Source organism: Kushneria indalinina DSM 14324, assembly GCF_003385845.1.
In the GTDB taxonomy this organism is placed as follows: domain Bacteria; phylum Pseudomonadota; class Gammaproteobacteria; order Pseudomonadales; family Halomonadaceae; genus Kushneria; species Kushneria indalinina.
This window is the reverse complement of record NZ_QRDJ01000007.1, coordinates 386,685-439,310: the sequence shown is the minus strand read 5'-3', so window position 1 is coordinate 439,310 and position 52,626 is coordinate 386,685. Positions and strand designations below refer to the sequence as shown.

The window sequence follows — 52,626 nt, the reverse complement described above, 5'->3', positions numbered from 1 at the left end:
GGGCCGAAGGCACAATCAGTTATAGCGAGGAAACGACCATGCATTTACGGCCTGCGCTGGAATCGGATTTCGAGTTTGCCTTCGCTGTCAAAAAGGAGGCATTGGGGCCCCACATCGCGGTGCGCTGGGGATGGGATGAAAAGTTTCAGATGGCCCTTCATCAGCAGAGATGGAGAGAAAAGCCATGGTTCATCGTCATGAGAGACGATGAGCGAATAGGCACTCTTTCACTGCTTGATGAAGGCGATACGGTACGTCTTGGCGAGTTTTATATAGAAGGGGCTCACAGAGGGCATGGGCTTGGCACCAGATTATTAAACGATGTCGTCAGGGATTGTGATGCATCGAATCAGAACATCCGACTTGAGTATTTGAAGTGGAACCCGGTGGCATCCCTGTATAAAAGACATGGTTTTGAAGTGGTCTCGGAAAACGAGATTCACTTTTTCATGCTCAGAACGGCTGAAAACAGGTAGGCCGTAGCTGCTCGCTGCATCACTCGTACCCCCTCGCACCAATACAATATGGAGCCCCCATGGACATCGAACGACTCGGCAACGGGCTGGCGTTTTTAAAGGAAGCCGAGCGGCTCAAGAGCGTGCTGCGCACGGCCTACACCACCACCGGGCGGCAGGAGGATACGGCGGCGCATACGTGGCGGCTGTGTCTGATGGCGATGACCTTCGAGCGCGAACTGGCGCCGCTGGACATGACGCGCGTTCTGAAACTCTGCGTGCTGCATGATCTGGGCGAGGCGATCCATGGCGATCAGCCGGCCATTGCGCAGGATGCCGACAAGAACACCCAGGAGCGGCTGGATCTGCTCACCGTTATGGCGCCGCTGGATGAGGCGTTAAAGCTGGAGTTTCTCACGCTGTGGGAGGACTACGAGCAGGGCACCTCGCGCGAGGCGCGGCTGGTGAAGGGGCTGGATAAGCTCGAGACCATCCTGCAGCACAGCCAGGGCGATAACCCGTCGGACTTCGATTACGCCTTTAATCTTACTTACGGTACGCGCCAGACGGATGCCGAGCCGGTGCTGACCATGCTGCGCACGCTGGTCGATGGCGAGACCCAGCGGCGCATCGATCACGCCGAGTAGCGCGTCCGCTGTCCCTTCATGCCTGACCCACCAACCCCCGGCAGCGGTGCGCTGTCGGGGGTTTGCGTATGCGGCCAGGGCAGGCCGGCCTGCGCTCAAGTTTTCCTGCCAGACCCCGATATTATGACGATAGCGGCCACCAGGGCATGTTGCCTGACGAGTCAGGAGTACGGATCGATGGCCATACGGCATTCTGGTTCAGGATTTCGCAGGGGCGCGACAGCTCATGGGGTGAACGTGCCACGCCAGCAAGGGTTTACGTTAATTGAAATGCTGATTGCGCTGTCGGTGCTGGCAGTTTTTAGCATGATTACCATCCCCGCTTATCAAAAAATGATGGCGCGTCAGGTGCTGGATGATCTTTCCAATACCCTGCTGACTTCCCTTCTTTACGCCCGAAATCAGGCTTCAACGCATAACCTTTCAGTAAAGGTCTGCCCGCGCGGGAGCGATCATGCATGCGGCCAGCACTGGAAGGAGGGCTGGCAGATCATGATGGCCGACGGCGACAAGGGGGTTCGCATTATCGATACCAGCGATATCGATGCCGGGCTGATTTCCGAGGATTACGGCTCCGGTAACAAGTCTGAAGCCATCATGTTCAATTCGATGGGATACCTTTCCTCGTCCGTCAGCGGGTTCCAGCTCAGCCATCAAGGCGATGTCCGCTATGTGTGCATCAGCATGAGCGGGCAGGCGTCTGTCAGGTCGCACGCATGCGGCCTGTAATCCGGCATGATCAGGCGGGTTTTGGCCTGCTCGAGCCGCTGATTGCCATGCTGATCATCGGTATCGCGGCCATGGGGCTTCTGGCGCTGACCACCAGAAATATGCAGCAGTCGACCCTGAGCCATGAGCGTTCCATGGCGCTTGGCCAGGCATCCAATCTGATGGAGCAGCTCTGGACCGGGCTTTGTACGCTCCCCGATCAGGGCTTTGTGACGATCGAGTCGCAGTGGCGCGAACAGATGCGCTCACCCGCAGCCAACCCCTTGTTGCAGCCCCACTGGGCGGCGGCAATCAAGCATTCGCCAGTTGATGGCGAACTGTTTTATCGGGTAGAGGCCACGATTTTCTGGGGAGGCCGCGAACAGTCCCGCCATCAGGTTGACCTGATCACGATACTGCCCCGGGTGGAATGCTCGTGACGATTAAAAGCCGTTTATCAGCGGGTAATCACGCTGCCTCAGGCAGGAACGAACGCGGCGTGACGCTGCTTGAAATGATGATCGCCCTTGCCATTGGCAGCTGGGTCATCATCGCCGTGATTGGGCTTTATCTCGCGATTGCGCGCGCCTCGCTTTTTCAGCAGGACATCAATGCTGACCAGCAGGGGCTGCAGTATGTTCAGCAGTTCTTTTCCACTCGTGTGCATCAGGCCAGTGCGGTCAATGCCGCCAGCACCCCAAGAAGCCTTGTGCTGGAACAAAGGGGCGACCCGGGCGGTAATGAGCCGGTCACCGACTGCGCCGGTCAGCTCCATGACGAGTCCGCCGAGTGGCTGGAAACCATCGTCTTTGATGATGCCCAAAGGCTTACCTGTGGTGGTGCCGTGCTGCTGGAGAACGTCGCGGATCTGTCGCTGCGCTACGGCATTGATCATGACCGGGATCACTACATAAAGGAACGTGAGTACCTGAGCGCTGATGACATCAGTGCGGCAGACTGGCCCAGAGTCGCGGCAGTGCGTATCGAGTTCAGTGTCGCCAATCACCGCGATAAAAACCCGCAACACACCCACCTGCTTTATTTCGCACTGCATCAAAAGATCCTGGCCGGAAGTGAGCGTGACCATGAATAAGGCAGGGCATCAGGGCGGGTTTTCCCTGCTGATCGCGCTGATCATCCTGTCACTGTCCCTGATGGTCGCGATGCAGGCGTTCCGGTCCGGCTTTTATCACACGCGCATGTCGGTGGATCATGCCGGCAAGACCCAGGCGATGCTGGCCGCCGAAGCGGGCGCCCTGCGGGCCTATACCCTGCTGGCGCTGGCGCCGCAGGAGACGTTGTTGAAAGCCGGGCAGCGCTGGGAAGGCGACGCCATGGCGGGTCATGTCGACGGGCTCGATCATCACGTCGTCTCTCTGGTGGAGGCTGACGGGCGAAACGGTGAAACCGCCCGTGGCATGACCGCCGAATACTGGCTCAATAGTGTGGCGCGCGAGACCAGCCCGGGGGGAGATCTTGTCACCATCAAAAGTACCGGGCGCGGCATCGATAATACCATGGCCAACATGACACTGGTGGCGCGGCTGGCGGAACAAGAGAAGGGTGTTTTTGATGTATTGATCCAGTCGCGCGGCAATATCAGCCTTGTCGGTAGCGGGAAGATAGACAGTTACGATTCCACCCAGGGGGCCTACGGTGGCAGTAACGTTAAAAGCGGTGCCCGGGTGGTGATCAAGGGTAAAAAGTCGGTACTGACGCTGGACGGTGGCTCGCCCATTGATGGTGATGTCACGGCTGAGGGGAATGTCGTACTAAACGGCTCGGCAAGGGTGACCGGCGATATCAATGCCGGGGGCAATGTCGATGTCACCGGTGGCGGCAGCAGCGTTGGCGGCAGTATCTACAGTGAAGGCGATGTCGCTTTTGCAAGCAGTGGCCGGGTAAAGGGGAGTGTCCGGGCCAACGGCGATATTACGGTCAGGAGTTATGGCGCCAGAGTCGATGGCGATGTGCAGGCCGGCGGGACCTATCACAATGTGTCCGGCGACAGTAATGTTGCCGGGGGCACGGTCACGCAAGAGCAGGGGAAAACGGTAGCGGTGAATGCTGCCGCGCCACCCGATATCGCGCTGGCGTCAGCCATGTCGGCACTTGATGGGCTGACCGGTTCCGGCAACATGAATGTCGGGCCGTGGCGTTACAACCAGGTGAATATTACCCCCACGCAAGTGTCCTATTTTGATCCGCAATATGACGTTCAGCGCTGGGTAACGGACAGCGCGTCGACACTGAACCAGGACGTCAGTGTGTTGGGCACACAATCCTCGGTGTTGAACCTGAAAAGGTTGTCAGTGTTCAGTGATGGGCATCTTTTTATCAAGGGCGGCGATGTCGTGCTTTACGTGAATGGCAATGTCGATATCAGTGACAGTGCCAGAATCACGATTGAAAAGGGCGCCACGCTGACCCTGCTGGTCACCGGTCGTTACTCCCTGGGAGGGGCGGGAGCCATAGAGACCGAATCGGAAAGGGTCATTGATGATCGAGGCAAACCGATTTTCTCCATCTACTCAAGCTACGGTAAAACCAGCGGTCAGGCAGGGGTTGCCATCAACGGTGCCGCCAGCACTTATGCCGTTATCTATGCCCCCGATACCCGGGTGGACGTGTCGGGAAGTGGCGAATTGTATGGGGCGCTGGTGGCCGGGGAGCTTACCGTGTCAGGCGCCGGCGGCGTACATTATGACGAGGCGCTCAAGGGAGCTGGCGCTGCGATCAATCATGGTGAAAACGCCGTGACAGGCTGGCACATTGAGCAAATGAGGTATTCAGGCGATCAGAAATAGGCAGCATGACGCTTCAATCACTTGATGCCCGACATTAAAAACCCCCGATCAGCCTGGCTGGTCGGGGGTTTGCGTAGGTGACCCGGGGCAGGCCGCGTGTCTATGTCATGCAGCTCAGGCGGGTTTTGCCGGTTCTACCGTGGAGCTGTCTTCATATTCAAAGTCGTCATCCAGGCTGTGCTCGGGGTCGTTGAGTTCACCGCGCATGAAGGCGAGCAGACGCTCGTCGGCTTCACTGTCCTCGGCGGTGGCGTCAAAGCGGTGGCGGATGACGATATTGGCGCGCTGATGGTTAAAGAGCCCGCCCACCATGAAAAAGACGCTGCCCACCAGAAAGAGCGAGGCCAGCAGGTTATGCAGCTGGTCGTGGTCGGCCACGCTGTCAAATCCCCACAGATAGGGGATGGAGGCGACCACGAACAGCACCGAGCCCACCACGAAGGTCACCGCGGTCAGGTTCATCAGCTGAAGGGTGAGCAGGGCGGAGGCGCGAATCACCATCATGACGTTGAGACAGGCGCCGATGAGAAAGAGCACCGAGCCGATAATGAACAGCCACGCTCCGGGCACGATCCAGTGCCACCACGATAGAAAAAACAGACTGCCCACGGCATACAGCACGGTGCCGATGATATAAACCGCCAGCGAGATGACCTCCAGAAGCTGCGAGGGCGAGACCTTCTTGCTGTCGCTCCAGAAGCGGCGCACCTCGATGACGTCGTGGGCCTGCACGACCAGATAGACCAGCGAGCCGACAAAGAACAGCCAGGCGCCGATATCCCTGATGTGTTCAAGGCGTGGGTAAAACATGACGCTGCCGACGATGAACATCACGCCGCCCAGCTCGTAGAGCACCGCGTTGATGCCTTCCCAGCGGTAATCCTTTTCGAGATTACTCTTGCCCCGGCCGGGACGGGCGCTGCGGGGGCGGTCGGTAAATAGATGCGGCATGGAAGTGGTCCTGCGGGAAAACGCAAAGTGTGGTTCGTACACTCTCGCTTGTATAGAGCTTAACGCTTCTTTTTGGGACCGGGGCGCTGACCTCGCGGGGCGCTTCTATTATCGCCGGGCTTGCCCTTGCCGGTGGGTTTGCCGTTCGCCTTGCTCGGCGCACCGGGTTTGCCGCCCGGCTTGCCACTGCTGCCGGCCTTTTTGCCGCCACCGGTGGGCTGTGGTTTGCCGGCGGGTGTGGGCTTGCCCTTGCCCTTTGAATACATCTTGTCCAGCGCAGGCTTGCCGATGCCCAGCGGGTCGGGCTTGTTCTGTCCGCTCTTTTGACCGTCCTTGCCGCGCGGCGGGCCCTTCGATCCGGCCGCTTTGGGGGCGGTCTCGGAGGTTTCGGTCAGCTCGATGAGGGTGTCGACTTCCTTTGTCGTCAGATCGCGCCAGTCGCCGATGGCCAGTCCCTTGAGCGAGACGTTCATGATCCGGGTGCGGATCAGCTGGGTGACCTCATAGCCGAAAAATTCGCACATACGGCGGATCTGGCGGTTGAGGCCCTGCACCAGCGTGATGGTGAACACGAACGTGGAGACCTTTTCGACCTGACAGCGACGGGTCATCTGGCCCAGAATCGGCACGCCGTTTTGCATGCCGTCAATGAAGTCCTGGGTGATCGGCTTGTCGACCGTGACCTGATACTCCTTTTCGTGGTTGTTGTCGGCGCGCAGGATGCGGTTGACCAGATCGCCGTTGTTGGTCAGAAAGATCAGCCCCTGGGAGTCCTTGTCCAGGCGGCCGATGGGGAAGATGCGCGCGCCGTGTTTGACGAACTCGACGATGTTGTCCTTCTCGCTTGATTCAGTGGTGCTGACGATGCCCACTGGTTTGTTGAGCGCGATCAGTATCAGGTCTTCTGCTTCCCGGGGTTCGATCTCCTGACCGTCGACCGTGACCCGATCACCGGCGACCACCTGATCGCCCGTGGTGGCGCGTCGGCCGTTGAGTCGGACCTTGCCCTGTTCCACAAGGCGGTCCGCCTCGCGCCGCGAGCACAGGCCGCTTTCACTAATGTATTTATTGATTCGGGTCGATGTTCGTAATGGCATGACGTTTCGCAGAATTAAGGGTTAAACGTGGTGCTGGAAAACAGCGGCGGCGGGTTCGGGATTTTCGCAAAGCGCCCGGCCGGCTACCGCCATGGCGCGGCACGCATCAATCAAAGGAGTTGTTCTCTCTTCATGAACACGTCACGGGTGCTCGAGTTTATCAACGGCTTTCGCAACAGTATTGCCTACCTGACCAGCCTCATCATTGCGGTTTATGTGATTGTGGGGGTAGCGGCCGTCACATTGGATGTAAAAAAACTGCCGGGCGTTCTGGACGTTCTAGATTTCGACCAGCCCGACACCGCCCGCACGCTTCTGGCCACGCTGATGGCGGGCATGATCTCGCTTTTGGTGTTCAGCTTTTCCACAGTGATGTCGGTGCTGACCCAGGCCGGCAGCAATTTCTCCAACAAGCTGGTGTTCGGCATCATGACCGAGAAGCGCCACCAGCAGGTGCTGGGGCACTATCTCGGCACCATTTTGTATCTGTTGATTCTGCTGCTGGTGCCGGCCGTTGGTGACACGCCGGACACCTGGCGCTCGCTGGCGGTGTATCTGGGCTCGGCGATGGTGATCAATAGCCTGGCCATGTTCGTGTTTTTCATTCATGGCACCTCCCAGTCGGTGCAGATCAACGCGATCACCCAGAACCTGCTGGTCTCGACCCAGCTGTCGCTGGACAGGCTCAGGAAACGCCAGGCGAGCGACGAATATATCCATCAAACCGGAGAGATCGACCTCCGGGACGGCTATCCCGTCCACTCCCGCAACAGTGGCTATATCCAGAGCGTCAATTTCGATGCGCTGGCGAGCCTCGCGCGCCGTCATGATATCGCCATCCATATTGGTTTCAGCTTTGGCGATTTCGTGGTCAAGAACTTTCCGATCCTGACGGTCGAGGCGGACAGCGCCCCGGGCGATGCGTTGATCGAGGCGATACTGGCCTGTCTGCAATATGTCGAAGGAGAGTCCACGCGGGATCATTATGTCAACGGTCTGACACAGCTGATGGAGGTCGCCATCAAGGCGCTGTCGCCGGGCATCAACGACCCCGGCACGGCGCGGCTGTGTATCCATCAGATGACTGAGCTGATGGCGCAGCGCCTGACGCTCACGCCCTGCAACAGGCGGGTGGATGACAATGGGCGCTGTCTGATCTCGTGGCACGAGGAGGGCATCGAGAGCCTGATGTTCAGGATATTTGATCCCATTCTCCATTATGGGGGCGAGGATCTGAGCATCTGCCTGTCGCTTCTCAAGGCCTTGAAAACGCTTTCCAACTTCGCGACCGCCGCCGATCAACGGGTCATTCAGGCCCACGCCGATCGCGTCATCGCGCTCATGGCCGAGCATTTTACCGCGCCGCTGGAGATCGACTTTATCGAGGCGCGACTTGCCGGCGGCATTCACCGTTTGCACCTTGCCTCCCGGCTGTCCAGCCGCTCGACATCGACCTGACGTCTGCGCTCATTCACCGAGTCGATAACGGCGCGATGAATGGGCCCGACTCATGGCGGCGTCCCAGGATCGGCAAGGCGTTTTTCCATCAGTACGCAAAAGCGGTCCGGATAGCTGACGCTGCCTGTTCTTGACCACCCGTGGCGCTCGTAGAGTTCCTGGTGGTCCGTGGTGATGAGATGCAGCCCTGTCTCGCCGCATGAACGGGCCACCTGCTCGATCGCCTCAATCAGCCGTCCGGCAATGCCGCGGCCGCGGTAGTCCGGGTGAACGAAAACGGCGGCCAGCCAGGGGCGCAGGTCCGGGCGTTGGGCGCAGTCGTTTTCAAACAGGCTGGCCATGCCGACCGGGCGGTCGCCGTGATGAGCCATCTGTGTCAATGGCAGGCCGCTGCCGTGGGCGGCGCTGGCAAACAGCAGACGAGTCTCTTCCAGCGTGCGCGGGCTGTAGACGCCCCACTGGCCGTAGGTCCAGGCGCTGCAGGCATCAATGAAGGCCGGGCGCTCCTGCAACGATGTGATCTCAATAGCCATGGTGACTCGCCGGTCAGTAGCAGAAAGCCTTGATATAAACCGGTTCGGGGCAACGTGTATACCCACGTCTGCTTTCATGGGCCCTATGGATCGGGATGTCGTGCGGTTAACGCTTTTTAATAACCTTTTATTATCATTAATTTATTCCTGATTTCTGAAGGCTATTATCAAGAAAGCTCGGGTCACGTCGATATAGCACGGTAATTCCATCTTCCATGAGTGATCCGAGCATGTTGACCCGTTTGAAAATCGGCCCGCGTCTGGCCATGGCCTTTGGTGTCCTGACACTGCTGTTGGTGGCCAGTGCCATTGTAGGATTGGTGGGCCTGAGCAACATGAAAGAGACTGCTGACAGCGCCATCAATACGGATGCTGCTCTGGCGCAGAATGCGCTGAATGTGCAGCGCCTGGCACTTGAGGAGAGACGCTTCGAGAAGGATAGCTTCATCAATATCGACACCCCCGACAGGGTCGCCGGTTATTACGACAAGTGGGAGAACTCTCGCGCAGCACTGAGTCAGACGCTGGCGGAAGGCGAACAGCTCGCGCCGACCGATGACCTGCGCCAGCTCTATACACAGGCAGAGGCAGCGCTTGAGGCTTACGCGGCAGGGTTTCAGGCGATCCATCAGCGCATCGTGAATGGTGAGCTGACCGAGCCTGCTCAGGCCAATGCGGCCTTTGGCGCCTACAAGGAGCAGGTCTATCAGCTTGAATCGCTCGCCGATCAGATCAACACGGTCGCCGCCGAGCGTATGGACCGTGCCAATGAGACGATTTCAGCGGCGCATTCCCGGACCATGGTCAGCCTGCTGGTCTTTGCCGCGATCGCTTTGCTGGCGGCAGTCGCACTGGCGGTCGTCATTACCCGAAGCATCACGCGCCCCCTGGGCCGGGCGCTGTATGTGGCCGAACAGGTCGCACAGGGCGACCTGACCCAGGAGATCACCGTCACCGGACGCGATGAAACCGCCCAGCTGCTGGCGGCCATGAAGAAGATGAACGCCTCGCTTCTGACCCTGGTGGGTTCGATCCGTGAAACCTGTCAAAGCGTTCATGCCGGTGCCAGCGAGCTCTCTCATGCCAGCCATGACCTCGCGGCCCGTACCGAGCAGCAGGCTGCTTCGCTGGAGGAAACCGCCGCCAGCATGGAGGAGATCTCGTCAACGGTGAAAAACAACACCGAAGCGACCCAGCGGATCAATGCGCTGACCATCGATGCCACCGGCAGCGCGCGCAGCAGCAGTAGTGATGTGGTACAGAGTCTGTCATTGATGAAGGAGATTGCCACGCAGTCGCAGCGCGTTAACGAGATTCTGGCCACCATCGATTCGATCTCGTTTCAGACCAATATTCTGGCGCTCAACGCGTCGGTAGAAGCGGCTCGCGCCGGTGAGCAGGGGCGTGGCTTTGCGGTGGTGGCCTCGGAAGTACGAGCACTGGCCAATCGCAGTGCCACCTCGGCCGGCGAAATTCGCCAGCTGCTGGAAACCATGAGCCAGCGTATTACCTCCGGTGTGGCACAGGCAGAGCGTAGCGGCGGCAGCATCGAGCAGACTCGAGGTGCCATTGAAGAGCTTGCCACGCTGATCAATGAGATTGCGACTGCCTCGCGTGAGCAGAATGGCGGTGTGGATCAGGTCAATACTGCCATTGCCCAGATGGATATGGTCACCCAGCAGAATGCTGCCATGGTCGAGCAGTCCACGGCTGCCGCCAGTATGCTGGAAGAGCAGGCCGGGCAGCTGCAAAAGCTGGTGGCCACCTTCAGAATTCGAGAGACGGCGCACGCCTGATACGGGCGATGCCGGATCACTGGAACACCCGTCGTCAAAAGGCCCCGCACATGGCGGGGCCCTTGAGGTCTATCAATGTCACTATCCCGCATGTCTGCACGATCGGATTGATAAACATATTGGTAGTCAATACACAAAAACAACAAGGCCCGCCGAAGCGGGCCTTGTTGCGTCAGGTCAGAAGACCTGAAGGCATGATAACCCGAAGGTTAGTCTGCCTGGACGTTTGCAGCCTGAAGGCCTTTCTTGCCCTGAGTCACGTCGAAGGAGACCTGCTGGCCTTCCTGCAGCGACTTGAAGCCTTCAGCCTTGATTTCGGAGAAGTGGACGAACAGATCATCACCGCCGTCTGCCGGAGAGATGAAGCCAAAGCCTTTAGCGTCGTTAAACCACTTTACTGTGCCAGTTGACATATTCGAATTTCCTTGCGCACAAAGCGCTATAAAAAGTTACCGGGTGTTGCCCCAGATGAAGCAGGTAAAACAAGGGGGATAAAACCAGGCTACCGAAGGACTCGAGTGCTACTGACTATATTCGACTTGCTAACCAACTGAGGGCATCGTGTCACGTTGAAAGGGGCAGGGTCAAACGAATGCGTGAAAAGAATTTGGGGCCTACGCAGACCAGGGGCCACGACGTCTCCTGACGGCATGGCCCTGCGCGCCGGCCTGTCAGCCCGGCCGCGGTGCCATGTTGCCGGTCGGGAAGGCTTCAGCGTCCATGCTTGATGCGTTGCCCCCGCTGCGACGCGTCTCCAGATCGGTGCGGATGGCGTCCATGCGGGTATCGTCAAGGCGAAAGCGCCAGACGGCACCGGCCAGCGCCAGGGTGATCAGCGCCGGAATCAGCGTCATCATCAGGGTGATGGCCAGCACTGCACTGGCGCTCTGCGCTTCAACGCCTGCTTCATAGCCGCCGATGGCGAGCATCATCCCGATCAGACCGCCGGCCACCGCCAGTCCTACCTTCAAAAAGAACAGGTTGCCCGAAAAGGCCATGCCCGTATTGCGCTCGCCGGTCTTCCATTCGCCGTAGTCCTCGGCGTCCGCCATCATCGACCAGGAAATCGGCGTGCCGATGCCATTGATCAGATTGACCAGCGCAAAGGCGAGGGTGGTGATCATCATCTGCTCAAAGGGCATGAAGAAAAGCCCGATCGAGCCTGCCGTGATGATCAGCGAAGTGCTCATGTAGACATGGGTCTTGCTGAACCGGCTGGTAAACCAGGGCGAGATCAGCGCGCCGATCATCTTGCCGACAATGGCGGCGGTAATGAAAAACGAGATGCCGCCGGCGCTTAGCATCATCACGTAGGTGGCAAAGTAGATCGAAGCTCCCTGGCGCAGAAAGAACTGCGTTGCCTGCAAAAAGGTAATGCCGAGAATAATCAGCCAGCGCTCGTTTTTGACCAGCGCCTTGAGCGACTGCTTCAGGGGCTTTCTCTCTTCACTGATGGGCTCGACCCGCTCGCGGGTGGTGGCGAAACAGAACCCGAACATGAAAAGGGCAATGATGCCCATCAACCCCATGGTGAGCTGAAAGCCGCGCGCCTCGTTGCCGCCACCCAGCAGCTCGACCAGCGGCAGAAGCGAGGCGGTCAGGATCAGATAGGCCACGCCGGCGAAGAAAAATCGCCACGATTGAAACGACACCCGCGCCTTGTGGTCATCGGTCACCACCCCACCCAGCGAGCAGTAGGGAATGCTCACCGAGGTATAAAGCACCGACATCAGAAAGTAGGTCGCGAAGGCATACACCACCTTGGCGCCATCGCTCCAGTTCGGCGTGGTGAACAGCAGGAAAATCGAGATCGCCAGCGGTATCGGCACCCACAAAAGATACGGGCGGTACTTGCCCCAGCGCGTTCGAGTGCGGTCGGCCACGAACCCCATGATCGGGTCGGTGATGGCATCGATCACGCGCATGGTGATAAAGATCACCCCCACCAGCGCCGGCGACAGGCCGTAGATGTCGGTGTAGAAATAGGAGAGATACATCACGACCGCTGCAAAGCTCATGTTGCAGCCGGCATCACCCATGCCAAAGCCGATCTTCTCCAGCAGGGTCACCCTGTTCTGGCGCATGCCTGACTCCCGATAATGTTTGCCTGCGGCGTTGCGTGTGCGACCTGGACCATCAGCGCCGTAAGACCTGGTAAGTCATGCCAGGCTAGGGGAGGGCGGTACCAGATAGCCAATATGGCTTTGGCGTAAAGGCGATATCAGAGTGGGTATGGCATCGGGTAACTGCTTCAAAGTATTGATCACTGCGACCATCGATGCAGAGACCAGGGTCGGGTTAGCAAGCGTCATGCTCCGAAGAGCTGACCCCTGCGCCGGCATCGGCCATGGGCACACGGGCAGTGCGTCTATCGCCGTCAGAGCGCCCATCAAAAGGGCCCCGCATGGGCGGGGCCTTCTTGATGGGTCACTGCCGGTTGCGGGCAGTGCCTGGCGGGATGGCGCGGCGCCTCAGGGGGAAACCTGACGGGTCGGCATGACCAGCAGCTCCTGGGGATTGACCCGGCCGGGCTGAGCGAAGGCGTAAAGCAGGGCGTTGGCGATATCGTCGGCGTGCAGGGCATCGACCTCATCGCGTCGCTCCTTCATGGTCTCTTCCGGCACGTTATTGCCCCACTGGGTATAGACGGCGCCGGGCTCGATCAGCGAGACACGAATGCCTTCTTCACCGAGTTCCTTGCGCAGCGTGTCGTGAAAGCCCACCACTGCGAACTTGGTCGCACAGTAGACCGACCAGCCCGGCACGCCATAGCGTCCGCCCACGCTTGAGACCGTGCTGATCATCGCGCCTTCCCGGCCGCGCAGCAGGGGAATGGCTCGCTGCGTGCAGTGCAGCACGCCGTAGAGATTGGCATCGACGGTCTTGCGCCACTCCTCCGGGTCGCTGGATTCAAAATCGCCGTGGTAGCCCACGCCGGCGTTGTTGAAGAGCAGATCCAGCCCGCCAAAACGCCCTGACACCGTCTGAAAGAGGCGCTCTACCTGAGCGGGATCGCCCACATCGGTGGGGAGGGCATGCGCCCGTTCGCCCAGCTCGTCGGCCAGGGCTTCAATCCTGTCGGCAGAGCGTGCCACCAGCACAACATTGACGCCTTCAGCGGCCAGTACGCGGGCGGTAGCTTCACCAATCCCGCTGGAAGCACCGGTGACCACGGCCACCCGATCGGTCAGATCACGAAACTGCATGAGACATTCTCCCTGCAAGTGGAAGCGAAAGACCTCCAAAGCCTGGTCGATACCGGCGCATATCGCTAGCAGGCTAATTAAATTTCCGAATGCTGATATTACGGGCAGGCCATTAAAAAGGCCCCGCATGGGCGGGGCCTTGTGGCGTGAGCATCGCTCATCACTCGATGGTATGGATGAAGTCTGCCCGGTCGCGGCGCACCTTTGCTCGGTCGGCGCCCGGGTCGCGTTCGGGGTCACGATAGCCCAGCGCCATGATCACCACGCTTTTGAGACCCTTCTCGCGCAGACCCAGCGCCTCATCCAGTCTGTCGGGGTAAAAGCCTTCCATCGGCGAGGCATCGACCTTCTCGAGCGCCGCGGCACTCAGCGCCACGCCCATGCCGATATAGGCCTGCCGCGCGGCCCATTCCAGACAGCCCTCATGGCTGCCCTTTTGATCCATCACGCCCTTGACCATGTTGCGAAAACCGTCGAGTTCGCTCTCGTCCTGACCGCGGGCACGGGCCATGCGGACAACATGGTCATCGACCTGATCCTTGAAGTCGCGGTCATGCACGGCGAAGACCAGCAGATCGGAGCCCTCGATCACCTGCGGCTGCGGAGCGGCGTCTCCGTGCAGACGCGCGCGCAGATCCTGGCTTCTGACATGAACCAGCGACCAGGGATGCAGGCCAAAGGAGGAGGGCGCCAGCCGGGCAGCTTCCATGATCCGCTCGAGTGTCTCTTCGGGCACCTGCTCGCCGTTCATGCGCTTGGCGGCGTAGCGCCAGTTGAGGGCATCGGTCAGGGACATGTCGTCATCTCCTTGTGGTCATCGGTGAGGGCCCTGGTCGAGTGTCGTCTGCGGTGGCGTGTCTGCCATGCAAAAAGGCCCCGCCGGCGCACTGCGCGGGCGGGGCCTTCGGCACTAGGGGCACGATTCAGTGTAGCTGACCGAACCTTTCGATACGATCGCGCAGCGCCTGCTCGGGGCCGATCAGCTCGATCAGTTCCGCCTCGGTGAGCTCGATGTCCTGATGTCGGGTGACGATGCTTTCGTAGTCCTCGCCATCGGCCAGGGCCTGCTCGACCAGCAAGGACAGTTCCTTGCGGTCGTTGATGGCGGCGGGGTCAAAGCTCCGACGGTTACGCTCGTGCTGGATGCGCTGCTCCCGGCGGCAGCGCAAGAGTAGATTGTCGGTAATAAAGGGGGCACTCATGGGCTCGATCCTTTGGAAGACGTACCCCGCCATGCTGTGGTGAAGGCTGTGCGCTGTCCATCCTGCCTTGGACGTATCAACAAAGGTCTCAGGGTGCTGGTGAGCAGGGGCTGTCAACGGCGTCTGTTCGTCAGCTTGGCGCCCGTTATATAAAGGTCGCTCGGCCCTGCTGGTGCGGTGGTTCTCCGGCCTGCTGTCGGGCCAGACTAACGCGATAGGACAGGCGATCGTCTAACAGCAGATAATCCGCATCAACACTCGGCGTCCAGGAATCATGACCTCCTACCCCCATGTGAAAACCATCCAGACACAGATGCACACCGGCGGACGGTTGCAGCAAATGACGATGAGTGGCATCACGCAGGCATTCGCGTCCATAGCGACTGACTGAAAAATGAACGGGCCCTTCGATATGCCAGGCGCCAAGATCAATCCAGCGAGCGTTGCAGCGCAGGCCATTGTCGCAGGGGTGTACATAGTCGGTATGCATATCGGCCAGAGGCCGTTGCCAGTGATCCACGCGGCTGGCGCTTGAACGGTCCGGGTAGTTTTCGTGCGGGCCCGCGCCCAGCCAGGCGACGCTGTCGGCAATATCGACCAGTTCACAGGTCATGCCAATGCGCGCCGGTGACGGTAGATCACTGCAGCGTTGTACCTCGATATCGATAACGACAATTCCTTCAGGGTTGAAATGATGCGACCAGCGGCTGATCAGCACCGTTCGCTCATCGACCTGATAGCGATGCACGGCCGATACCCGAATGCCCTCCTTCCCCTGTACCACCTGCAAGGGCTCTGCCAGGTGTTGTAGCCGATCCAGGCCTGCCTCGCTCCAGCGTTCGACCCACAGTCTTTTATCACTGTTCTCGCCACTATTGTTCCCAAGGTCGTTGTCCACCGGTGCCCGCTGAAAGTGATCCGTCAGCGGTGTGTGCAGCAGATCGCGGCCCGCCTGTTGCCACTGGCACAGCCGCGCCGTGCTCATGTCGAAGGTCCAGCGCTGATCGCCGGTACTGATATGGAGTTGTTCGCCGTCATGCCAGTAGTCAAGCGACGCCGCCTCGCGCTGCGGCCGGCTGGCCGGCACGGCCGGTTCGGCGCTGGCATGCAGCCGCTGCTGCCAGCCGGCATATCGTGTGCCGGCCTCTGCCCAAGCGGTGGCGCGCTCATGACAGATATCGACGTTCAGCCACCACTCGCCGGGCTGCCCATCGTGCTCGGGGACGCCATCAAGACGACTCTGCCAGCGCTCGCCCGGCGCGATGGCGAGGCCTTGTTGGCCCTCTGCCAGCGTAACCCCGTCGCGATGCACCCGCCAGTACAGCGATTCGTTGTTAGTGGGCCTGAACTGCCACTCGCTTTCGATATCGATCACCAGCGGGCGGGTTGACACCAGGTGGAAGCGAAAGGGCTGCTGAAGATGAGCCGCTTCGTAAAGCGAGGGATGTGGACTGCGGTCGGCGAAGACCAGTCCGTTCATGCAAAAGCGGTGATCATTGGGCATATCCCCGAAATCCCCCCCATAGGCCGAAACCTGCTGGCCGTCGACCGTCTTGAGCAGGCTCTGGTCGACCCAGTCCCAGATAAAACCGCCCTGCAGACGCGGGTATTTTCGAAAGGCCGCCCAGTAGCGATCGAGACTACCTAGGCTATTGCCCATGGCGTGGGCATACTCGCACAGGATCAGCGGCCGGGTCTCGCCGGGTCGGGCGATCCAGCGCTCGATGGCGTAGCGTCGGGCGCCGCTAAAAAACTGGTCCTCACCCACGCGGGCATACATGGGACAAATAATATCGGTGGCCGCGGTATCGGCGCCGCCGCCTTCGTAATGCGTAGGTCGGTGGTTCGAGTCCACTTACCGGCACCATATATATCAGGGAGTTAGCGCCAATAAGCGCTGACTCCCTTTTTATTTGCAGCCTATTTGGTGCATTCTTGGTGCAGTCACTCTTTTGTCATTGCCTGCCTTACCTCTACCTAATGTGAGGAACGAACCATGCTTGATCCTGCATATCTTAAAAGCCTGCTGACGCTAATAAACGACAAGCATTACACCGGGATGCATGCCGCAGATCTTGCAGATGAGCTAGCCCCTGAAAGTGAGGCGCCAATTGAGTTCACCGAGGCAGGGCACAAATTTAAATATCACATGGACGAAGCTAGGCAGGCTGGCTTGATCCGTCAGCGAGATAAGCCTAGCGCAGATGGATGGGGACTGTTTGTCAGCGTAGATGGACACTGGTCTTTCACCTGCGTCGCTCTGGTTCTTACTCCGGTAGGCGGTGAGTTCTTGGAAGAACTGAATAAACCGAAGGGAATAGAACGGCTCAAGAATGGGCTAAGAAGTGTCGGTGCAGCAGCCGGCACTGAAGCACTCAAGTTCGGAGTGGCCGAAGTCCTGAAAGCGGCGACTTCCGGATCAGTCTAGAGCCGCCCCTACCAAATCCCAGATTATCTGGCGCACTAGCTTATATCGAGGACCATACGTGGCCAGCTTCCAGAAACGATCCGGCTCATGGCGCGCTTATATCCGGCGCAAGGGCTACAAAACCATCACTGGCACTTTCGACACCAAGGCCGAGGCCGAGCGCTGGGCAAAGCAGGTCGAGTCGGATATGGCTCGGTCACGTTTTATCGATACCAGCGAGGCCGACGCGCTGGCGATCAGTGATGCCCTGGCGCGCTATGAGCGCGAGATATCAGTGCATAAAAAATCGTATCGAAACGAGCGCTCCCGGCTCTCGGTTCTTTCCCGCGATCTCGGCCATTTTGCGATCTCGCAGCTGCGCGGCAGTGACGTGGCCACCTACCGCGACGAACGCCTACAGGTTGCTTCAGGGTCTACTGTTCGGCGCGATCTGGCGCTGCTTTCGCACCTGTATACCATCGCGCGCAAAGAGTGGGGGCTGCCGGTTGAGAACCCCTGTTCGAATATTCGCCCTCCAAAGCTCAATAAACCACGCGAGCAGCGGGCTACTCATGAGCAGGTTGCAGCCATCGTAAAGCATGCCGCGTATCTGCACGCAGAGTTGCCAGCATTGGTAGTCCTGGCGGTCGAGACGGGTATGCGGCGCGGGGAGTTGCTGGGGCTGACGCGGGGTAACATTCGGGGGAAAGTGGCCTACCTGCCCGAGACCAAAAACGGCGGCTCCCGAACGGTGCCGCTATCGACGCGGGCACGGACTGCGATCCAGTCACTACCTCAGCGGATGGATGGGCGCCTTTTCTCGATGCACCCGGACACCGTCACTCACTATTTCCCGCGAGCGGTAAAGCTCGCCGGCTATGATGGGATCAGGTTCCACGACCTCCGTCATGAAGCCACATCCCGATTTTTCGAGCTGGGCTTCAATCTGATGGAGGTCGCGGCGATTACTGGCCATAAAGATCTGCAGATGCTCAAGCGCTATACGCACCTTAACCCTGACTCGCTTGCGGAGCGGCTGGGGTGATACGTGGCCGGCCCGGCTTTCGCTTTTGCGTCGCTACCGGCGCGCCCGCTTCCAGATCATCCAGCCAGCGCATGACGGTCGCACGCTTCCACGCCCAATGGCGGCCAATTTTAAAACGCCCTGGCGGCAGCATGTCGCTCTCGCGCTGGATGGCATTGGTGATCGAGACCTGTGTTTTACCGAGCAGGCCGGCGAGGTCATTGGTGTATAGAATCTCGCTTTGATTCATTGTGCCGTGGCCTCCTGTCTGGCTTTTGCTTTCCACGCTTTGAAGCGCTGCCCGATATTCCATAACTGCGCCCGTGCTTCCGCTCTGCCATCGATCTCTCGCCGGCTCTCTACCCCACACGCCCGGCAGATCCAGTCGCGGGCATCTTGCTCGTTGTGGGTGCCGTCGGGCACGTCGCTGCCGAACTTGGTCCGGGCCCTTTGATCGAGGTAGAGACCGAATGCCGGATCACGGCAGAGGATGCCGGCAGCGCGGGCAGCGCTGCCTCCTTTTCTCTCTTGAGTCATGCCGTGGCCCCCATGAAAATATCCTGCTGCGGTTGCTGCTCAGCCGTTCGGGGCGACAGCCAAAGGCATTCAGTTCTCTGTACACTTCCCATACGACTGCTGCCACTGGTCGACAACCCGACCCGAGTCCAGCCAGGCAATGCATCGTCATACATGCCTGATTCATACCCACTGACGATCACGAATCCCGAAAGGCTTTTGATGGCATCCAGCAACTGCAGGTGATCGTCTACTGTCATTTCATGGCGATAATATCGAGTGCTGCCTACCGACCTTGTCTCGGGCAGATAGGGCGGATCGACGTAGTGAAGCGTTTCGGGGCCGTCGTGCTGTTTCATAACATCGATAGCTGGGCGGTTCTCGATCAGCACATTAGAAAATCGTTCAGTCAGAAGGCCGAGCATGTCCGGTAGCCGCCGCCACGCTCTTGGGGTGTTCAATGCTTTCCCGTCGGGCTTCATGAAGGTACGCATTCCTGATCTGCCACGTGTGGCTCCAGCGCTGCCAAAACTTGCCCAGGCACGAAACAGCGTGCGGCGCGCCTGCTCGACAGGGTCATCAGACTTGAGTTGAGAAAGATCAAACTCATCACGAGCGTATGGCGTTAAAGCACACATTTTTGATAGCTGTTCGGCCTGCTCCGGGTTCCGCAGCACTCTAAACACGTTGACTATTTCGCCATCCATGTCGTTATAAATTTCCGAAATGGCCGGCTTTTTTCTTGTGAGCACGCCAGCAGCGCCCCCGAACGCCTCGACATAGGTGCGGTGTGGCGGGAAGTGCTCGATCACCCACGGCGCGATCCGAAACTTTCCGCCGTGGTAACGCAGGACGGGGGAGGTGATTTCTTTCACGCTTCACCCCCTGCGCGTTCGGTGTCACCTGTCAGCCACTTTGCTGCCGGTATCAGGCGCGACAGCTCATGCGTGCGGGCGATGCTTTCCGGGCGATGCCGTACTTCGATCATGCGCCCGGTAACGGTTGCCAGCAGTGTGATCCGGATTTGCTCGGGGATGCCCTGGGGCGCCATGCCGGCGCCCTCGGAATGATTAAGGTCCTGAATAGTCCTATCCACGACGCCCCCCCTTTTCAGCAGCCGCAAGGCGATTGGCCATGCGGGTGTATTCGTCATACTGCACCGCCAGTTCATCGCTGGCCGACGCGCGGCCCAGCAGGTAAGCCATGCGCAGGGTGACGAGACCCAGCAGGATGAGCAGGGCAAAAATGATCAGCTGGTTCATCGACGGACTCCCTTTGATTTGTGTTCGTTGAATGCCTGGCAGTCGATGCAGGTGGCCACGCCCGGTACCGCATTGCGGCGTGCTTCGGGGATCGGGTCGCCGCAGTCATCGCAGTGGGTCAGGCTCGGCATGCCGCCGATGCGGGTACGGCTGGCCAGCGCGGCATCGAGCCGGCGCTGGCTGTTTTCGTTGGCGAGATCGATGGAATCGGCCACGTTTATTCCTCCCAATGCTTCACGTAACGGGGCATCGCAGGAAACTCTCCGCAGCCCATCAGTTCTTTGTCGATGGCTGCGCGCACGTCTTCAACGCTTCCAGTCATGCCCCACGCGGTGGCAGCTGTCTTGCCATACAGGTAAACGCCATCGCCCAGATGCTGGATGTCGTACCCACGATATTTCTCGTTAGCCGGCGCGGGCTGCCCTGCCTTCTGCCGTTCTTCATCGCGCGCAGCGCGGTCGATCATTTTTTGAGTGCGCACGGGCGCCTCCTTATCTGAGTTCTTCGGGGATAAATTCGGGTTTTTTCTGCCACGCAGGCGGTGGCTGGATGCTTTCCCGGTGCCGGCGCTCCATTTCTGCAAGCGCGAACTGGGTTTCTTCATGCTCTTGCTGCGCCAGTTCCTGCTCGGCGCGGTATTCGGTGCTGTTGATCCACTCTCTATAGCGTTTTGCCTGGAGGGCATCGGTGTGTGGATCGGCTGCGCGCGGCGTCATGTCGGGCGTACAGTTATTCACACAAGTCCAAGGGTCGTCGGCTTCGCCTCCTCCATAAGAACCCTTCTGGCTGAAATCGTAAGCGCCGGCGCGTGCCTTCGGACGCATGGTCCAGCTGTAAAACCGGGTCAAATACTCGGCACCTTTTACGAGCAGGCCGTAAGTGATCTCGACGCGCTCGCCATACCCGCCACGAGCAAACGGCACCTCATCGGCAACCATTTCCCGGCTGGTATCCATGCGCCACTCGCGCCACGGCTTGATCGGCTGATCCTTGCGCGGTGTCAGCGGCCCACCCATCAGGCGCAGGAACTGATCCCACGCCCCGGCGTTGCACGCGGTGCGCACCTTGTTCATGAACTCGATGATCGAGCGGCCCGGATTGGTCGCGGCCTCCCATGCGGCGAGCTGCTCGGCCTGCTGCTCGGTCATGCGGCGAACCTCACGCCAGACCGTGACCGACGGCAGCCCGACAAACTGGAACTGACGAATGCCCCACACGGCGGCCCACGCCTCAACGCGCGGCGCACTGCTGGCCATCTCGCGACCATACTCGTCGAGATCGACGAACTGCTGACCGTTGATGTTTTTCGAGACGTACTTGGCGACATATCCCGCAGCGGTGCCGCGCGTGTAGTCGATGAACTTGGCCTGAAAGCGGTTTTTCTGTGCGCCCGGCTCGTCGGGCGTGTCGGCCAGCGCGTACTCGGCCATCACTTCATTGACCCGCTCGACGTGATCCGCATGCGCCCACATCAGCATGTGCCAGTGCGGAGTGCCGTCGTGGTGCGGCTCGGCGACGCGCACGCCATAAATGCCGATCCCCTCACGGGCCAGTGCGGCGCGGATGCGTGCCCAGACGCCGGTCAGATAGTGCTGACCATCGCGGGGCGTGTTGTGCTCGTAGTTCGGGTTACGGGTGCAGCTTTTGGCGCGCACCGGGTGAAATCGCGACGGGCAGGTCAGGGTGTAGAACACGCCGACATGACCCAGCCGGCGGGCCTCGGCTTCGGTCTCGCGAATGCGCAGCATCAGCTCGGCGCGACGATTGTCAGGATTGGCCAGCCCCAGCTCGGAGAGTTCGGCCAGCGTGTAGTTCTGGCCGTGCTGATTGATCGCCTCGATGGCATCGAGCATCGCGTGATTGCGCAGCTTCTGAGACGCCCGACGTACCACGGTAGTGTTCGAGCAGTAGATGCCGGCGCGGTGATGCACATTGCCCAGCTCGCGCTCGAGCTGCTCAAGGCGACGACCAGCCAGCACCCGCAATTTTCGGCGCCACCACGTGGCGTCCTCAAGGCGAGCCAGCTGCACACGGATCGGCAGCTTGCCGTCCGGTGGATCAATCTCGTGTTTCTCGACGCGCTCCAGCCCGAGCGCCAGCGCAGCCTCGGCGGCGTCCAGCTCGGAACCACCATTGCGATTGGCTGCGCCGACCTGCTCATCATGCTGACGCTTGATGGCCATGGCCTGCGCTTCGGCGTGATTGCAGATGCCCTCATCATCGTGAGTAACGCGAAACGGCCCGACGTGCAGGCGCTTGCAAAGACGTGCCAGCAGACGATTCCCGGCGGCATTGCCGTCTTTTCTGGCCACGACCAGAAACGCTTTGGCGAGCTGCTCGGCATAGGTCGGATAACGGTCGAAGTAGAGACGCTGACGACGATCAACGCAGCCCATCTCATCGAGCTTGAGCTTATCAACCGGACCCGGCTTGCCGGGCGCGCCATATGCTTTGGAGAGTTCTACAAACGATGTCATCGGCGCGGCACCCGGTCACTTTTGGCGCCCTTCTCGCGCAGGTACATGCACGCTCTGCCCGGAGCGATGCACATATAGGGATCGTCCTGCACCTGCAGAAACACCCGGTTGACCGGGAGGATATGAGTGCTCAGGACATTTACTCGAACATCACCAATATCCGTCTCGATCAGCAGATACGGCGTGCCATCACCTGACACCAACGGCCCCATGTAAGGAAATTCCGAAAACAGGCTCTCCAGCTTGTCGGCCGCCCACTGCTGGACCTTGGTGGCGTTCTCCGGATCAAAGATATTCATTCGCTCAGATCCTCGATCAGTTTCAGATAGTGCTGGGCGGCGGCAATGTCGCCGGCCTCAAGGGCGAGCCGAGCACTTGCGGCAAGCGCCTGAGAGGGATGCGACTCGCTGCGCAAACCGTCACGCAGGCGACTGGCGTAAGAACTCATACGGTGAATAGCCGAGCGGATGGCCTCGCGGGCTTGAGGCGACATCCACTCAATCGGGGTGCGGGTGAGGTTGTCGGCAATGCGATCCGGCGTGCGCTCATTGGCCGGGATCTCGTTGATCGGGCGCAGCGGCACCAGATGCTGGGCCGCCGAGCGCAGCACCACGGCGCGCTCGGCAGGTTGCATAGCGGCCCAGACCTCGGCCAGATCCCGGTTTTCAGTGCGCCGGCGCAGTTCATCACGCGCGGCCAGAAAGCCCGCGCGCGGATCGACTGTTTCGGGACGGATCGCGTGAACGCTGGCCATGGTTATGCCCTCGCGGCCTGAACGCCGCGAACGTCAGCGTTCTGGCGCTCGGCGAAACCGATCAGGTCGCTGACAGTAAGCGCCATGCGGCGGCCGTCCGGGTGTTTGACGACCACGACATAGGAGGTGGTCGATTCCACATCGATGGCTGCGCGCTCGTTGAAGGACTCCAGCTCAGCCATGGCCTGCACGGCCATGACGCTGGCATCGCGCGGATCATGAGCATGTGCGCGGATTAGATGAGATGCGCACTGGTTGATCGCATCACCACGGTGCACGCTGCGCGGCAGACTCAGAATGAACGCGGTCGCCGGATTGGTTCGGTCTAGTGCGTGCATGACACACCTCCCTGTGCGTTGAGCTGGTCATAGGCATACACCGCGTGCTGCAGCGCTTCGTCATCGCGCATACGGCCATGCTCGACGAGATACCGACCGCAGGCGGATACCATTTGATGCGGGGTGCGATAGCGCGGCTGATTGCGCAGGAATGCCTGTGCGGCATCCTGAATGCTGTCGCTGGGGTCGATCTGGTAATAGGGGTCGATCTTCATGCCTTAGCTCCTGAACAGGTCTTCGGGCGGCTTGGGCACAACCACATACGGGATGTGCTCGGCCAGCCGGCCCTCGTATTGGCTATTGGGCATACCGCTGGGGCTGAGGGTTTTGGTTACGACCATTTCCCCCTCACCACTCCAGCCACATACCGGGGTTTGGCACTGCAGGTAGGCGACGCGGTAATCGCTGTGCAATTGTTTTGATGTCCTGATGCGGCAGGGGCCGCCGCAGTGAGGACAGGTCCATCCCCAACTTGATGACATCAGCGCCTCCCTACCGGGCGAGGCCCGCGCGGTGTCCCCATTCGCCCGATGCCTTTGCGCAAATGGCGGCGCAGCACGAACTCGGCGGCCTGATCCAGCGTCTCCAGACCCTGCTGCTGGCGTACTGCTTCCAGCACCCGGCGGTCGGCATCACTGGCTGGCATGTCTGCTTGTCTTACGGTCATGGGCACCTCGAAAGTTCCTAAAGGGGTGTCGGGCCGTCCCTTAATGGAGCTTTGCCGTCGGCTGGAAATCCATCATGCTCACGGCGTCGAACTCCTGCTGACTGGCCACGCCGAGCAGATCCAGCGCTGCACGCATCACAAGCTCGCGCACCAGCGTGGCTTTCTCGGTGCCGGTGTAGGCGGCCAGCGCTTCGATGAGGTTGTCTTCGTACTCATCGAGATTGACGCCGATGCGACTGGTCTTAAGGAGACGGGTATCCCTGTACATGGCTGCGGTTCCTTGTGGAGTTAGTGACTGACGGGGGTGGGGTTGGATTCTGATTCTGCTCGGTAGGCCTCCATGCCCTTGAGGCAAAACATCCGAGCCTGAGCAGATAGAGAGCGCATTTCTTCACCCGCGATCACTTCGAGGCTGTCGCGCTCGTCTTTTTTGAGCTGGAGCCAGATCGGCTTGGCATTGCAGCCGTTGGGTACTCGCTTCAAACGAGCTGGGGCCTTGGATTCACTCATCGTGTATGATTTCCATTGGTTAACTATGGCAACGCACACATATTCGTTCACGTTTTGTGAATCTGTCAATAGCAGATCGTGTATCGAGTCACATTTGGATATGCGCTGATGGATAGGCAGGAAGTTACCGCGGCGGTCATCGACAGGATGAAACTTCGCCTTGGTATCATCTACAACAAGGATCTAGCTGATGCGCTTGGCGTCAGCACAGGCGCTATTGGGAACTGGAAGGCGCGTGGCACGATTCCGATAGATGAGTGCCTCGCATTCTGTGAATCACATAATGTGTCTTTAGATTGGCTAGTGAGGGGGCGAGGGCCAGAGGAATCATCCGCCACAGCTATTGCCGAGCCCGCTGCGGCATATGAACTCATTGCCAGCTATTCGCGCATCCCAATCTATGACATTGAGGCCGCTGCTGGATCAGGTCGGTTGTTTGATGACGAGCTGATCGAGACCACCATCCAGTTCGATACCGAACAGCTGCAGCGCGACGGGCTGGACCCGGCGCAGGTGGTGGGTGTGCGTGTTCGAGGGGATTCGATGGGGGAGACGCTGCACGATGGCGACCGCGTCCTGGTGGATCGCAGCAGCCGGACACCGGATGGCGTTTTCCTGCTGCGCATGGATGACGGCCTGCGCATCAAGCGCGTGCAGCGCGTGGCCGGCGGCGGCTGGCGCCTGATCAGTGACAACCCGCATTACCCGCCGGAAATTGTCGATCCGCTTTCCAACCAGAACGTCGAGATCATTGGCGAGTGCGTCATGCGGATAGGGCGCATCGCGTAATACTTTCGGCTTTCCGTTCGTAACACTATGTAAGCGGTGATATTCTCAGCGTCTAATACAACGCTGAGGGATCATCATGTTCATGGGCATTGGCTTCATCATCTGCACGATTCTGGCCATTATCATCGGGGTCAGGATCACGCGTAACCGGCGCGCCAACGGCAAGGGTGCGCTTTTCAGCGGTTTGACGGGCGTTTTTGGCGGCACGGTCGCCGGTTTTTTCCTGCTCATCGCACTGGCTCTCATCGACATCACTATCAATGGCAGCGAAATCGAAGACGTCGAGCCTGCTGCCAATGATCAGGCCAATACGACAGATAACGCCCCGGGCACCTCAGAGCCCCCATCCGTTGCCAGCGACGGCCCCGAGCAGTTCGACGATGTCATCGCCATGGCAGAGGACTTCAACGACTACCCGCCCGAATTCGATGCGTTTTCCGTGCTCGAATCCGACCCATTGCATATCCAGCTTTTGCCGACCGTCGTCGAAGGGGATCTGAACGAGGTCGTTCACGATACCAACTGGCGCGCGGCGCTTTACGGTGCTTATAACACCTTCATTCATACCGATGCCGATCACGTCATCGTTGATGCCATCCCTCGGCAGTACGCTAGCCTGACGAATCGTGACTCCCCTGAACTGCTGGATGACCAGAAAATTACCCTGGAGCTGAGCCGCGCCGAGGCATTGGAAGTCGTACAAGAGCTTATCGACGTAGAGAGTCTTGAAGACCTTAAATCACTGGATCCCAAGTGGGGCTTTTACGGCTGGACGGACGACTGGAACAGCATCTATTACTCGGATCAGCAGCCGGGCCTCAATGCCTTTATCAATGAATTGAGCCCCTACGCCAGCGGCGGTGAGGTCTCAACCAAGCCCACTTCCGCCGAAAGCGCCAAAAGCGCCGAAATCGAATCCGGCAGCGATCTGGGCTTTGATGCCAAGACGTTTGCCAAGCGCTTTAATTCCGCCATGGCCGATCTGAACCAGCCCTATCGCGCTGACGGCAATGTCGATAACAGCGGCGTGCAGGGCGTCTTCCAAGAAGCGTTCAGCGAACATCTGGCATTGACCGGCACGATCAAGCCGCAATCCGGCGCCGTGAATGGCATCATTTTCATGGGCACCGGCGATGGCACCCCGGAATCCGGCGCGCGGGTCATGGTGGTAGCATCAGGATTGGTTGCCGCGACGCAGGACAGCATGAGCCCACAGGATGCTTTCGAGGTAGTGATGTCGCTTCTGCAATCTTATGACGGCGGCGACTCCGTATCGCAAACCCTCAACGGGGTTAAATACTCTTACCAACGCAGCGATATGTTCGGCAACATGCTGACGGTCGATTCCGCCGAGAGCTAATCCCACCCCATCACAAAAAGCCGCCCATCCCGGGCGGCTTTTTTGTAATTTGATGTAACACTTGCTGCTAATCTTGGGTTATCTTTTACTGTACACACATACAGTAAGGAGCAGGCGACCCCATGCACGCGCAGTATCTTGGTCCCGTTGATGCACGCCCCGATCCGTCCCTGATGTTTATTGACCTGAGCCGGTACCCGGCCAGCTGCTATCTAATGCGCGCCGGCGATGATGCGGGCGTGGGCGGCCCGGTGTTTGAGGGTGATGTACTGGTCGTTGATGAGGCGCGCCACCCAAGCCATGGGGATCTCGCCGTGATCATGATCGATGGCGTGCGTGAGGTGTTTCAGACGCTGCGCGTCGGCCCGCAGTTTCGATTCCAGCCGGTGGGCGGCGGTGCGAGCCGTCGGATCAAGCCGGATCTGGTGCTGGGTGTGGTGGTGAGTCTGGTTCGGCGCTGTGCGGCCTGATCGATGCAATAAAAGCCTTGCAATGGAAACTAAGTTTCCGTACACTGTGCTTAACAGATCAGGAGACGACGACATGCAGCTTTTCCACACCAGCCCCCAAGAAATCGAAGAAATCAACCAGTCGGGCAGATTCGGCGAGTTCCTCTTTTTTGCCGGGGACGTTTACGTTATGACCGCTGGCGAGCATGTCGTATATACCGCCGAAATTGGAGAATCTGACATCATTAAAGCCGGCCGGCTTTTCTACCATGATGATGCCGAAAAACTGAGCAGCATTGTCGCCGCCCTGGCTGAACGCCTAAGCATTGATGAAGACGATGCCGAGTCACTCATTGATGAAAGCAAAAGCGTATGGGACATGGATATTGACGTTGAACCGGAAGACATGGCCGATCTGAGCTGGGACATTCAAGCCCTCACCGCCCGCGCTGCAAAGACCCTTGGCTTCAAAGCTGTGCAAGTCGAAGATGAGCAAGGCATCGCATACATGATCGACGCAACCGCTATCGAAATGGTGAAAGCATGATCGACGCTCGCACTCAGTACGCCCCAGAAACGGCGGCACGCCTCATCGACAAAGCTGTCGCCGCCTGCACCCCTTCAACGCGTAACGAGCTGGCCGAACGCATCGGCATGACCCGACAATATCTAAGCGGTGTTTATGCCGGACGCAAAACGATGAGTTATGGCATGCAGGTCATGCTCGAGTCGATCACTGCCCCCTGACCCTCGCCTTACATTTCCCCGCCTGCCCTCGTCTCACATTTTATTGTCGTGCCATAGCCCGAGTCATCGAGCGAATCCGTGACCTCCGTCACCAGCCAGCCGGTGCCGTCAATCTGCGGTTTCCAGCCGCGCAGGGTGATGGGCGTTTCGGGGGTGATGTCGGCGCGGCCGTGGGCCATGGTCAGCCCGAACTCGGCCGTGCCGCGCTGGATGCGGCGCAGCTCGGCCTTTGCGGCCTCGAGGGCATCGGCCTCTGATGCGTAGGTGGCGCGCAAATCCTTGAATTTTTCCCCTTCTCCCGCGATGGCCGTCTGGCGCTTGCTGCCGGCCTTGTCGTTCCAGTGCGCGCGCACGCCGGTGTAGCTGTCGCGGTCGGTCTGGCTGTAGCGGTGCTGGTCGCCGTCGCGGCGGGTGAGGGTGACGCCGGGTAGGGCAATGCCGCTGGCCGTGAGCGCTTCACCGGCGAGGGTGAATAGCATCCGTTCAGATTTTACGGCGGCGATGGCGTCATAACGCTGGCCCAGCCGGGTCAGGAAATTGAGATCCGACTCGTCGGTCTGGTCGATGTGCCCCAGCCGGATGCCTCGCAGGGTGTCGCCAATCACCGGCGACAGCTCGTGCCGCTTGGCGATGGTGTCGACGATGTCGCCCAGGGTGATGTCATGCCATGACTGTGACCGTTTGCCGGGCAGCAGGTTGCGCATGTCGGCGGCGCGGGCGCGAATGGTGAGCTGGTCCGGCGATCCGCTGTGCTCGATCTCATCGACGATAAACACGCCACGGTCGAGCAGGCCCTCATCCTGCCAGCCGATGGCCACGGTCAGTCTGGCGCCCCGGGGCGGCAGTTCGAGCTGGCCGTCATGGTCGGTCAGCGCGAGGTCGAGCTGGTCGGCCTCCTGCCCGCGCTGGCTTGTGATGCGCAGATTGATCAGGCGGCCATTGATCCGGGGCGTGATGTCCTGCCCGCCAATGGTGATGCGGTAGCCGGGCCGGCGGTATTGGGGCTTCTCGCTCATACGAACGCCCCGACCAGTCGCGCGCCGGTGTAGAGGGTGAGATCCCCGATCATGTCGGTGCGCTCGTCGTCGACGTGTTCCAGCGTGAGGCTGAACTCGATTTTCGCGGCAGCGCCGTCGCGATAGAGCGTGCTACTGGTCTCATCGACGCCGGTGATGACCCACAGGCCGTACTGCCGGCCGGTGCCCTCGACCAGCGGCCACGCCCGGCCCTGATCGGCCATGTCGCGGATCTCGTCAAGATCCACGCGGCCGCCGGTGAACTCGGGCAGCAGGGTGCCCGAGAGGGTGATGGTATCCGCGCCGGGACCAATGAACTGATAGGCGGGCCGGTCGCCGACGCGGGACTGGCTGGCGTGGCGCCATTCGGTGCGGCGCTGCAGCTCCTGATACGGCACGCTACTGGTCTGAAACACGAACATTCCCAAGGCCATCAGCATGGTGGCTTACTCCTGATCGTACATGGATGAACGGCGGCGGGCGCCCTGATCGCGTTGCGCCTGCGCCAGTGCGCGCTGCACTTCCTGCGCGACGTATTGGGCGAGCTGTCGCTCGTCCATGCCGGGGGATGCAGTGATATTGATGTCGCCCAGGGTGATGCGCTGATCAACCATCTGCTGGCCACCGCCGGCGGCGAGCGGGGGCCGGCTATCAAACCGGATCGGCTCGCTGGGTGAGATCGACGGTATGGCCGCTGCCGGCAGGGCCATGGCGCCGAGTGCCAGACCGGCACCGGCCTGCCGAACACGGCTGGCAATGTCGGTGATGCTTTTGGCGGGGTCATCGCGCTGGCGCTCAAGTCCGAGGGTCAGGCCGTCGACGGTGTGGCCACCAAGGGCGGCGAACACGCGCGAGGGTGAGTGAATATCCAGCTTGTCCTTGAACCAGCCCGTCACGCTGTCAGCGATACCGACCACGCTATTTTTCAGCTCGCCGAGCTTGCCAAACAGGCCGCCAATCAGGCCGTCGATGATCGTGCCGCCGAGTGACTTGAACTGATCGGGCACCTCAATGCCGAGCGCCGAGAGCGCGCTGGTGATGCCCCTTTGCAGCAGGCCCAGCGGCGACCAGTCGAGGATCAATCGTGAAATGCCAGCGATACCACCATCGAACGCGGCTTTGACGTCCTGCCATCGCTGGCTGAACCATTCACTGATCGCGCCCCAATTCTTGTAAACGAGATACGCGGCACCGGCGAGGGCAGCCACGGCTGCCACGATGCCGAGAATAATCCACGTCATGGGATTGGTGAGCAGGGCCAGCCCGGCCTTGCCGATGGCGCTGGCAGTGATCAGGAACCCGCGGCTGATGGCCAGCAGCCCCTTCCCCAGTGCGGGCAGAATGCGGCTGGTGAGCGAGTAGATCTTGCCGCCGAGGCCGCCCGCTTTAATGCCCAGCATGTTGAGCCCCAGACGCACGGTGACGATGGGGCCGAGCAGCGAGGCCATCATGATGGTGAAAGCACCACCTGCCGCGACCAGACCGGCAGTTACGGCGGCGACCTTGGCGATGGTGCCGGCGAGCTTCGGGTTTTCCTTGATCCAGTTGCCGACGCTGCGCGTGACGTCGGTGATCCATTGAACCAGATCACGCAGCGGCCCTTCATTGGTGTCGGTGATCGAGATCCCGACTTCCTCCCACGCAGAGCGCAGGCTTTTGAGATCGCCGCCAATGTTGTCGGCCATGGTCTTTGCCACGCGCGCGCTTTCACCGCCGGACTGTTCAAGCACATCGACAAATTGTTCGATGCCGGCAGCGCCCTGCTTATTGATCAGCTCGGCCATACCGGCGCCGGGCTCCTCACCGAAAATGGTTTTCAGGTATTCGGTGCGGTCTGCGTTGCCCATGTCCTTGGTGGCCTGATACACGTCGGCGAGGATTTTGGGCACGGCGCGCAGGTCCCCATTAGAGTCCTTTGCCTGGAGCCCCAGTTCCTTGAGCGCTCCGGCGGCCTCACCGGTAGGCGCAGCCAGACGGGTAATCATGGCGCGCATGGTGGTGCCGGCCTGACTGGCCTGAATACCTACATTCCCGAGCAGGGCCGCCATGGCTGAAGCCTGCTCCAGCGACATCCCCATCGCGCGGGCCTGCGGGGCTACGTACTTCATCGTATCGCCGAGCATTTCCAGATCGACATTCGCGCGGGTCGTGGTCGCGGTCAGCACATCACCAACGCGCCCCATCTGATCGGGGTCGAGACCAAAACCGGAAAGGATGTTCGATGAAATATCAGCGGTACGACCCAGATCCATGCCATTGGCCAGCGCCAAATTGAGCATGTCGGGAATGGCTTTCTGGATGGCCTCAGGTGTGAATCCTGCCATGGCGAGAAATGATTGGCCCTGCCCCACTTCCGATGCACTGAATGCGGTCGAGCTGCCGAGATCGCGGGACTGCTGCTTGAGCGCCTCAAGGCGCGGATCATCCTTGTCCAGCCGCGTCAGCGCCTGAACCTTGCTCATTGTCTCGCCGTACTCGATACCGGGCGCGAGCAATCTTGCACCGGCATAAAGCGCACTGCCGCCGGTGGCGAGTCCGGTAAAGCCGGCGCTGCGCATTGTATTGGCGCGCCCGAGGCCACGCTGGTATCGATCCGCCGCTGCCGCCGCTTTTTTCTGAGCGGCGGTGACGTCGGCCATCTTGCGCTTTTGGGCGTCGAGGGCGGTATTGGCCTGCCGGATCTGTCCGGCGAGGCGTTTCTCGCTGCCGCTCAGATCGTCGGTGCTGACGCCGCCCTGCTTGAGGCTGGTACGCAGCTGGCCGAGGCGCCGGCGCTGATCGCCGAGCGTGCTATTGAGTCGCTCGACTTCGTGCTGGGCCTTGAGGAATTTCTGCTGGAATTGCTGCGTCGGGGCGGCGGTGTTCTTGAGTTCGGTACGCAGGTTGCGCATGCGCTCCTGCGCGCGGGCGAGCGCCTCGCTGTTGTCGCGCGTGACGTCTTTCAGTTTGCGGAATGAGGAAAGGTCTTTCTGCTGGCGCTCAAGGTTTCGCAGCTGGTCGCGCGAGGCTTTCAGGGCCTGCGCGGTTTTATCGCTGCCCTGGGTAATTTTCTTGAGTGGGCCGGTGGCTTTATCGACTGCGTTGAGCAGCACCTGCAGCTTGAGATCGCGCGCCATGGGAGTCCTCGGGGTTGGATCGCGTACGGGCGCGCTCGCGCCATTCCATCAGTTCGCGCAGGGTGAAATCTGCGCAGTCGGCGGGGGTCCAATGAAACACGATGGCCAGATCGGCCATCGCGTCCTCGACACTGCTGGGCAGGCTTATGCGGCCTCGTCCTTCACCCGCTTCGATACCAAAAAACCCGCAATCTCGCCGCCAAGCTGGACCAGATCCGCCGGGTCCATCTGGCGCGCTTCATGTTCGGTGATGCTGGGCACTGACAGGCGCGGGATCAGTTTCATGATCGCGTCGGTCTGCAGCTGCAGCACGTCACTGAGATTGACGCCGCGCAGTTCGCCGGCGCTGGGCTTGCGCACGCTGACGCTGTCGATGGTCTGCTCGCCGCGCTTGATGGGTGTGTCCAGCTCGATGGGATCAGAGACGTGGGCGGTGGTGGCTTTCTCTTTGGCCTGGGCCATGGTCTTTCTCCGGTTCTATTGGGATTCAGGGGGTGATGTTTGCGCGATCAGGTGCCGAGGGCGCGGCGGCGCTTGGCCAGCCGATCGGTGCCATTGACCTTGAACACGCCGTTGGGGATGTCGTTCTCGATGACGGTTCGCCCGTCGATGACGAGCTTGTAATAGCTGAGCGTCGTGGTGATGCTGTGCTCGGTGTTCTCACCGGATTGGGCGTCGCCCATGTCGATCTCGGTGTGGCGCCCCCGCATGACCACCTCGACCGCCACGACCTCGTCGACGTCGTCGCGCTCATAGCTGCCGGTCATGCGCAGCAGATCCGCGTCGAGTCGGGAACTGCCGAAATTGTCGAAGATGCTTTCGATCAGGCCGCCGACGGTCCACTGACACGTCATAAGGCCGTCCTGCCCCATGTCGATGCCGACGGTGCCGTCCATGCCGCCGCCGCGCCATTCCTCGATCTTGCGGGTGAGGGTGGGCAACGTGACGGACTGAACCTGACCCTGATAGCTGTCGCCATTGCCGAACAGGTTCATGCCCTTGAGCTTTTTGGGTAGTGCCATGGTGTATCTCCTGTTCAGCCGGCGTTCACGCGGTCGGCGAAATCGGCCAGATAGGTATCGGTGATGCGCTGCTGAAAGCCGAGGTCTTCCAGCGGGGGCACCGGGGCGTAGTCGTAATCGATGCGCAGCTTGCCGGCCTTGAGCGAGGTCTCGTCGTTGAGGTCTTCATTCAGCCAGGCGGTGCCGTCGACGATCAGGCCCAGCGCCTTGAGTTCCGAGAACTTGGCGTTGACGCCTTCGATGATGTCGCGGGCCAGCGAGGCATGCAGGGGCTTGTCGACGGCCCACATATGGGCCTCAGCGATGGAGTCGGCGAGGATCTGCGCGGTGCGGGTGTAGTTTTCAAACGCGAACAGGGAGGTCGGGCCGGCGCAGGTGCGTGACCCCCAGAAACGAAACCCGTCACGCTGGATCAGCGTGGTGACGTCGGCGGCGTTGAGGATGCCGGCGTCGGTGTTCGGGTTCTGGAGACTCCAGAACACGTCGGCGCTGATGCCGGTCACGCCGTTAACGGCCACGTTACTGAGGGTCTTATGCCAGCCGGTTTCAGAGTCGATCTTGGCGCGCAGGCCGAGGGCGCAGGCGACGGCGCTGATTCGCATGGTCGCGGCGGCGGTGACGCCGAACGCCTCGAACTCAGGCCAGATGATCATCAGCTCTCGGGCGCCGAACTGGTCGCGGTAGGCGGTCACGTCCGAGATGGTGGTGCAGTCGTGGGCGTAGCTGTAGACGAACGCGCGCAGATCCTGGGCGATACTGACCATCGCGGTGGTGACGGCCTGATTGTCCAGACCCGGTGCGCCGAGGATGCGCGGCGTCACGCCCAGCGAGGCGCTGGCCGACAGCAGCGCCTGCGCGCCGGTACGGCGGCCAGACTCGTCGACCGTGCCAATGACGTTCGCGGTGGTCTCGTCAGCGTCGGCGCCTTCTTCGACACGGACCGCGACAATGATCGGCTTGGTCTGGGATTGAATCGCGGTCAGCGTGCGGCGCAGGGTGCCTTGTGTGCCGGCGTTGCCGATGGCGGTCGAGACGTTGGTGATGAGGGTGGCGCGGTTAAGCGGGAAGGCTTCGGCGTCGGCATCGGCGCCAGTGCAAACAATGCCGATGACCGCGGTCGAGACCGTGCGGATGACGCGGGTGCCGTCGTTGACTTCAACGACGCGCACGCCGTGGTGGTATTGGTCGAGTGCCATGATATGTCCTGATCAGGAAGCGGGCAGAATCGTTTCAGGGCTTCATGGTGTGGCGCGGGGCAGGGCAGTGCGAGCGGCAGGCGTTGTAAAAGCGGGCGTTACATACACCGCTAGAGAAATTGGTCTAAAACGAAATCAGACAGCAGTTACGGGTAACTCATGTTAAAGTGCGTAATATTATGGTTAATTAGAGAGATTTAACTTTGAGGCGCGTTCATTCAATTGATTATCTCAGGGGCATGATGGCCCTGTCTGTCGTGATGTATCACTACACCGCATACAGCTTAGGAGTCCCCGGTAGCGAGTCTTTATTAGGACGTCTAGGTATATATGCTGTTTCTACTTTTTACATCATTAGCGGCATGTCGATGTTTATCGTATATCAAAATGAGCGCTGGAGTTTAAAAGCTCTCACCTCCTTTGTTTTAAAGCGCTATTTCCGAATCGCTCCGGTTTTTTGGCTTGCGATCCTTTTACCGGCTTTATGGTATGCGGTAATAAAGGACCATTATTATGACGGATATCGTTTATTTTCTAATATCTTTTTGTTTTTTGGTTTTTACGATCCAAGAGCGTATATTCCCGGCGGTGGGTGGTCTATAGGCAATGAAATGGTCTTTTATGCCTTTTTCCCTTTAATAATAGTCGCCTCGCGTAACTGCTGGCTTTTCGTTGGCGTTTTGGCGACTCTTTTTTTAGTTTACTGTTATTTCGCCTTTTTTGTGTTGTCGCCTGATAAAGGCTTGGTAGTTCAGTGGGGCGAATATATCAATCCTCTGAATCAAATATTTCTTTTTGCGGCGGGGGTTGCTTTGGCATGGGGGCGTAAATTATTTGGCTCGCCATCCAAGGTTATCGTATGCGTTACGCTTTTGGTTTCCTTGCTGCTATTTGTTTTTTATCCAGTCAGTGGCGACCGGATTAATATTGTTACTGGAGTCAATCGAATACTGTTTACCTTTTTTTGTGTGGGTGTTTGCTTTTCGCTTCTCAATTTGGATTTCGAGCTTCGCCCTGCGCTATCTTCTTTTCTTCAGTTTTTTGGTGATATTTCTTATTCCTTGTACCTTCTTCATATAGCATTGTATTTTTATGTCCAAAATTTGATTTTGAAAAAGCTTGGCGCTGATTCCGATTTTTTAAAGTTTTTCATACTTTTCTTTTTCTCTCTGCCGCTTGCTGTGCTTGTTTCATATCTGGTTCATCAATATCTGGAAAAACCAGCGATTCGCTTTGCAAAAACAATTACTGCATCAAAAAACAGAGTGAGTGCTATGAGCACCAATGCGTAAAAAACCCGGCATGGCCGGGCTGACTTGTGAATGTGCTGGCTCAAACGTCGGCGCTTGCCGGCGTGGCCAGCGCTTCTAGCCGGTCGATATAGGGCCGGGCGATTTCCATCATGTCGGCCTCATCACCGGCGCCACGGATCGCGGCTTTACCGGCGAGGCGGATACGGCGCACGTCCTGCAGCAGCTCCTGTACCCGCGCGGCGGCCTCGGCGATCTGGTGCGCGGCGGCCCCGATGGTTAGCCCCTCGGCGACGGCATAGCTCCGGATGGCGTCGGGCACCTCGCCCTCGGTGCTGTTGCGGTACTCGATCAGTGCCTGGGCGACCAGCTGATACTCGGCATCCAGATACTGGCCGACGGATCGGTCGGAGGCGCGGATTCGGTCGGCGGTGGCGTCGATCCAGTCGATGGCGTCGTCTCGACGTTGGCGGCTGGGCGCACTGCACAGCAATAGTCGCCCGTTATCATCGACCGCTATATTTTTTCCGGCCGACAAACCCTGTCTCAACGCCTCATACTCAGCGTCAGTTATTTTGATCGCATCCCCTGGAGCTTTATTAACGCCTGCGTGATAAAACCCGTTTTTTGAGGGGCTGTAATACACCTGGATAGCCATTTTTTTTACCTCCCAATTACGATATAGCGCATCGCCTTGCTGGTTGAAACACTCGATCCCGTGGCTGTCAGGTCATAGAGCACATGAGAGCCACCAGCGCCCGTGCCATCGGCACCGATCCCGGCGGCGCCGAACGCCCCATTCGGGAATGTCGTTGGCCAAACGGCAGATCTGATCGATTGCGACGGGAGGTACCCCCACTGAATCATGAACCCCTTCAACCACGACGGGCACTGAATAAAACCGTCTGTCCCGAACTGATACCGAAAACCATTTTTTAGTTTTTTGGGGGTCACTGCGGTTTCATCGTCATCGCTGTTATCAGTTTCCTCCTGACTAGCAATCCTCAGAATCCCCGCGGCTTTTTCTGATGCGCTGGACATCCACTTCTTGAGGGTGTGGTTCGTGATTACCCGTTCCCCGTCGTCATCGATAGGATCTGTATCACTCGCAACGTCCAGTTTTGCAGCACTACCCAGCGCGGCGAGCACGCCCTGCACGGTTTTGACAGCGTCCCCGAACACTGCCAGCACGCTCTTGAGGCCGATCTGCTCGGCGTTGTGTGCGGTCGTTTCATTGCGGTGATCATCGATCTGGGCCATACCGCCGGCAGGCGTCTGGGCGGCTTTCGATTCTTCGCCCTTTTTCGACTCTGCCAGCGTGGCAAAGCGCAGCAGCCCCTTGTTTTTGGTATCCGCGTCGGGGTGGTTGCGGCTCTTGGCGTGCGCATCGAGCTGATCATCGACGTACTGGCGCGAGGCCATGACCACGCTGGGGTCGATCTTGAGCGTGACCGCGCTGGTGTCGGTGACTTCCATCACAAAGCGGATGGTCTGGGTTCGGGCGCTGCCCTCACTCAGCTGCGGCTTGTAGGTCTCGGGATAGTTGCCGTAGGCGATCAGGTTGCCGTCGGTGTCATAGAGGCCGACCTCGCGAATCGTCCAGCCGCCGACGTCAGCGGGTAGCACCTGTTCGACCACGGTCCAGTTCGGGTTGTCATCATCGACAGCGGTCTGGTTGATCGGGCCGCGCCGCACCTCATTGACCAGGCGCGTGACGGTGGCGTCGGGGGTGGGCAGCTTGCCGCCGCCGTCTCCGATGGCGAGTTCGGCAATGGTCAGGGGCTCGCCGTAGGCGATGGCATTGGCCAGCAGGCCCTGCCCGGTTTTGGTCAGCAGCGTAAAAAACTGGCTCATAGGGCCTCGCTCATGGGGTAGATAGTGGTGGTGTCGAATGCCTCGACCATGGCGGCGTGATAGAGCCGCCCGGCCGATTCGATGAATTCGGGGGCGTAGGGGTAGATCGTGGTGGTGTCGCCGTCGTAGGCGGCCAGACCCACATAGAGCGGGCCGCGCGTCTCGCCGAGCAGATCCAGCCCGATGATGTGCCGCGTCAGCGGCTTGGCGTCGAATACCAGCCGGGTCAGCTCGGTGTACATCTCGTCAGTGATGCCGGCATCCAGCACGCCGATGCGCAGGGCGAACGTGCCCGGTTCACCCTCGGGCACCATTTGCCACCACTCTTCGACTTCCAGCAGATAGCCGAGCGGCTCGACCACACGCCGCAGGGCGCTGATCGTGCCCTTGTGGGAGTGGACGTAGAACGCGGATCGAACGACGCCGCGCTTGGCGCTCTCGCTCCATGTCGTATCCCAACGATCCACGCTGAATGCCCACGCCAAATAGGGCAGCAGGTGCAGCGGGCAATCATCCGGGCTCATCAGGGTGCGCAGCGGTACCGGCACGCGCTCGAGATCGGCGAGCGCGTCGGCAGCGAGGCGCTCCAGATCGGTGCTGTTGGGCGGCAGCAACTTACTCATCACTGCCCCCAATCGTCAGCGTGACGCCGGTGCAGTGCGATGCCTGGCTGTCATCGAGCACGACATCGGCGGCGGGGCTGATCAGCTCAACGCGCTGGACGCCCTCGACGTGCAGGGCGGCGTAAACGGCTGACAGACGAATATCGCGCCCGAGCCGGCGCTGCTCGGCAACATAGGCCGCCGCCTTGGCGCGTGATGCGGCGAGGATTGGCTCCTGCTCGGGGCCGGGGTAGAGATAGAGCGTGGCCTCGATGGCGTAGTCGACGATGGTGGCCGACTGGACGGTGAGCCGGTCGCCGACCGGGCGCACGTCCTCGGCAGAGAGAGCCGCCGTGACGATGTCGAGCAGATCCTGCGTGGCCTCGCCGGTACCGAGCTGGGAGAGCACGGTGACGACGGCGACGCAGGGACTGGGGCTGACGGCGGTGGCATCGGCCACCCTGCCATCGGCCGAGAGGGCATGAAATACGTAGGCGCCGGTCGGGCCGGCCACGCTCAAACCTTCGAACGCCCGCTGCGCGCGCAGGCGCAGACGGGTGTCGCTCTCATAGGTCGGCGGGACCGGCGGCACGGCGTCGGGATCACCGGGGTCGATCATCAGGCGCTCGACGTTGAAATTGGCAGCCCATTGGTCGAGATCCGCACCCGTGGCGAACGCCAGCATATTGGCGCGGGCCGCTTCGTTGACGCGCTGGCGCAGCACGCGTTCGCGCCAGACGCTTTCCTGCAGCAGCTTGTTGAGCGGTTCGGATTCGAGCGCCAGCTTTGCCCTGACATCGGCGCGCTCGTCTTCGGGATAGAGCGAGATCAGGTGTTCCTTGCGCTCGGCGAGCAGGGCCTCCTCATCGATGACCTCGACGATGGCCGGCGCGGGCAGCCGGGATAGATCGATGGGGCTACTCATGCATCACCTCGCAGGGGCACGGTCATGTCGATGTTTTCCCCGGTGTCGAGGCGCCGCCCGGTGATTGTCAGCAGCAGTCGCCCGGGGCGATCAGTGTCGACGGTGCGCTGCACCTGCATGACGCGCAGACGCGGCTCCCATTTCATGAGTGCCACGACCGTTGCCGAGTAGGCTCGCAGGGCGGTGGCGCCGGTGAGCGGCTGGTCGATGAGATCCGGCAGCAGGCTGCCGTATTCGCGTCGCATGACGCGCGAGCCGATGGGCGTGGTGAGGATGTCGGCCACGCTCTGGCGAATGTGTTCGACGCCGGCCAGGGGCGCGCCGGTGTGGCGATCCATGCCGCTCATTGTGGTGGCCCCGATTTATCCGAGCCGGATTTGACGCCGGTCGTTTTGTGGTTGACCAAGCTGATGCCGGACGCGACGGCGTCAGAATCGGTGATGATGTTGCCGGTGACGTGCAGGGTGCCCTCGATCAAGACCGGGCCGGTGACGGTGACGCCGGCAGGGGCGGTAATGGCTGCCGAGCCGGGCAGATCCGCGCGCAGGTGTTGGCCAGCGTGGTCGTACTCGATCACGGCGCCGTCGGGCATGTCCCAGCGCGTCAGGTTCGGGTCATCGATCGCGGCCGGGTGGGTGTTGCTGTTGATGGCGCCCAGCACCACGGCTCCGGCCAGCTCGCCGCCGGGGGCCAGCAGCAGCACCTGCTCGCCCTCGGTCGGCGGGTTCCATGTTCGGGTTTGCCCGGCGCGGGTCTCGCACCATGGCAGCCAATCGGTCAGCAGCTCGCCGGTGGTGACACGGACGCGCGCGGCGGCGTGATCGATCTCGGCGATGGTGCCGAGTCGGATCATGTTCTGCATGAGGCGGGCGAGTTCGACGGGGTTCATCGGCGCTCCGGGTGGTATTCGGGTATGCGGCTATCGTCGGCAGGTGTGGTACTGGATGCGAGCGGCGGGCGTTGTAAAAGCGGGCGTTACAGCCCGCGGTTGAGATGATCGAGCAGGGAATCGCGCAGCACTGTGCGGTCGTGGTCGGTGAAGCCCAGCAGCTCGCGCTGTTCGTACTGGACGCGGGGTCCGTTGATCGCGACGCGGTCGCGCAGACCAAACTGGTGCGTTTTCGCGATGCTGGCCACCTGCCCGAAAAAGCCGACCTCCGCGCCTTGGGCACTGGTGCGCACGCGCAGGTATTTGGCCGTTCTCAATTTGCCGAACATCGCTTTACGCCGGATCGCGCCTTTTTGATCCTGACTCTTGCGCGGGGCGTAGCGGGTGCCGTCGGGGTTTTTCTGCGCCTTGATGCGTTCGCGCTGTGAGCGGCGCAGGTCGGTGGCCACCACGCGGGCCAGCCGGCGGCGCTCTTTTGCGTTGAGCTTTTCCAGCAGGGGCGCGGCCCAGTCTTCGAGGCGTTCGATGTTGTCAGCCATCGGCACCCTCCGGCTCGACGTAGTCGCTCAGATGCCGATCATTGGCCATGAGCTGCCAACGGCGCGGGCCGCAGGTCTCGATGTCAAAGCGCGGCATGCGGTGGCTGATATTGATCTGGCCGGTGTCGCAATTCTTTTTGGCGACGACGCGCTCGGTGATCTGGACGCGCAGGGCGAGATCGACGGCGTCATTGTTAAGAATTTCAGCCTCAAATTTTAACGCCTCGGCGGGTATTAAATCGGGCTGATAGACAGCGAGCCAATCCAGCAGCGGGATCATTACGGTATCGAGGTCGTCGGCGAAATCGGTCAGGACGATTTGCGCCGTAAACGTGTAGCCGTGTGACAGGTTGGGCCCCGGGGCAAATTCGATGGTGCCGTCCTCGACGAACGTCAGCAGCTGATCGGGATCGCGCTGCAGATGCGGGATGGCGTCGAGCAGGTACTGGCGCAGGGCGGTCAGTTTTTTCATGCCCGCTTTCTCCTGATCGGCCCTTTCCTTTGGATGCCAATCATCTGTTCGCGCCCGGATACCCAGCAGGCCAGCATGTACAGCGGATCAAGAGCCACCTTGACCATGGCCAGCGCCGGGTGTTTGAACTCAAGCAGCAGCATGCCGGATCGAATACCCCCCACGTAGCAGGGGATCAGGCCATAGAGTCTGGCGTGGTGGGTCAGCCCCAGCGACAGCGCTTTTTCCTGCGTCAGATAGCCCAGCATGATTACTCGCTCCCGCTTGATTGGTGGCACTGGATGACGGCGTCGACTTCGGCGGCGCACATCGCCCAGGCGTTCTCGGTCTGTTCGAGCTGCAGGTGCAGTTCGCCGTTAGTGGCCGGGTGACTGGCCGGCAGGGTGCAGGGCGCTGGGGTCGCGCACTGATTGACGATAAGCGTCGGCGCCGGTGACGGCGGGGCGCTGGCGCAGCCGGATAACATCAGAAGGCAGGCGAGTGCCGGCCCATTCGCGGATCTCGTCGTTTTCACGTTGGATCTCCCTGATTTGTTCGAGGCGGCTTGAAGCGGTGCGGGCCAGCTCGGTCTGCTGATCGGCGAGCGCACGGCGCTGGGATTCGAGGCGGCGGGCGTTGTCCCACAGGGCATTAATGACCAGCTGACGCTGCTGGCTTTCCTGCTGTGCCGTGTCGCGCTGCTGGGCGATCCGGTCGGCGCGTTCGCTCGCGGCGTTGCCGCGCTGCCAGAGCGCCCAGCCGCCGAGAGTCAGCCCGGCGATCAGGACGCCGCTGATGATGAGGCGGTTCACGTATCGCCCACCGCGTAGCGCAGGTTTTCGGCGACGCGCCGCGACCAGCCCTTGCCGAACGTTTCCCACGTTGAGAGGCGGGTATAAAACGCCTGCCGCTCGGCGTTGAGCAGCACGATCAGGGCCAGCGGGTCATGGGCGTTGATGGCCGCGAGCGTGACGGGACCGATGATGCCGTCATCAGCGACGCCTGCCGCGCGCTGCAGCATGCGGATCGCGTTGCCGATGCCGCTGTTTACGGCGATGTCGAACAGCTGATAGCCGATGGCGCCGTGGTACTGATCGCACTTGGCGCGCAGCCAGTAGCCGGTCAGGTAGATCTCGCGGGCACGGTCACGGGTTAGGTCGCGCATGTCGCCGTGATAGCCGGCCTCCCGCGCTGTGCGCTGGGTGATGCCCCATTTGGTGGCGCCGCCCGGGTCATCCGGGTGGTTGACGTAGCCGCCTTCGTGACCGATCAGGCGCTCGAATGCTTTTTCGAATGTCATGCGTTGACCCTCACGATGTGCGCGACGTTGCCGCGGGCGCGGTAGACCAGCACGGCGCAGACGCCGAGCAGAATCACAAACGACCAGCTGATGGGCAGGGCGATATAACGCCCGGCCAGAATCTGGATGGCGAGCGTGCCGCTACCCACGAACAGGCCATAGGCCAGCCACGAAATGCGCCGCCGGAAACGGGCGCCATGGCGGCGGTAGGTGAGCAGCCGGCCGCAGATGGCCAGCGCGATGATGAGCGTGAGGATGGTGGGCAGCTGCTGGGGCTGCACCATCATCCATGCGTAGTCCTCGGGCAGGGGCAGCAGGAAAAACGGGCTCATTTTCGGCCTCCCGGAAATAGTCGGCTGATATCCAGCGATTTGACGCCCTCGATCACGCGCAGACTGAATGTGACGACGGCCACGGCGGTGAGAAATGCGGGCAGGGCGGTGGTGTCCCAGCTGGGCCAGAAGTGCCGGGCGAGCGTCGGCCCGACCAGATACCCCATCAGAATCGAAATCAGCAGATAGATCAGGCGCTCGAGGATCGATAGTTCGCGCGCGCTAACGACGAACAGCGAGGCACCGGCGAATGCGCCGATCAGGGCGCTGACATCCAGCCCGATCATGAGGCTGGCCAGCGTTAGCCCGGCGGTACCGGCGGCGACTGCGGTGGTGGATGGTTCGGCCATAGTGATCTCGGCTCAGTCCCAGAGCTGCACGCGTGTGCGGCTCGGTTGTGTATTGATGTCCGGCAGCGTGACGGCGGTGCCCATGGGCAGGATCGGGCCGAGGTCACAGAGACCGGGGTTTGCCTTGAATACTCTTTCGATCACGCCATCAGTGCGCCCGTAATGTCGGTAGCAAATGTGATCGAGGGTGTCGTTTTGCTGGGCGCGCACGGTTCTGGCCATCAGATCAGCTCGACCGTGACGTGGGGCCGATCCATGATCTCGCTGATCGCCCAGGACGCATCGCGTCGATAGCTTTCGCCGGCGTACTCCTGCAGGTCGCCCCGGTCGCGGGTGCTGGCCGTGGCGTCATAGTCGCGGTACGCCTCGGCGATAGCGGCATGTGCGGTGGCATAGACGGCGCGGCGGTAGAGGGCGAGATAAACGCCCGGCGGGTGCCAGCGCGGGGTCGGTACGTCCTGCACCTGCTGATGGCCGGCGTCGATCTGCGTCGTCTGCCAGTGGCGCAGCACGCGATTGACGGTGGCCATGGCAGTCAGCAGGGCATCCTGCACACGCGGGGGCGTGACGGTGCCGTCGATGCGGCGGGCGTCTCGGAATTCAGCGGGGTCGATGGTCGGCCAAAAGCCGTTATTGACGATGGGCTCGGCGGCGCGGGCGCTGGCGTTGCCGGTGGGGGCGAAACTGCTCATGGCGTCACCTCGGTTTTTATCCCGTTAATACAGGGGGTGGACGGTGATGCGGCGATAGGCGCTTGGCCCTGCGTTATCACCGTGCCCCCTGGACGTCGCGGGTCGACTCGGTTAGCCCGGCTGGGCGTTGTTGGGTTGCGGGTCCGGCTGATCGGGCTGGGCTGCCTGATCCTGCTGGCCGGCTTCTTCTGCCTGCTTTTTGAGCGCTTTGCCGATGCGATCGATGTCCTGCTTGACGCCGACACGGTCGTTCAACTCGAACGCGCGCTGGTAGTGGGTCAGGGCATCGGGCATATCACCGCATGCGCGGTAGCCGTTGCCGATGGCCTTGTGCAGCTTGGCGCGGATCTGGTCGTGCATGTCGCGACCTTCGATCAGTTCATTGATCTCGATCAGGGCTTCGAGCAGCGAATCATCGTCATCAGTGAGCGCCAGCGCCTGATCGGCGGATTCCTCGGCGAGGATCGCAGGCGTCGAGCGCTGGAACTGCTCGCCCGGATCGAGCTGGTGCTGCATGGCGTAGCGGGCAATCGGCAGGGCGCCGGTGATGTCGCCCACGTCGATGCGCCACAGCATGATGCGCATCAGCACCTCGTCCTCGGCACCGCGGCCGGCCTCCAGCACGCCGGCGACGTATTCCGAGTAGTTCGGCAGGATCTCGCGCTTGATCTCGATCTTGCGCTCGACCGACTGCACCGACTTGAGTCGGCGATAGTCTTCCCAGAGCTGGGCCTGCATGAGGTGGTAGGCGTCGCCGTGCATGACCTCATCACCGGCATCCGCCGCCGCTTGCGCGGCGGTGATGCGCTCGTAGTGTTTACGCAGCGAGCTGACCATGGTTATGCCCCGGCGGTGGTGTCGGTGGTTTCAGTCTCGGGGGCATCTGCATGGGTGATGCCCTCAAGGAGACAGCCGAACCCGTAATCCTCGATGACGTAGGCATCGTTGCTGGATTCGTAGTTCTCGACGCGCTTGCGCTCCGGCTTGTCCTTCAGATAGCGACGGCGCGAGCCCTCTTGCCAGTAGATCGACAGGTTTTCCATTGAAGTGATGAACACCGTGCCATCAGGCATGAACGGTGCCTGTAGGGCGTTCAGACCGCCCATGCGCTTCTGGGCCATGATCATGTCGAGGGCGAGCGATTCGGTCGGCTTTTCATGCTCGTTGATCTTGGGCAGGTATTTCTCGGTCATCAGCGAGCGTCCGACGATGGCGACCAGATCAGTGCTGTCGCGGTACCAGGGTTCGATCAGCGAATTGACGGCCTCATAGATCAGGGCGTCGATATTCTGGAACTCGTGACCCTTGCCCAGCGTCGTGCCGTTGATGACGCGGGCAGCGGCGTGGGCACGATACTGCTGCAGCCAGCCGATGTTGACGTCCTGCAGCAGCGGGTTTTTCGCGCGGTCGGTCTGCTTGTCGGCGCGGACACCGTTGAACCCGATCATCATGCGATCCAGCGCCTGCTGCCGGATGATGGCGTCGCGCACACGGGCCTGAAAATCGGGGAACTTTGCCCAGGCATCGAGCTTGGCCCACGGCAGAGCCGTATCGAACTCGGTCGATTCGCAGCGGTAGTCGTGCTTTTCCAGACCGGTGGGATCGATGGGGTTACGATCGCGCTGGCTGACATCGGTACGCCCGGCGATAGGGGTGGTGATACCCAGCTCAAGCTTTTCGCCGACCAGATCGCGCACGCCGGTCATGTTGACGCGGGTCAGGAACTGGCTGGATTCCTGAATCTTGGTTTCCAGCGTCTGCTGCACGCTCGGGTCGATGTCGAACGATGAGAACGCGTTTTCGGCACCGTTGAGCGATGCGAGACGCTGGGCGTACTGGTTGAACTGTTTACGGGTAGTTGTGCGCATGTAAGCGTCTCTTAGCAGTCGGTTTCGATGGAGCCGTTGCCGCCGGTGGCAGGCGTGCGGGACTTGTAACGGGGCGTCTTGTCGAGCGTGGCGTACAGCTCGTCATGCGCGGTCTTAAGCTGTTCGTGGGCCGTTTTCAGCTCGTTGAACTGCTCCGCGCTGGGGCGTTTTGCCAGCTCGGTGCGCAGGTCAGCGTTTTCCTGCACGAACATGCCCATGGTTTTTTCGAGGTCATCGCGCATGGCGGCGAAATCGCCGGAGGTCTTGTTGCGGTGCTGGGCGAACATCGCTTTGACGCGCTCGGAAAGGGACGGGCCTTTGCTGTGCTCGGGCTCGGGATCATCAATGCCGGCGGTAAAGTCGACCTCGACCGCCTCGCTGAACAGGTTTTCGGGGCGCCGCTTGCGACTGGTCAGCGGTGAGTCAGCCCCAGCGCCGGCGCTGAACTGCAGCATTGAGGTGCCCAGCGATGCCGGCGAGTCAGTAACGGCCAGCCCGACCAGATAGGCCTCGCCGGTATCCGAGAAATCCGGTTCGATTTCCATCGACGTGTAGACCTTCTGGCGCGCCTTGTTCATCGCTTTCAGTTCGTCGGTTGGGTCGAGATCGGCGAAAAGCTGCAGCTTGCCCTCGTCGTTTTCCTCGGTTTTCAGCCCTACGACATCGCCGTAAGCCTTGAAGGGGCTATCCGGCAGAATGCCCTTGATGTGTTCAAGGTTGATGCGGCAGCCGTACTTCTCGGGATTGAAATTGGCGGCCATCTGTTCGAGCCATTTGCGCTCGATCTTGCGACCGTCGGTGGTGGCGCCTTCTGTTGCGATGCGATGCCAGGGCATTGAGTAATCCTCGGGAACTGAACAGGTACTGTATGGGCGTCAGGTTCCGCGCAGATCGCCGCCGGCTCAACGCGCTGGCGTTGTAAAAGTGGGCGTTACAAGCCGTGCCCCGATATAGGCACCCGGCACGTCGGTACGCTGGCCGCATGACAACCGACGGCCAGACCATGACTGCAAACCCACTTAATCCCGCTGAAATCGACGCGGCGCTGGACAGCCCGGACGCCGCGAAACTCTCCGCGCGCCATCTCTATTGGATGGGGTGGCGCGTCGGGCGCATCGCTGAATTTCTGAACCTCTCCCCTAATACCATCAGCAGCTGGAAAGCCCGCGATAAGTGGGATGAGGCGACATCGACCCAGCGCGTCGAGGGCGCATTAGAGGCGCGGCTGGTGATGCTGATCTCGAAAGAGCAGAAAGAGGGGAAAGACTTCAAAGAGATCGACCTGCTGGGCCGGCAGATCGAGCGGCTGGCTCGGGTTCACAAGTTCGAGGAAAGCGGCAAGGAAGGCGACCTCAATCCGAACATCGAGCGACGCAACGCCGGCGAAAAGCGCAAGCCGGCGCGCAATGATGTCGGCGATGAGGGCGTGATCCAGATCGTGGAAGCGTTCGAGGCGTCGCTGTTCGAGTACCAGCGCCACTGGTACCGGGCCGGCCAGCATGAGCGCATTCGCAACCTGCTCAAGTCCCGCCAGATCGGCGCGACGTGGTTTTTTGCCCGCGAGGCCATCGCCGATGCGGTGGAGACGGGCAAGAACAAGATTTTCATGTCAGCGAGCAAGGCGCAGGCTCACATCTTCCGCAACTACATCGTGCAGTTCGTCAAAGAAACGACGGGCGTGGAATTAAAGGGCGACCCCATCGTGCTGGCCAATGGGGCAAAACTTCATTTCCTCGGCACGAACGCCAAGACGGCGCAGGGTTACAACGGCGACACGTACCTGGATGAGTATTTCTGGATCGGTGGCTTTGAGCAGTTCCGCAAGGTCACGTCCGGCATGGCGATGCACAAGAAATGGAAGCAGACCTATTTCAGCACGCCTTCATCTGTGGCTCATGAGGCGTATCCGTTCTGGACCGGCGAGCGGTTCAACAAGCGCCGCAAGAAAGGCGAGAAGGTCGAGATCGATGTCAGCCATTCGGCGTTGGCCGGTGGTGCCCGGTGTGCCGATGGCCAGTGGCGCCAGATCGTTACGATTCAGGATGCGATGGCCGGTGGCTGTGATCTGTTCGACATCGATCAGCTGCGCCTGGAGTACAGCGATGATGAATTCGCGAACCTGCTTATGTGCGAGTTCGTCGACGACAGTCAGTCAGCGTTCCCGATGATGAGCATGCAGCGCTGCATGGTCGATAGCTGGGATATCTGGCGTGACTGGAAGCCGTTCGCGCAGCGTCCGTTCGGTGATCAGCCGGTGTGGATTGGTTATGACCCGGCGGGCGAGGGTGAGGGCAGCGACGGCGCCGGCCTGATCGTGCTGGCCCCGGCCAAAAACCGCAACGACCGGCACCGGATTCTTGAGCAGCACCGCCTCAAGGGCCACGACTATGAGGCGCAGGCCGAGTACATCCGCGAAGTGGCCCGACGCTATAACGTCCAGTACATCGGCATTGATACCAACGGGATGGGCGACGCGGTGGCGCAGCTGGTCGCGAAATGGTTCCCGCGCGTCACCCGACACCGCTACACCCCTGACAGTAAATCTGCGCTGGTTCGTCAGGCGCAGCACATCATCGACCGCGGTCGCCTGGAATTTGACGCCCGCGACACGATCATCGCGCAGTCGTTTACCGCGATCCGACGCGAGCTGACCGCAAGCGGTCGGCAGTTCACGTATGCCGCTGGCCGCAATGGCCAGACCGGCCACGCCGATCTGGCGTGGGCCACCATGCACGCCCTTAGCAATGAGCCCATCGACGTCCTCGCCGAGGGCGAGCGCGGTGGCTCGATCATGGAGATTTACGGATGACCGCAGAGACCGCAAAGCCACGCCATCGCATGTATGCGCAGTTCGAGCCGCAGGGTGCAGCACCGTCACCCGCCCCGGCGAGACCCGAGGCGTTTACCTTCGGCGAGCCGGTGCCTGTCACCGATCTGGCCGATTTCCTCTATACCGGCTGCTGGATGGCCAACGCCCGCTGGTATGAGCCGCCGGTGGATCTGGCGGCACTGGCGAAAATGTACCGGGCGACGGCGCACCACGGCAGCGGGCTGCAGGTGAAGCGCAACATCCTGACGCGCAGCTTTATCCCGCATCCATTGCTGGGCCGGCAGGCGTTCCGCGAGCTGGTCACTGATTATCTGGTGTTCGGCAATGCGTATATCGAACGGGTCTATGGTCGTCTGGGGCGTCTGATCGGGCTGCGCCCGGCGCGGGCCAAATATGTGCGACGCGGTACCGAGGAGGGGCATTTCTGGTGGGTGAGCAACTGGCAGCAGCCGGTCGAGTTCGAGCGCGATTCGATGATTCATCTGATCGAGCCGGACATCAATCAGGAGATCTATGGCGTGCCGGACTACATGGGCGCGCTGCAGTCGATCATGCTGAATGAAAACGCCACGCTGTTTCGCCGGCGCTACTACCTGAACGGCAGCCATGCGGGCTTTGTGATGTACGTCAGCGATGCCGCGCAGAATCAGGAAGACATCGATGCCATGCGGGACGCGCTCAAGAATTCGAAGGGCGTTGGCAATTTCCGCAATCTTTTCCTGCATTCGCCTGGAGGCAAGAAAGACGGCGTTCAGATTATCCCGATCTCGGAGGTCGCGGCGAAAGACGAGTTCGCGGGGATCAAGAACATCACCCGCGATGACACGCTGGCCGGCCACCGGGTACCGCCGCAGCTGATGGGGATCATCCCGAACAACACGGGCGGGTTCGGTGACATCGAGAAAGCGGCGCGCGTGTTCGTTGCCAATGAACTGGACCCGCTGCAGTCGGTGTTCCTGGAGATCAACGACATCATTGGTCAGGAAGTGGTGAGGTTCCGACCCTATGAGCTGGGCGGGAAGGAGCAGCAGGGCGATCCGGTCATGTGACCAGCAGCTCCTCGATCATCAGCCGCCCGATGGGCGGCTTTTTTGTGCCCGCACGGTTATCTCGATTGAGACGCATTAACTTTAGCGTTCGTATTTGTCGACGCTGGCCGGCCTGTATTGCCGCGTGCGCGGCGCTGGCTTTTCTCGGCCTTGGGTCTGGCTTTTTCGCGCCAGCCCGGCAGGCGTCCAGCCTGACCCCATAGCGAGGCCATTTTACCCCACGGCGCGCCGTCGACTCCCCGCCCCGCCTGCGCGCTAAATGGGTCTGTTTTATTGCACCCTTGCACCTTCCCGCGAGCCAGCCGCCATGCGGGCCGCGCGGTGGTTTTTGCGATAGTGTTTTCCGTGCGTTTCCTTGCATTTCATGCGCCCACACTATTGCTTGTGTGGGGTTAGTGTGAGGCTTTACCGCCGACCCCGTTCCCAAGCGTTCCAGCCTACCCGTTTCATGGTGCATTTTTGGTGCACTCGGTGCACCAAACCATGGTTTGTTGCGAATAGTCGCATTTAGCCTCAGTCCCGGTGTTTTCTGGGCTCATGGCCTATAACTCCCGCCACAGGCGGCCCTTATATCTCATTCGTAATGCGTAGGTCGGTGGTTCGAGTCCACTTACCGGCACCCGCAGATTTCAAAGGCCCGGCGCATATGCGCCGGGCCTTTTTTTTGTTTGGGCCTTTTAAAAACTACTTGTTATTGCTTTCTTTGATGGCTTTTAATCCCTTATTAAGAAAACCTGATAAGTTATAGTCGCTAATAGTTACGATATAATAAGCATGCTTTCGAATAGGTTTGTCACATGTCGCCAAGGAGTTTTTCAAAGATAGTTGATTTGCTGATTGCAAGCTTTAGATATAGGGGGTGGCTTTTATTAAAAAATATTAATTAACAAATGTTTTAAATTTTGTTATAAAGTGTTACCTTTGGAGAAGAGTATAGCATATAGGTAGATTTAAAATGTCTGGCCAATACACGTATCTAAAAAAAATCAGGATAAATAAGTTTAGGAGCCTAGAAGGTTTGGAGGTTGATTTAGGCAGAAGAATAACTTTGATTTGCGGAAAAAATGGCACATCAAAATCTACTATTCTAGGTGTCGCAGCTCAAATATTTAGTTTTGATTCAGATTTTTCTAAAAACCCTGGCGAGCCGCTTGCATACGAAACTATTAGCGGGTCTGATTTTAAATCGGCTTTTGCGAACCATTTCAGAATATCTGAGAAACATGATAATCCAGGAGAGATGGATATAGAAATTGATCTTTATGATGGAGCTTTTAAACAAGAAATCGATGGATTGAAGTTGAGGCTTTATAAGTCTAATGATAGATCCAAAGCTCGCCCCGTCGTCAGAGATAATATACCCAGTTTGTCTTCAAAAAATACCAGTCGTAATGTAACTCACCCAGTTATATATCTCAGCCTTTCTAGGCTTATACCTGTTAGTGAGCGAAAAAAATATAGAATAAAAGATATAAACTATCTAGAAGAAAACAAAAAAACTTTTAGAGACTGGTCTTCAAAAATATTGAATAATGATAGATTAAGTGATGTCACGGCCACAGATGGTAATGTGAAATCAGCAGTGGCTCATGGTGATAATTATGATCAGGATTCAGTGTCCGTAGGAGAGGATAATGTTGGCCAACTTGTTTTGGCTTTAATGTCTTTCGAGAAGCTTAAAAAAGAATATCCCGATTATCATGGCGGGCTGCTACTTATAGATGAAGCTGATGCAGGGCTGTTTCCAGCTGCCCAAGTAGATTTTGTTGAGTTGCTAGCCAAAGTTACTAGAGATCTCAATATTCAGATTATAATGACGTCTCATTCCCCATTGTTAATTGAAAAAGTAAAAGAATACTCTGAACGAGATGCTAGTAAATATAAAACTATCTATCTAACTAATACCTTTGGCGAGATACAAGCTAAGCATGACTGGGGCTGGGCTGAAATATTCTCTGATTTGCATACGGTCACGACTGGAGCGGCAAAAAAAACAGGTAAAAAACTTCCTAGAGTAAATGTATATTTCGAAGATTCTGAAGCAAATGATTTTTTTAATGCCATTGTGAGGAAGCGTAGTATTAATAAAGTTATTTTTAAAGTTGTAGATGTTAGCTTGGGCTGCAAGCAATATACAACTTTGATTAAAGCTGGCGTCAAAGAGTTTTCAAAAAACAGTCTTGTTATATTGGATGCTGATGCCGATACAAAAGGTGTAGAAAAAACTTGCCTCAAATTGCCGGGCATGGTTCCTCCGGATCAATTGCTTTTTGAGTTTCTGTTTAAGCTTCCTAGAGATGATTATTATTGGGAGCATAATAGTATTGGGTTTAGTAAAGATGTCTTTTTAAGGAATGCAAGAGCTATTACCCAGAGGTTGGGTATTACAGAAAACGAAGCAACAGAGGATTTTTGCTTACTGGATTATGTCCGACGTGATTCTGTAACAGGAAAACCCTTAAGAGAAATATTTAAGGAGTTTTACAAATGTGAAGATATCCAAAGAATAGTCCATGGAAGTGTTAAAGATAATCCTTACAGATATTGGGTCGAGAAGAACAATATTGAAGTCAATGGTTTTAATGCAGAGCTTGTCTCTAAGCTAAAAAAAGTTTGTCGTGACGTTTATGGCATACCTGAAAATGAGCTGGCCTCGATAGGAAGTTAAAAAGCCAAATGAAATTTAACCTTAAAAGTAGATGTTGAATTTTAGAAATAAATATTATCCTCAATGGCGGTGGCTGAAATGCTACCGTCAAATTTTGATGAACAGTTTTTTTGCTATCTAAAATTGTTGCTTCGTCTGTTAACGACCTATACCTCACATGGCCTTCATGTTGAACTAAATTAATTGGTTTGCAGGTACGTTTTTAATATTATGTTTAATTAGCTGTTTTCCACCTCGGTACCTTAATAATTAGACCGGTAATAGTACGGTGAGATCTGTTGTTAACCAGATTGCTTAGTAAGGATGGTGCTGTTCAATCTGTTTTAAAATTAGATTTACCTGATAATTTGAAGTTAAATTCGTACTGTTGGTGAACTATAAAAAGAAAGCAAGTGCCTTAGGTGATGACCATCAAGCTTTGATGTTAGGTAGACGTTGCTGAAATGCTAAAGCACCTGCATTCGACCTGCTTGATAAGCTTTTTCAGAAAACGTTTTTATGTTATAAAAATAAAATA

The 52,626-nt window shown here is 59.3% G+C and carries 69 protein-coding genes and 1 pseudogene (1 of these 70 cut by a window edge); 19 read left to right on the top strand and 51 right to left on the bottom strand.

The annotated features are described in order from the left end of the window. The 6 genes from C8D72_RS08700 to C8D72_RS08675 all read left to right on the top strand — a co-directional run. A protein-coding gene (locus C8D72_RS08700; RefSeq protein ID WP_115854020.1) for a GNAT family N-acetyltransferase crosses the window boundary here: on the top strand, positions 1 to 476 show its 3' portion. The gene continues 43 nt to the left of window position 1, outside the view; the window shows 476 of its 519 coding nt (coding positions 44-519); its start codon lies beyond the left edge, outside the window; the stop codon is at positions 474 to 476. Between the two features lie 59 nt (positions 477 to 535). Continuing rightward, a complete protein-coding gene (locus C8D72_RS08695; RefSeq protein ID WP_115854019.1) occupies positions 536 to 1,102 on the top strand; it encodes an HD domain-containing protein in 567 nt (188 codons plus the stop codon). Positions 1,103 to 1,279: 177 nt separating this feature from the next. Further along, positions 1,280 to 1,831 (top strand): GspH/FimT family pseudopilin, encoded by a 552-nt coding sequence (locus C8D72_RS08690; protein ID WP_170140550.1) that lies wholly within the window; start codon positions 1,280 to 1,282, stop codon positions 1,829 to 1,831. Beyond that, on the top strand, positions 1,819 to 2,250 hold the full coding sequence (locus C8D72_RS08685; protein WP_115854017.1) for a type IV pilus modification PilV family protein: 432 nt from the start codon (positions 1,819 to 1,821) through the stop codon (positions 2,248 to 2,250). The genes C8D72_RS08690 and C8D72_RS08685 overlap by 13 nt, the downstream gene beginning before the upstream one ends. Then, on the top strand, positions 2,241 to 2,903 hold the full coding sequence (locus tag C8D72_RS08680) for a PilW family protein (RefSeq protein WP_115854016.1): 663 nt from the start codon (positions 2,241 to 2,243) through the stop codon (positions 2,901 to 2,903). Before C8D72_RS08685 ends, C8D72_RS08680 begins: the two co-directional genes overlap by 10 nt. Further along, positions 2,896 to 4,617 (top strand): DUF7305 domain-containing protein, encoded by a 1,722-nt coding sequence (locus tag C8D72_RS08675; protein WP_170140548.1) that lies wholly within the window; start codon positions 2,896 to 2,898, stop codon positions 4,615 to 4,617. Before C8D72_RS08680 ends, C8D72_RS08675 begins: the two co-directional genes overlap by 8 nt. Positions 4,618 to 4,731: 114 nt before the next feature. Here C8D72_RS08675 and C8D72_RS08670 read toward each other — a convergent pair whose 3' ends face one another. Together C8D72_RS08670 and rluF are read right to left on the bottom strand one after the other, a co-directional pair. Further along, positions 4,732 to 5,568, bottom strand: coding sequence for a YrhK family protein (locus tag C8D72_RS08670; RefSeq protein ID WP_115854014.1), 837 nt, complete (start codon positions 5,566 to 5,568; stop codon positions 4,732 to 4,734). 59 nt (positions 5,569 to 5,627) lie between these two features. Continuing rightward, the gene (rluF, locus tag C8D72_RS08665; protein ID WP_115854013.1) at positions 5,628 to 6,665 is read right to left on the bottom strand and encodes a 23S rRNA pseudouridine(2604) synthase RluF; all 1,038 of its coding nucleotides are present in this window, start codon (positions 6,663 to 6,665) and stop codon (positions 5,628 to 5,630) included. A 132-nt stretch (positions 6,666 to 6,797) separates the two neighbouring features. Here rluF and C8D72_RS08660 point away from each other — a divergent pair, with 132 nt between their 5' ends. Then, entirely contained in the window at positions 6,798 to 8,123 is a 1,326-nt protein-coding gene (locus C8D72_RS08660; protein WP_115854012.1) for a DUF2254 domain-containing protein, read from the top strand. A 50-nt stretch (positions 8,124 to 8,173) separates the two neighbouring features. Here C8D72_RS08660 and C8D72_RS08655 read toward each other — a convergent pair whose 3' ends face one another. Beyond that, positions 8,174 to 8,656 (bottom strand): GNAT family N-acetyltransferase, encoded by a 483-nt coding sequence (locus tag C8D72_RS08655; protein WP_170140547.1) that lies wholly within the window; start codon positions 8,654 to 8,656, stop codon positions 8,174 to 8,176. A 230-nt stretch (positions 8,657 to 8,886) separates the two neighbouring features. Between C8D72_RS08655 and C8D72_RS08650 the strand changes: the two genes are divergently transcribed. Beyond that, on the top strand, positions 8,887 to 10,452 hold the full coding sequence (locus C8D72_RS08650) for a methyl-accepting chemotaxis protein (protein WP_115854010.1): 1,566 nt from the start codon (positions 8,887 to 8,889) through the stop codon (positions 10,450 to 10,452). A 209-nt stretch (positions 10,453 to 10,661) separates the two neighbouring features. Here the strand turns inward: C8D72_RS08650 and C8D72_RS08645 are convergent, their stop codons facing one another. The 6 genes from C8D72_RS08645 to C8D72_RS08620 form a co-directional block, all read right to left on the bottom strand. Beyond that, positions 10,662 to 10,865 (bottom strand): cold-shock protein, encoded by a 204-nt coding sequence (locus C8D72_RS08645; protein WP_115854009.1) that lies wholly within the window; start codon positions 10,863 to 10,865, stop codon positions 10,662 to 10,664. A gap of 258 nt (positions 10,866 to 11,123) precedes the next feature. Continuing rightward, positions 11,124 to 12,536 (bottom strand): MFS transporter, encoded by a 1,413-nt coding sequence (locus C8D72_RS08640; protein ID WP_115854008.1) that lies wholly within the window; start codon positions 12,534 to 12,536, stop codon positions 11,124 to 11,126. A gap of 387 nt (positions 12,537 to 12,923) precedes the next feature. Then, a complete protein-coding gene (locus C8D72_RS08635; RefSeq protein ID WP_115854007.1) occupies positions 12,924 to 13,658 on the bottom strand; it encodes an SDR family oxidoreductase in 735 nt (244 codons plus the stop codon). Between the two features lie 160 nt (positions 13,659 to 13,818). Then, on the bottom strand, positions 13,819 to 14,454 hold the full coding sequence (locus C8D72_RS08630) for a nitroreductase family protein (protein ID WP_115854006.1): 636 nt from the start codon (positions 14,452 to 14,454) through the stop codon (positions 13,819 to 13,821). A gap of 127 nt (positions 14,455 to 14,581) precedes the next feature. Then, positions 14,582 to 14,860 carry a hypothetical protein gene (locus tag C8D72_RS08625; RefSeq protein WP_115854005.1) on the bottom strand — a complete coding sequence of 93 codons (279 nt, stop codon included), beginning with the start codon at positions 14,858 to 14,860 and terminating at the stop codon, positions 14,582 to 14,584. Positions 14,861 to 15,005: 145 nt separating this feature from the next. Next, on the bottom strand, positions 15,006 to 16,715 hold the full coding sequence (locus C8D72_RS08620) for a beta-galactosidase small subunit-related protein (protein WP_115854004.1): 1,710 nt from the start codon (positions 16,713 to 16,715) through the stop codon (positions 15,006 to 15,008). A 141-nt stretch (positions 16,716 to 16,856) separates the two neighbouring features. On the opposite strand from C8D72_RS08620, the gene C8D72_RS08615 reads away from it, so the two are divergent. Further along, positions 16,857 to 17,288 carry a hypothetical protein gene (locus C8D72_RS08615; RefSeq protein WP_115854003.1) on the top strand — a complete coding sequence of 144 codons (432 nt, stop codon included), beginning with the start codon at positions 16,857 to 16,859 and terminating at the stop codon, positions 17,286 to 17,288. 58 nt (positions 17,289 to 17,346) lie between these two features. Then, entirely contained in the window at positions 17,347 to 18,312 is a 966-nt protein-coding gene (locus C8D72_RS08610; protein ID WP_115854002.1) for a tyrosine-type recombinase/integrase, read from the top strand. Here C8D72_RS08610 and C8D72_RS08605 read toward each other — a convergent pair. Genes C8D72_RS08605 through C8D72_RS08540 form a run of 16 tightly spaced genes read right to left on the bottom strand, consistent with a single transcriptional unit; the run spans position 18,278 to position 24,815 of the window. Then, positions 18,278 to 18,541 carry a hypothetical protein gene (locus C8D72_RS08605; protein WP_115854001.1) on the bottom strand — a complete coding sequence of 88 codons (264 nt, stop codon included), beginning with the start codon at positions 18,539 to 18,541 and terminating at the stop codon, positions 18,278 to 18,280. The genes C8D72_RS08610 and C8D72_RS08605 overlap by 35 nt on opposite strands. After that, positions 18,538 to 18,828, bottom strand: coding sequence for a hypothetical protein (locus tag C8D72_RS08600; protein ID WP_115854000.1), 291 nt, complete (start codon positions 18,826 to 18,828; stop codon positions 18,538 to 18,540). The genes C8D72_RS08605 and C8D72_RS08600 overlap by 4 nt, the downstream gene beginning before the upstream one ends. Further along, complete coding sequence (locus C8D72_RS08595) at positions 18,825 to 19,682, bottom strand: DNA adenine methylase (protein ID WP_245955203.1); 858 nt, start codon at positions 19,680 to 19,682, stop codon at positions 18,825 to 18,827. Before C8D72_RS08595 ends, C8D72_RS08600 begins: the two co-directional genes overlap by 4 nt. Continuing rightward, entirely contained in the window at positions 19,679 to 19,903 is a 225-nt protein-coding gene (locus tag C8D72_RS08590; RefSeq protein ID WP_147301520.1) for a hypothetical protein, read from the bottom strand. The genes C8D72_RS08595 and C8D72_RS08590 overlap by 4 nt, the downstream gene beginning before the upstream one ends. Further along, complete coding sequence (locus tag C8D72_RS17525) at positions 19,896 to 20,069, bottom strand: hypothetical protein (RefSeq protein WP_170140546.1); 174 nt, start codon at positions 20,067 to 20,069, stop codon at positions 19,896 to 19,898. Before C8D72_RS17525 ends, C8D72_RS08590 begins: the two co-directional genes overlap by 8 nt. After that, positions 20,066 to 20,284 (bottom strand): TraR/DksA family transcriptional regulator, encoded by a 219-nt coding sequence (locus C8D72_RS08585; protein WP_115853998.1) that lies wholly within the window; start codon positions 20,282 to 20,284, stop codon positions 20,066 to 20,068. Before C8D72_RS08585 ends, C8D72_RS17525 begins: the two co-directional genes overlap by 4 nt. A gap of 2 nt (positions 20,285 to 20,286) precedes the next feature. Then, positions 20,287 to 20,550, bottom strand: coding sequence for a hypothetical protein (locus C8D72_RS08580; protein ID WP_147301519.1), 264 nt, complete (start codon positions 20,548 to 20,550; stop codon positions 20,287 to 20,289). A 10-nt stretch (positions 20,551 to 20,560) separates the two neighbouring features. Further along, positions 20,561 to 22,546: a replication endonuclease gene (locus C8D72_RS08575; protein WP_115853996.1), complete on the bottom strand. Its 1,986-nt coding sequence runs from the start codon at positions 22,544 to 22,546 to the stop codon at positions 20,561 to 20,563. Beyond that, complete coding sequence (locus C8D72_RS08570; RefSeq protein WP_115853995.1) at positions 22,543 to 22,845, bottom strand: hypothetical protein; 303 nt, start codon at positions 22,843 to 22,845, stop codon at positions 22,543 to 22,545. Before C8D72_RS08570 ends, C8D72_RS08575 begins: the two co-directional genes overlap by 4 nt. Further along, positions 22,842 to 23,300 (bottom strand): hypothetical protein, encoded by a 459-nt coding sequence (locus C8D72_RS08565; RefSeq protein ID WP_115853994.1) that lies wholly within the window; start codon positions 23,298 to 23,300, stop codon positions 22,842 to 22,844. The genes C8D72_RS08570 and C8D72_RS08565 overlap by 4 nt, the downstream gene beginning before the upstream one ends. A gap of 2 nt (positions 23,301 to 23,302) precedes the next feature. Then, positions 23,303 to 23,638, bottom strand: coding sequence for a hypothetical protein (locus C8D72_RS08560; protein WP_115853993.1), 336 nt, complete (start codon positions 23,636 to 23,638; stop codon positions 23,303 to 23,305). Then, positions 23,626 to 23,853 carry a CBS domain-containing protein gene (locus C8D72_RS08555; protein WP_115853992.1) on the bottom strand — a complete coding sequence of 76 codons (228 nt, stop codon included), beginning with the start codon at positions 23,851 to 23,853 and terminating at the stop codon, positions 23,626 to 23,628. The genes C8D72_RS08560 and C8D72_RS08555 overlap by 13 nt, the downstream gene beginning before the upstream one ends. 3 nt (positions 23,854 to 23,856) lie before the next feature. After that, positions 23,857 to 24,120 carry an Ogr/Delta-like zinc finger protein gene (locus C8D72_RS17850; RefSeq protein WP_115853991.1) on the bottom strand — a complete coding sequence of 88 codons (264 nt, stop codon included), beginning with the start codon at positions 24,118 to 24,120 and terminating at the stop codon, positions 23,857 to 23,859. After that, the gene (locus C8D72_RS17355) at positions 24,120 to 24,305 is read right to left on the bottom strand and encodes a hypothetical protein (RefSeq protein ID WP_147301518.1); all 186 of its coding nucleotides are present in this window, start codon (positions 24,303 to 24,305) and stop codon (positions 24,120 to 24,122) included. The genes C8D72_RS17850 and C8D72_RS17355 overlap by 1 nt, the downstream gene beginning before the upstream one ends. Positions 24,306 to 24,345: 40 nt before the next feature. Continuing rightward, positions 24,346 to 24,573: a hypothetical protein gene (locus C8D72_RS08545; protein WP_115853990.1), complete on the bottom strand. Its 228-nt coding sequence runs from the start codon at positions 24,571 to 24,573 to the stop codon at positions 24,346 to 24,348. A 20-nt stretch (positions 24,574 to 24,593) separates the two neighbouring features. Next, positions 24,594 to 24,815: a hypothetical protein gene (locus C8D72_RS08540; protein WP_115853989.1), complete on the bottom strand. Its 222-nt coding sequence runs from the start codon at positions 24,813 to 24,815 to the stop codon at positions 24,594 to 24,596. Between the two features lie 108 nt (positions 24,816 to 24,923). Between C8D72_RS08540 and C8D72_RS17745 the strand changes: the two genes are divergently transcribed. The 5 genes from C8D72_RS17745 (at position 24,924) to C8D72_RS08515 (ending at position 28,160) form a co-directional block, all read left to right on the top strand. Further along, positions 24,924 to 25,604: a LexA family transcriptional regulator gene (locus tag C8D72_RS17745; RefSeq protein WP_115853988.1), complete on the top strand. Its 681-nt coding sequence runs from the start codon at positions 24,924 to 24,926 to the stop codon at positions 25,602 to 25,604. Positions 25,605 to 25,788: 184 nt separating this feature from the next. Beyond that, positions 25,789 to 26,964, top strand: a complete 1,176-nt coding sequence (locus tag C8D72_RS08530) for a hypothetical protein (RefSeq protein ID WP_147301517.1) — start codon at positions 25,789 to 25,791, stop codon at positions 26,962 to 26,964. Between the two features lie 122 nt (positions 26,965 to 27,086). Next, positions 27,087 to 27,434: a S24/S26 family peptidase gene (locus tag C8D72_RS08525; RefSeq protein ID WP_115853986.1), complete on the top strand. Its 348-nt coding sequence runs from the start codon at positions 27,087 to 27,089 to the stop codon at positions 27,432 to 27,434. A gap of 73 nt (positions 27,435 to 27,507) precedes the next feature. Next, entirely contained in the window at positions 27,508 to 27,960 is a 453-nt protein-coding gene (locus C8D72_RS08520; RefSeq protein ID WP_115853985.1) for an AcrIF11 family anti-CRISPR ADP-ribosyltransferase, read from the top strand. Further along, complete coding sequence (locus C8D72_RS08515) at positions 27,957 to 28,160, top strand: hypothetical protein (protein WP_115853984.1); 204 nt, start codon at positions 27,957 to 27,959, stop codon at positions 28,158 to 28,160. Before C8D72_RS08520 ends, C8D72_RS08515 begins: the two co-directional genes overlap by 4 nt. A gap of 8 nt (positions 28,161 to 28,168) precedes the next feature. On the opposite strand, the gene C8D72_RS08510 is transcribed toward C8D72_RS08515, so the two are convergent. Genes C8D72_RS08510 through C8D72_RS08480 form a run of 7 tightly spaced genes read right to left on the bottom strand, consistent with a single transcriptional unit; the run spans position 28,169 to position 34,510 of the window. Further along, positions 28,169 to 29,176, bottom strand: coding sequence for a phage late control D family protein (locus C8D72_RS08510; RefSeq protein ID WP_115853983.1), 1,008 nt, complete (start codon positions 29,174 to 29,176; stop codon positions 28,169 to 28,171). Then, a complete protein-coding gene (locus C8D72_RS08505; RefSeq protein WP_245955232.1) occupies positions 29,173 to 29,598 on the bottom strand; it encodes a phage tail protein in 426 nt (141 codons plus the stop codon). Before C8D72_RS08505 ends, C8D72_RS08510 begins: the two co-directional genes overlap by 4 nt. Positions 29,599 to 29,622: 24 nt before the next feature. After that, positions 29,623 to 32,292, bottom strand: a complete 2,670-nt coding sequence (locus C8D72_RS08500; protein WP_115853981.1) for a phage tail tape measure protein — start codon at positions 32,290 to 32,292, stop codon at positions 29,623 to 29,625. Beyond that, a complete protein-coding gene (locus C8D72_RS17845) occupies positions 32,246 to 32,410 on the bottom strand; it encodes a GpE family phage tail protein (RefSeq protein ID WP_115853980.1) in 165 nt (54 codons plus the stop codon). Before C8D72_RS17845 ends, C8D72_RS08500 begins: the two co-directional genes overlap by 47 nt. Positions 32,411 to 32,436: 26 nt before the next feature. Then, a complete protein-coding gene (locus C8D72_RS08490) occupies positions 32,437 to 32,754 on the bottom strand; it encodes a phage tail assembly protein (RefSeq protein WP_115853979.1) in 318 nt (105 codons plus the stop codon). Positions 32,755 to 32,801: 47 nt separating this feature from the next. After that, positions 32,802 to 33,314: a phage major tail tube protein gene (locus C8D72_RS08485; protein ID WP_115853978.1), complete on the bottom strand. Its 513-nt coding sequence runs from the start codon at positions 33,312 to 33,314 to the stop codon at positions 32,802 to 32,804. Positions 33,315 to 33,328: 14 nt separating this feature from the next. Continuing rightward, positions 33,329 to 34,510, bottom strand: a complete 1,182-nt coding sequence (locus tag C8D72_RS08480) for a phage tail sheath protein (RefSeq protein ID WP_115853977.1) — start codon at positions 34,508 to 34,510, stop codon at positions 33,329 to 33,331. Positions 34,511 to 34,713: 203 nt separating this feature from the next. Here C8D72_RS08480 and C8D72_RS08475 point away from each other — a divergent pair, with 203 nt between their 5' ends. Next, positions 34,714 to 35,802, top strand: coding sequence for an acyltransferase family protein (locus C8D72_RS08475; RefSeq protein ID WP_281271613.1), 1,089 nt, complete (start codon positions 34,714 to 34,716; stop codon positions 35,800 to 35,802). Between the two features lie 40 nt (positions 35,803 to 35,842). On the opposite strand, the gene C8D72_RS08470 is transcribed toward C8D72_RS08475, so the two are convergent. The 19 genes and pseudogenes from C8D72_RS08470 to C8D72_RS08385 all read right to left on the bottom strand — a co-directional run bounded on the left by C8D72_RS08470 (position 35,843) and on the right by C8D72_RS08385 (position 46,398). Next, positions 35,843 to 36,418 (bottom strand): hypothetical protein, encoded by a 576-nt coding sequence (locus tag C8D72_RS08470; protein WP_147301516.1) that lies wholly within the window; start codon positions 36,416 to 36,418, stop codon positions 35,843 to 35,845. A gap of 5 nt (positions 36,419 to 36,423) precedes the next feature. Then, the gene (locus C8D72_RS08465; RefSeq protein ID WP_115853974.1) at positions 36,424 to 37,614 is read right to left on the bottom strand and encodes a phage tail protein; all 1,191 of its coding nucleotides are present in this window, start codon (positions 37,612 to 37,614) and stop codon (positions 36,424 to 36,426) included. Then, a complete protein-coding gene (locus tag C8D72_RS08460; RefSeq protein WP_115853973.1) occupies positions 37,611 to 38,237 on the bottom strand; it encodes a phage tail protein I in 627 nt (208 codons plus the stop codon). Before C8D72_RS08460 ends, C8D72_RS08465 begins: the two co-directional genes overlap by 4 nt. Beyond that, positions 38,230 to 39,141, bottom strand: a complete 912-nt coding sequence (locus C8D72_RS08455; protein ID WP_115853972.1) for a baseplate J/gp47 family protein — start codon at positions 39,139 to 39,141, stop codon at positions 38,230 to 38,232. Before C8D72_RS08455 ends, C8D72_RS08460 begins: the two co-directional genes overlap by 8 nt. Next, complete coding sequence (locus C8D72_RS08450) at positions 39,138 to 39,479, bottom strand: GPW/gp25 family protein (protein WP_245955201.1); 342 nt, start codon at positions 39,477 to 39,479, stop codon at positions 39,138 to 39,140. The genes C8D72_RS08455 and C8D72_RS08450 overlap by 4 nt, the downstream gene beginning before the upstream one ends. 5 nt (positions 39,480 to 39,484) lie before the next feature. Beyond that, the gene (locus C8D72_RS08445; RefSeq protein WP_115853970.1) at positions 39,485 to 40,030 is read right to left on the bottom strand and encodes a phage baseplate assembly protein V; all 546 of its coding nucleotides are present in this window, start codon (positions 40,028 to 40,030) and stop codon (positions 39,485 to 39,487) included. Between the two features lie 86 nt (positions 40,031 to 40,116). Then, positions 40,117 to 40,569, bottom strand: coding sequence for a phage virion morphogenesis protein (locus C8D72_RS08440; protein WP_115853969.1), 453 nt, complete (start codon positions 40,567 to 40,569; stop codon positions 40,117 to 40,119). Further along, positions 40,562 to 41,041 carry a phage tail protein gene (locus C8D72_RS08435; RefSeq protein ID WP_115853968.1) on the bottom strand — a complete coding sequence of 160 codons (480 nt, stop codon included), beginning with the start codon at positions 41,039 to 41,041 and terminating at the stop codon, positions 40,562 to 40,564. Before C8D72_RS08435 ends, C8D72_RS08440 begins: the two co-directional genes overlap by 8 nt. After that, positions 41,038 to 41,289 carry a hypothetical protein gene (locus tag C8D72_RS08430; RefSeq protein WP_115853967.1) on the bottom strand — a complete coding sequence of 84 codons (252 nt, stop codon included), beginning with the start codon at positions 41,287 to 41,289 and terminating at the stop codon, positions 41,038 to 41,040. Before C8D72_RS08430 ends, C8D72_RS08435 begins: the two co-directional genes overlap by 4 nt. A 2-nt stretch (positions 41,290 to 41,291) precedes the next feature. Further along, positions 41,292 to 41,507 (bottom strand): Rz1-like lysis system protein LysC, encoded by a 216-nt coding sequence (gene lysC / locus C8D72_RS17840; RefSeq protein WP_425453270.1) that lies wholly within the window; start codon positions 41,505 to 41,507, stop codon positions 41,292 to 41,294. After that, positions 41,428 to 41,832 (bottom strand): annotated as a pseudogene (lysB, locus tag C8D72_RS08425) (Rz-like lysis system protein LysB); the annotation flags it as partial. The pseudogene lysB and the gene lysC, both read right to left, overlap by 80 nt. Beyond that, positions 41,829 to 42,320, bottom strand: a complete 492-nt coding sequence (locus tag C8D72_RS08420; protein WP_115853965.1) for a glycoside hydrolase family 108 protein — start codon at positions 42,318 to 42,320, stop codon at positions 41,829 to 41,831. The pseudogene lysB and the gene C8D72_RS08420, both read right to left, overlap by 4 nt. Continuing rightward, positions 42,317 to 42,652 carry a phage holin family protein gene (locus C8D72_RS08415; RefSeq protein WP_211308817.1) on the bottom strand — a complete coding sequence of 112 codons (336 nt, stop codon included), beginning with the start codon at positions 42,650 to 42,652 and terminating at the stop codon, positions 42,317 to 42,319. Before C8D72_RS08415 ends, C8D72_RS08420 begins: the two co-directional genes overlap by 4 nt. After that, entirely contained in the window at positions 42,649 to 43,002 is a 354-nt protein-coding gene (locus tag C8D72_RS08410) for a putative holin (protein WP_115853964.1), read from the bottom strand. The genes C8D72_RS08415 and C8D72_RS08410 overlap by 4 nt, the downstream gene beginning before the upstream one ends. Before the next feature lie 12 nt (positions 43,003 to 43,014). Next, positions 43,015 to 43,224: a tail protein X gene (locus C8D72_RS08405; RefSeq protein WP_115853963.1), complete on the bottom strand. Its 210-nt coding sequence runs from the start codon at positions 43,222 to 43,224 to the stop codon at positions 43,015 to 43,017. Then, entirely contained in the window at positions 43,224 to 43,694 is a 471-nt protein-coding gene (locus tag C8D72_RS08400) for a head completion/stabilization protein (RefSeq protein WP_115853962.1), read from the bottom strand. Before C8D72_RS08400 ends, C8D72_RS08405 begins: the two co-directional genes overlap by 1 nt. Positions 43,695 to 43,805: 111 nt before the next feature. Then, on the bottom strand, positions 43,806 to 44,531 hold the full coding sequence (gene gpM, locus C8D72_RS08395; protein WP_115853961.1) for a phage terminase small subunit: 726 nt from the start codon (positions 44,529 to 44,531) through the stop codon (positions 43,806 to 43,808). Positions 44,532 to 44,533: 2 nt separating this feature from the next. Beyond that, positions 44,534 to 45,562: a phage major capsid protein, P2 family gene (locus C8D72_RS08390; RefSeq protein WP_115853960.1), complete on the bottom strand. Its 1,029-nt coding sequence runs from the start codon at positions 45,560 to 45,562 to the stop codon at positions 44,534 to 44,536. A gap of 11 nt (positions 45,563 to 45,573) precedes the next feature. Then, positions 45,574 to 46,398 (bottom strand): GPO family capsid scaffolding protein, encoded by an 825-nt coding sequence (locus C8D72_RS08385; RefSeq protein WP_115853959.1) that lies wholly within the window; start codon positions 46,396 to 46,398, stop codon positions 45,574 to 45,576. Between the two features lie 146 nt (positions 46,399 to 46,544). On the opposite strand from C8D72_RS08385, the gene C8D72_RS08380 reads away from it, so the two are divergent. The 3 genes from C8D72_RS08380 to C8D72_RS08370 all read left to right on the top strand — a co-directional run bounded on the left by C8D72_RS08380 (position 46,545) and on the right by C8D72_RS08370 (position 52,109). After that, positions 46,545 to 48,371, top strand: a complete 1,827-nt coding sequence (locus C8D72_RS08380) for a terminase large subunit domain-containing protein (RefSeq protein WP_245955200.1) — start codon at positions 46,545 to 46,547, stop codon at positions 48,369 to 48,371. Beyond that, positions 48,368 to 49,441 carry a phage portal protein gene (locus tag C8D72_RS08375; protein WP_211308816.1) on the top strand — a complete coding sequence of 358 codons (1,074 nt, stop codon included), beginning with the start codon at positions 48,368 to 48,370 and terminating at the stop codon, positions 49,439 to 49,441. Before C8D72_RS08380 ends, C8D72_RS08375 begins: the two co-directional genes overlap by 4 nt. Positions 49,442 to 50,396: 955 nt before the next feature. Further along, on the top strand, positions 50,397 to 52,109 hold the full coding sequence (locus tag C8D72_RS08370) for an ATP-dependent nuclease (protein WP_115853957.1): 1,713 nt from the start codon (positions 50,397 to 50,399) through the stop codon (positions 52,107 to 52,109). Positions 52,110 to 52,626 lie beyond the last annotated feature (517 nt).

Coding starts and splice junctions, on each gene's coding strand:
- C8D72_RS08655 (WP_170140547.1), bottom strand. CDS start 8,656: ATGGCTATTGAGATCACATCGTTGCAGGAGCGCCCGGCCTTCATTGAT.
- C8D72_RS08380 (WP_245955200.1), top strand. CDS start 46,545: ATGACAACCGACGGCCAGACCATGACTGCAAACCCACTTAATCCCGCT.
- C8D72_RS08430 (WP_115853967.1), bottom strand. CDS start 41,289: ATGCTGGGCTATCTGACGCAGGAAAAAGCGCTGTCGCTGGGGCTGACC.
- C8D72_RS08640 (WP_115854008.1), bottom strand. CDS start 12,536: ATGCGCCAGAACAGGGTGACCCTGCTGGAGAAGATCGGCTTTGGCATG.
- C8D72_RS08540 (WP_115853989.1), bottom strand. CDS start 24,815: ATGAGTGAATCCAAGGCCCCAGCTCGTTTGAAGCGAGTACCCAACGGC.
- C8D72_RS08685 (WP_115854017.1), top strand. CDS start 1,819: ATGCGGCCTGTAATCCGGCATGATCAGGCGGGTTTTGGCCTGCTCGAG.
- C8D72_RS08675 (WP_170140548.1), top strand. CDS start 2,896: ATGAATAAGGCAGGGCATCAGGGCGGGTTTTCCCTGCTGATCGCGCTG.
- C8D72_RS08490 (WP_115853979.1), bottom strand. CDS start 32,754: ATGGCCCAGGCCAAAGAGAAAGCCACCACCGCCCACGTCTCTGATCCC.
- gpM (WP_115853961.1), bottom strand. CDS start 44,531: ATGGTCAGCTCGCTGCGTAAACACTACGAGCGCATCACCGCCGCGCAA.
- C8D72_RS08575 (WP_115853996.1), bottom strand. CDS start 22,546: ATGACATCGTTTGTAGAACTCTCCAAAGCATATGGCGCGCCCGGCAAG.
- C8D72_RS08415 (WP_211308817.1), bottom strand. CDS start 42,652: ATGAGCCCGTTTTTCCTGCTGCCCCTGCCCGAGGACTACGCATGGATG.
- C8D72_RS08650 (WP_115854010.1), top strand. CDS start 8,887: ATGTTGACCCGTTTGAAAATCGGCCCGCGTCTGGCCATGGCCTTTGGT.
- C8D72_RS08670 (WP_115854014.1), bottom strand. CDS start 5,568: ATGCCGCATCTATTTACCGACCGCCCCCGCAGCGCCCGTCCCGGCCGG.
- C8D72_RS17850 (WP_115853991.1), bottom strand. CDS start 24,120: ATGTCATCAAGTTGGGGATGGACCTGTCCTCACTGCGGCGGCCCCTGC.
- C8D72_RS08445 (WP_115853970.1), bottom strand. CDS start 40,030: ATGAACCCCGTCGAACTCGCCCGCCTCATGCAGAACATGATCCGACTC.
- C8D72_RS08470 (WP_147301516.1), bottom strand. CDS start 36,418: ATGGCTATCCAGGTGTATTACAGCCCCTCAAAAAACGGGTTTTATCAC.
- C8D72_RS08680 (WP_115854016.1), top strand. CDS start 2,241: ATGCTCGTGACGATTAAAAGCCGTTTATCAGCGGGTAATCACGCTGCC.
- C8D72_RS08545 (WP_115853990.1), bottom strand. CDS start 24,573: ATGTACAGGGATACCCGTCTCCTTAAGACCAGTCGCATCGGCGTCAAT.
- C8D72_RS08565 (WP_115853994.1), bottom strand. CDS start 23,300: ATGGCCAGCGTTCACGCGATCCGTCCCGAAACAGTCGATCCGCGCGCG.
- C8D72_RS08435 (WP_115853968.1), bottom strand. CDS start 41,041: ATGAAAAAACTGACCGCCCTGCGCCAGTACCTGCTCGACGCCATCCCG.
- C8D72_RS08450 (WP_245955201.1), bottom strand. CDS start 39,479: ATGGATCGCCACACCGGCGCGCCCCTGGCCGGCGTCGAACACATTCGC.
- C8D72_RS08625 (WP_115854005.1), bottom strand. CDS start 14,860: ATGAGTGCCCCCTTTATTACCGACAATCTACTCTTGCGCTGCCGCCGG.
- C8D72_RS08555 (WP_115853992.1), bottom strand. CDS start 23,853: ATGAAGATCGACCCCTATTACCAGATCGACCCCAGCGACAGCATTCAG.
- C8D72_RS17745 (WP_115853988.1), top strand. CDS start 24,924: ATGGATAGGCAGGAAGTTACCGCGGCGGTCATCGACAGGATGAAACTT.
- C8D72_RS08505 (WP_245955232.1), bottom strand. CDS start 29,598: ATGTTCGTGTTTCAGACCAGTAGCGTGCCGTATCAGGAGCTGCAGCGC.
- C8D72_RS08370 (WP_115853957.1), top strand. CDS start 50,397: ATGTCTGGCCAATACACGTATCTAAAAAAAATCAGGATAAATAAGTTT.
- C8D72_RS08440 (WP_115853969.1), bottom strand. CDS start 40,569: ATGGCTGACAACATCGAACGCCTCGAAGACTGGGCCGCGCCCCTGCTG.
- C8D72_RS08635 (WP_115854007.1), bottom strand. CDS start 13,658: ATGCAGTTTCGTGATCTGACCGATCGGGTGGCCGTGGTCACCGGTGCT.
- C8D72_RS08410 (WP_115853964.1), bottom strand. CDS start 43,002: ATGGCCGAACCATCCACCACCGCAGTCGCCGCCGGTACCGCCGGGCTA.
- C8D72_RS08570 (WP_115853995.1), bottom strand. CDS start 22,845: ATGAATATCTTTGATCCGGAGAACGCCACCAAGGTCCAGCAGTGGGCG.
- C8D72_RS08520 (WP_115853985.1), top strand. CDS start 27,508: ATGCAGCTTTTCCACACCAGCCCCCAAGAAATCGAAGAAATCAACCAG.
- lysC (WP_425453270.1), bottom strand. CDS start 41,507: ATGTTATCCGGCTGCGCCAGCGCCCCGCCGTCACCGGCGCCGACGCTT.
- C8D72_RS08560 (WP_115853993.1), bottom strand. CDS start 23,638: ATGCACGCACTAGACCGAACCAATCCGGCGACCGCGTTCATTCTGAGT.
- C8D72_RS08695 (WP_115854019.1), top strand. CDS start 536: ATGGACATCGAACGACTCGGCAACGGGCTGGCGTTTTTAAAGGAAGCC.
- C8D72_RS08605 (WP_115854001.1), bottom strand. CDS start 18,541: ATGAATCAAAGCGAGATTCTATACACCAATGACCTCGCCGGCCTGCTC.
- C8D72_RS08660 (WP_115854012.1), top strand. CDS start 6,798: ATGAACACGTCACGGGTGCTCGAGTTTATCAACGGCTTTCGCAACAGT.
- C8D72_RS17845 (WP_115853980.1), bottom strand. CDS start 32,410: ATGGCCGATCTGGCCATCGTGTTTCATTGGACCCCCGCCGACTGCGCA.
- C8D72_RS08515 (WP_115853984.1), top strand. CDS start 27,957: ATGATCGACGCTCGCACTCAGTACGCCCCAGAAACGGCGGCACGCCTC.
- C8D72_RS08460 (WP_115853973.1), bottom strand. CDS start 38,237: ATGAGTAAGTTGCTGCCGCCCAACAGCACCGATCTGGAGCGCCTCGCT.
- C8D72_RS17355 (WP_147301518.1), bottom strand. CDS start 24,305: ATGACCGTAAGACAAGCAGACATGCCAGCCAGTGATGCCGACCGCCGG.
- C8D72_RS08390 (WP_115853960.1), bottom strand. CDS start 45,562: ATGCGCACAACTACCCGTAAACAGTTCAACCAGTACGCCCAGCGTCTC.
- C8D72_RS08465 (WP_115853974.1), bottom strand. CDS start 37,614: ATGAGCCAGTTTTTTACGCTGCTGACCAAAACCGGGCAGGGCCTGCTG.
- C8D72_RS08600 (WP_115854000.1), bottom strand. CDS start 18,828: ATGACTCAAGAGAGAAAAGGAGGCAGCGCTGCCCGCGCTGCCGGCATC.
- C8D72_RS17525 (WP_170140546.1), bottom strand. CDS start 20,069: ATGAACCAGCTGATCATTTTTGCCCTGCTCATCCTGCTGGGTCTCGTC.
- C8D72_RS08420 (WP_115853965.1), bottom strand. CDS start 42,320: ATGACATTCGAAAAAGCATTCGAGCGCCTGATCGGTCACGAAGGCGGC.
- C8D72_RS08405 (WP_115853963.1), bottom strand. CDS start 43,224: ATGGCCAGAACCGTGCGCGCCCAGCAAAACGACACCCTCGATCACATT.
- C8D72_RS08615 (WP_115854003.1), top strand. CDS start 16,857: ATGCTTGATCCTGCATATCTTAAAAGCCTGCTGACGCTAATAAACGAC.
- C8D72_RS08485 (WP_115853978.1), bottom strand. CDS start 33,314: ATGGCACTACCCAAAAAGCTCAAGGGCATGAACCTGTTCGGCAATGGC.
- C8D72_RS08690 (WP_170140550.1), top strand. CDS start 1,280: ATGGCCATACGGCATTCTGGTTCAGGATTTCGCAGGGGCGCGACAGCT.
- C8D72_RS08375 (WP_211308816.1), top strand. CDS start 48,368: ATGACCGCAGAGACCGCAAAGCCACGCCATCGCATGTATGCGCAGTTC.
- C8D72_RS08400 (WP_115853962.1), bottom strand. CDS start 43,694: ATGAGCAGTTTCGCCCCCACCGGCAACGCCAGCGCCCGCGCCGCCGAG.
- C8D72_RS08455 (WP_115853972.1), bottom strand. CDS start 39,141: ATGAGTAGCCCCATCGATCTATCCCGGCTGCCCGCGCCGGCCATCGTC.
- C8D72_RS08645 (WP_115854009.1), bottom strand. CDS start 10,865: ATGTCAACTGGCACAGTAAAGTGGTTTAACGACGCTAAAGGCTTTGGC.
- C8D72_RS08385 (WP_115853959.1), bottom strand. CDS start 46,398: ATGCCCTGGCATCGCATCGCAACAGAAGGCGCCACCACCGACGGTCGC.
- C8D72_RS08525 (WP_115853986.1), top strand. CDS start 27,087: ATGCACGCGCAGTATCTTGGTCCCGTTGATGCACGCCCCGATCCGTCC.
- C8D72_RS08510 (WP_115853983.1), bottom strand. CDS start 29,176: ATGAGCGAGAAGCCCCAATACCGCCGGCCCGGCTACCGCATCACCATT.
- C8D72_RS08500 (WP_115853981.1), bottom strand. CDS start 32,292: ATGGCGCGCGATCTCAAGCTGCAGGTGCTGCTCAACGCAGTCGATAAA.
- C8D72_RS08630 (WP_115854006.1), bottom strand. CDS start 14,454: ATGTCCCTGACCGATGCCCTCAACTGGCGCTACGCCGCCAAGCGCATG.
- C8D72_RS08480 (WP_115853977.1), bottom strand. CDS start 34,510: ATGGCACTCGACCAATACCACCACGGCGTGCGCGTCGTTGAAGTCAAC.
- rluF (WP_115854013.1), bottom strand. CDS start 6,665: ATGCCATTACGAACATCGACCCGAATCAATAAATACATTAGTGAAAGC.